The following is a 56,414-nucleotide window of genomic DNA, read 5'->3' as shown; positions in this document are numbered from 1 at the left end:
ACCAGCGGCTGCTGGACACCACCGGGCCCACCGACTGGTTGCACACCGACCCGTGGCGGGTGCTGCGGATCACCTCCGAGTTCGTCGAGGGCTTCGGCGCGCTCGCCAAGCTCCCCACCGCGATCAGCGTGTTCGGCTCCGCCCGGACGAAGCCCGGCACGCCCGAGTACCAGGCCGGCGTGGAGATCGGCCGGGCCCTCGCGGAGGCCGGCTACGCGGTGATCACCGGCGGCGGGCCCGGCGCGATGGAGGCCGCCAACAAGGGCGCCACCGAGGCCGGCGGACTGAGCGTCGGACTCGGCATCGAGCTGCCCTTCGAGCAGGGCCTGAACGAGTACGTCGACCTGGGCCTGAACTTCCGGTACTTCTTCGTCCGCAAGACGATGTTCGTGAAGTACGCCCAGGGCTTCGTGGTGCTGCCCGGCGGGCTCGGCACCCTGGACGAGCTGTTCGAGGCGCTCACCCTGGTGCAGACGAAGAAGGTCACCCGGTTCCCGGTGATCCTGTTCGGCAGCGCCTACTGGGGCGGTCTGGTCGAGTGGCTGAAGTCCACCCTGGTCGCCGAGGGCAAGGCCAACCCGCAGGACCTCGACCTGTTCCACGTCACCGACGACGTCGCCGACGTGCTCAAGGTCCTGGAGGAGGCCCGCAAGCCGCAGGGCACGCCGGCCTGACGGACCGTCAGGCGAGCCCCCGGCGGGCCACCGCCGGGGGACGGGTGCCGCGGATCGACGCCACCATGTCCAGCACCTGCCGGGTCTCGGCGACCTGGTGCACCCGGTACACCTGTGCGCCCAGCCAGGCCGACACGGCGGTGGTGGCCAGGGTGCCGAGCAGGCGCTCGTCCACCGGCTTGTCGAGGGTCTCGCCGACGAAGTCCTTGTTCGACAGCGACACCAGCACCGGGAACCCGGTCGCCGTCATCTCCGGCAGCCGACGGGTCGCCTCCAGCGAGTGCCGGGTGTTCTTCCCGAAGTCGTGCCCCGGGTCGATGATCAACCCGTCGCGTCGCACCCCGAGTTCGAGCGCCCGCTCGGCCAGGCCGACGGTGACCGCCAGGATGTCCGCCATCACGTCCTCGTAGCCCACCCGGTGCGGACGGGTGCGCGGCTCCGCGCCGCCCGCGTGCGTGCACACCAGGCCCGCGCCGTACCGGGCCGCGACCTCGGCGAGCTTCGGGTCGAAACCGCCCCAGGCGTCGTTCAGCAGGTCCGCGCCCACCTCGCAGACCGCCTCGCCGACCTCGTGGCGCCAGGTGTCCACGCTGATCACCACGTCCGGATGGCGCCTGCGCAGCTCCGCCACGAACGGCACCGTGCGGCGCAACTCCTCCTCGACGGTGACCTCTTCGCCCGGACCGGCCTTCACCCCGCCGATGTCCAGGATCGCCGCGCCCTCCGCGACCGCCCGGTCCGCCGCGTCGAACGCGGCCGCGTCGGCGAAGGTCGCGCCCCGGTCGAAGAACGAGTCCGGGGTGCGATTGACGATTGCCATGATGATCAGCTCGTTCGGGCCGAACTCACGCGTGCCGAGGCGCAGTGCCACCGGTGTCTCCTCCTCAGCGCTCCCGGGTGCAATGATGGGCCCCGGCCTGTACGGGACCATGATCCCACCTGATCCCGCCCGTGGGCCGAAGCCGACCGGGAACTGCCGGGGACTGACGGAGGACAGCTCGTGTTCTGGGTGATCGTGGGTGCGATGGCCGTGGTGGTCGGCGGTGCCGCACTGGTGGCGCTGGGCGGCGGCGGATCCCTTCCGGAGGCGGAACACGACCGCCTCACCGCACGCCTCCCGCAGGACCGGCCGCTGAGCCGGACCGACGTCGACGACCTGCGCCTGCCGATGGCGCTGCGCGGCTACCGGATGGACGAGGTCGACGACGTCCTCGACCGCCTCGGCGCGGAACTCGCCCTCCGCGACGCGCGGATCGCCGAACTCGAGGCGGTCGGCGCGGTGCGCGGCTCGGTGGAGGCCGCGCCCGCCGCGTCCGGGGAGCCGCTGCCGGGACTGGAGTCGTTCACGGCCGTGCTGGAGAAGAAGCCCGCCGAGCCCGAGGGTTCGGAGGACACCGAGAAGAGCGACCGCTCGTGACGGGCGCCGTGCTCGGCGCCGACGGACTGCTGCGCTGCGGATGGGGCGACTCGGCGGACGACTACCGGGTCTACCACGACACCGAGTGGGGCCGGCCGGTCCACGGCGACCAGGCGCTGTTCGAGCGGATCTCGCTGGAGGCGTTCCAGTCCGGGCTGTCCTGGATCACCATCCTCCGGCGGCGCGAGGGATTCCGGGCGGCGTTCCGGGACTTCACGATCGAGGAGGTCGCGGAGTTCGGCGACGCCGACGTGGAACGGCTGATGGCCGACACCGGGATCATCCGCAACCGGGCGAAGATCCTCGCCACGATCGCCAACGCCCGGGCCGCCCGCGAACTCGCGGGCGAACTGGACGCGTTGATCTGGAGCCACGCCGGCGACCCGGACCGGCCGGCGCCCCGCACGCTCGCGGACGTGCCCGCCGTGACGCCCGAATCGACCGCGCTGGCCCGGGAGTTGAAGAAGAACGGGTTCCGGTTCGTCGGGCCGACCACCGCCTATGCGCTGATGCAGGCGTGCGGGCTGGTGAACGACCACCTGGCGGACTGCCACGCCCGGTAGCCGGCCCTCCGGGCGGCCGCTTCCCGCGCCCCGGGCGGGGCGCGGGGGCCCCGGGCCTACTTGCCCACGAAGGCCGGCTTCTCCTTCGCCACGAAGGCGTTGACGGCGATCGCGTGGTCCTCGCTGTTGCCGGCCATAGTCTGCAACTCCTCCTCCTTGTCCAGGAGTTCGCTCAGCGAGTGGGAGGCGGCGTAGGCCAGCGACTCCTTGATCGCGCCGTAGGCGACGGTCGGGCCGTTGGCCAGCGTGAGGGCGAACTCGTGCGCCGTGGCGGCCAGTTCGGCGGCCGGGACGACGCGGGTGGCGAGCCCGAGGGCGAGCGCCTCCTCGGCGCGGACGGTGCGGGGGAGCATCAGGAGCTCGGTGGCGCGGGCGTGGCCGACCAGGCGGGGGAGCGTCCAGGAGGCGCCGGAGTCGGCGGTCAGGGCGATGCCGGCGAACGCGGTGTTGAAGCCGGCCGTGTCGGCGACGATCCGGAAGTCGCAGGCGAAGGCGAGCGAGGCGCCCGCCCCGGCCGCGACGCCGTTGACGGCGGCGACGGTCGGCTTGCGCATCCCGGCGAGGGCCCGGACCAGCGGGTTGTAGTGCTCGGCGACGGTGCGCAGCGCGCTCTCGCCGGTCTCCTGCTGGTGGCGGAGCCGGCCGAGGTGCTCCTTGAGGTCCTGCCCGACGCAGAAGGCCTTCTCGCCGGCGCCGGTGAGCAGCACGGCCCGGACGTCGGGGTCGGCGGCGGCGGTGATCACCGCGTCCCGGAGGGCGACCTTGGTGGCGACGTCGAGGGCGTTCATGGCGTCGGCGCGGTCGATGGTGAGGACGGCGAGGGCGCCGTCGCGGTGGTAGCGCACGGTGTCGGACATCGGTGAGGGCTCCCGGGTCGCGGTGGGCTGTCGTGGCCACAGCATGCCGGAGTGCGGCCGGGCGGGGGAGTGTGAGGTGGCGCACCACCTGAGGGCGTGTCGGAGTGCGGAGGGATGCGGCTTTCGGCAGGTAATCGGAGCTCTGGTGCGGGTTCGGGCGGCTTGGCGCAGAGAGTGATGTTGGTCATCGAGCGGTCGCATGCGGGATAATGGCTTCCGATCAATGCGTTCGATACCGGCGGTGGACGGACTGCCGGTGCGTACCTGAACGGTTGCAGGAAGGGGAACGAGCATGGCGGCCATGAAGCCGCGGACGGGTGACGGCCCGCTGGAGGTAACCAAGGAGGGGCGGGGCATCATCATGCGAGTTCCGCTCGAAGGGGGCGGCCGCCTGGTGGTGGAGCTGACGCCGGACGAGGCGGACGCTCTGGGCGAGGCCCTGAAGAAGGCCTGCGGCTGACACCCGACTGCCACTCGCACGCCCGGGCGTCCCGGGCGTGTTCGACGGGCCCGGTCCCCCGGTGCGGGGAACGGGCCCGTTCCGCATGCCGGGGGCGGCGCGTCCGACGGCGGTGCCGGGTCAGCGCTTCACGGCGCAGAGCAGGCCGTCGCTGACCGGCAGCAGGGCGGGCAGCAGGGTGTCGCTCTCGCGGATCACGGCGACCAGGTCGCGCACGGCGAGGGTCTGCGGGTCGTCGAGTTCGGGCTCGGCGAGCCGGCCCTCCTGGAAGACGCCCTCGAAGCAGACCACCCCGCGCGGCCGGAGCAGCCGCATCGCCTCGGTGAGGTGGAAGCCGGAGTCGGCCGGGTCGCCGTCGCAGAACACCAGGTCGTACTGCCCGTCGGCGAGCCGGGGCAGCACGTCGCGGGCCCGGCCGGGGATGAAGCGGGCGCGGTTGGCGGCGAACCCGGCGGCCAGGTACGCCTCGCGGGCGTACTGCTGGCGGACCGGCTCGGAGTCGACGGTGGTGAGCACGCCGTCGGGCCGCATGCCGCGCAGCAGGTACACGCCGGACACGCCGGTGCCGGTGCCGATCTCGACCACCGCCTTGGCGTCGAGCGCGGCGGCCAGCAGGCGCAGGGCCGCGCCGCCGCTGGGACCGATCGCGCGTATGCCGGTGCGGGCCGACTGGGCCCGGGCGTAGGTCAGCACCGCGTCCTCGCCGACGTAGGTGTCGGCGAGGGCCACTCGCTGGGGCCCGAACTCGGTGATGGCTGCCTCTTCCGGAGCGCCGGTGTCGACGGAAGTCGACAAATTCCAGCGACAGACTACTGGCCGACCGGGAACCGCGTTCGACGGCTGGCCGTTGAGTCGTCGTGGGTGGCCGGACCGCCCGCGGCGGCCGCTGTTCGACCGCTCTTATCCGGGCTTGACGTGTGAGGTGGATATGGTGGTGGCTCTGCTGGGCAGAAGAGCCGACCGAGGAGGTGTGGCCGAGGGCGACGTCCCTGTGCAGCGGCACCCCCGCGGCACCACGTCGGCCCGTACGCCGAAGCCCGTGATGAACCAGTCTGTGCATTCCCCCCTGGGCAAGTCGACCGCAGCCGACGACTCGGTGGCCGAGGCCGCCGGCACGCTCGCGTCCTTCACGGAGGGGCCCGACGCGCAGAACTGGACGCCGCCCAGCTGGGAGGAGATCGTCGAGGCGCACAGCGCCCGCGTCTACCGCCTCGCCTACCGGCTGACGGGCAATCAGCACGACGCCGAGGACCTCACGCAGGAGGTCTTCGTCCGGGTGTTCCGCTCGCTGTCCACGTACACCCCCGGCACCTTCGAGGGCTGGCTGCACCGGATCACCACCAACCTGTTCCTGGACATGGTCCGCCGCCGCCAGCGGATCCGCTTCGACGCCCTCGCCGAGGACGCCGCGGAGCGCCTGGCCAGCCGCGAGCCCAGTCCCGCCCAGCACTTCAGCGACACCCACTTCGACGCGGACGTGCAGCAGGCGCTGGACACCCTCGCCCCGGAGTTCCGGGCCGCCGTGGTGCTGTGCGACATCGAGGGCCTCTCCTACGAGGAGATCGCCGCCACCCTCGGCGTGAAGCTCGGCACCGTCCGCAGCCGGATCCACCGCGGCCGCTCGCACCTGCGGGCCGCCCTCAAGCACCGGGCGCCGAACGCCGCCGCGGGCCGGTCGCGCCGGGGCGGCTCCGCCGAACCCGTGCCGGTCGGCGCCGAACCGGTCGGAAGCGACCGGAGGGGGTCATGAGCGATCAGGCCCCCGAGCGCGCGGACGCCACCGGCCGGTCGCGCTGGGCGGCCCTGCGCCGCGCCGAGCAGGCCCCTGCGGCGGCCGAGCTGCGGCCCGTGACGGTCCGTCCGGTCGAGCCGGCGGTCGAGGAGCACCACCTCGGCGACCGCCTCACCGCCTACCTGGACGGCGAACTCGGCCACGACGCCCGCGAGCGGGTGCAGGCCCACCTGGCGACCTGCGCCGACTGCCTGGCCGAGGCGGAGGGCGCCCGCGCGGTCAAGCGGACGCTCAGCGAGGCCGCCGTGCCCGGCCCGTCCGCGGCGCTGATGGCCCGGCTGATGGCCGTGGCCGCGCTGCCGGAGGACGGACCGGGCCCTGACGGGCCGTCGGGAGCCGTGTTCGGCGGAAGCCGGCTCACCGGCGGTTCCTTCGGCCGGGGCGCCGGCTTCGGCGGCGGCGCGCTCGGCGCCGAAGCCCCGATACCCGGGATCGACCCGCGGGCCGGCCTGTTCGGCTCCCGCCCGTCGGCCGCGCCGCGCCGCGACCCGGCCGCGATGCCGCGTCCGCTGGCCGCGCTCGGCGAACTGCCCGCCTCCCGCCCGGCTCCGGCCCGCGGGCGCCGGCTGGTGTTCGCCGCCGCCGGCGCGTTCTCGGTCGCCGCGGTCACCCTCGGCGGGGTCGGCGGCATCACCGCGGGCCAGAGCGGCCCCAACCGGCAGCCCACCAGCGTCACCCCGGTCGGCGGGGCGATCGTCCCGGTGAACGCGCAGCAGCAGGTCGACGTCCCGGACTACCCGATGCGGGCCCGGCGGCAGGCCACCCCGCAGCCGTCGCCCACCGGTGACCCGCGCCAGCTCCTGCGCTAGCCTGCCTTCACCGGCACGCCGTCGACGCCGGTCACCCGGGTGGTCTTTACCACGGATTCACCCGCCGGAGACCGGGGAACGGCCGCCCGCGTTTACCCTTGGTTCAGCGTTGTCGGGTGCTGGGAGTTCAGGTGTTCGGAGACATAGGCGGGCTGGAGGTCCTGACGATCGTCGTCATGGCCATCGTGATCTTCGGCCCGGACAAGCTCCCGAAGCTGATCCAGGACACCATGGGCTTCATTCGCAAGATCCGCTCCTTCGCGGACAGCGCGAAGGAGGACATCCGCAGCGAGCTCGGGCCGGAGTTCCAGAACTTCGACTTCGAGGACCTCAACCCGAAGACCTTCGTCCGCAAGCAGCTGCTCGGCGACGGCGAGGACCCGCTCGGGCTGAAGGACCTCAAGGACAGCGTGGACCTCAAGTCCGCACTGAACGGGACCCCGACCCCGACGCCGACGCCGACCGCCTCCGTCGACTTCTCCAAGCCGGCCGCCGCGGCGAGCGCCGGCCCCGCCCTCGCCGCCGGCGAGCGTCCCCCGTTCGACCCGGACGCCACCTGACCGGCCGGCCGAGCCCGACCCGAACGCCCCGCCCCCGGCAGGCGGGGCGTCGCCGTTCCCGCCGCTATCGTGTGCACTACCTCCCCGGTGCCCCCACCGGACGGCCGCTGTGCAGTCCGTCACGCCAGGCCGTGTCCGGCCCGGTTCTCCCGGACGGAGGGGCCGCGGTGCGCCACCATGGAGCCCGCCCGTGGCAGGAGCAACGCCGAGGAGGCCCGCAGTGGACGCCACGCAAACGACCGCAGACCCCGCCGCCGCGCGCCGGCCCGCCGACCCCCTCGCCGCCTACCGCGCCGCCGACTTCCCCTGGTACGGCCTGGACGAGGGATGGACCGGCCGTCGCTGGCTCGGCCAGGTCGGCACCGGTCAGAACCCGCGCGCCACCCCGTCCGACATCCCCGACTACGGCACCCTCGGCCACGGCGACGAACCCGCCCGCGGGCCCGAGCCCCGGGACACCCGGCGGTTCGCGACCGTGGTCACCGTCGCCCGCCGCGAGGTCCGCCGCAGCGCGGACAACACCGGCACCCTGGAAGCCACCTCCGCGTCCTCCGCGGCCTGGCTGGCCGGCGCCGGACTGCTCGCCGTCACCTGGCCGGGCACCCTCGACCGCACCCTCCGACAGCAGTGGCTCGACCAGCAGTCCGCCCTCGCCTGGGACCTCGCCGACGACCTCGACGGCCCCGCCTGGTCCTCCCTCACCCTCCCCGTCAACGGCCTCCCGCAGCCCTTCCGCTACCGCGAGTCCGAATACGGCTGGGTCCTCGCCGGCGAAGCCCCCGGCGTCCTCATCGGCGCCTACGGCCGCTCCGTCTCCGCCTACGGCATCGGCTTCACCACCGTCGCCGACCTGGAGGCCTACAACGGCCGCTAGCGCCGCCGCAGAACGCCGGAACGGCCCCGGGCGGACAACGCCCGGGGCCGTTCGAGGTGCTGAGGGGCCGTCAGAACTTGTTCTTCGGGGTCAGGCCCAGGGAGAGGCCCGAGAGGCCGCGCTGGCGGCCGGAGAGCTTGCCGGCGATGGTGCGGAGGGCGGCGCCGGCGGGGGAGTCGGGGTTGGAGAGGACGACCGGACGGCCGTCGTCGCCGCCCTCGCGGAGGCGGACGTCGATCGGGATGGAGCCCAGGACCGGGACGGTCGCGCCGACCGTGCGGGTCAGGGCGTCGGCGACGGTCTGGCCGCCCCCGGTGCCGAAGACGTCGATCATCTCGTCGCAGTGCGGGCACGGCATGCCCGACATGTTCTCGATGACGCCGACGATCTTCTGGTGGGTCTGCAGCGCGATGGTGCCGGCCCGCTCGGCGACCTCGGCCGCGGCCATCTGCGGGGTGGTGACGATCAGGATCTCGGCGTTCGGGACGAGCTGCGCGACCGAGATCGCGATGTCGCCGGTGCCGGGCGGCAGGTCGAGCAGCAGGACGTCCAGGTCGCCCCAGTACACGTCGGCGAGGAACTGCTGCAGCGCGCGGTGCAGCATCGGGCCGCGCCACACCACCGGCGCGTTGCCCGGGGTGAACATGCCGATCGAGATGACCTTCACGCCGTTCGCGGCCGGCGGCATGATCATGTCCTGCACCTGGGTCGGCCGGCCCTCGACGCCCAGCATGCGCGGCACGCTGTGGCCGTAGATGTCGGCGTCCACCACGGCGACCTTCAGCCCGTCCGCGGCCAGCGCCGCCGCCAGGTTGACCGTCACCGAGGACTTGCCGACGCCGCCCTTGCCGGAGGCGACCGCGTACACCCGGGTCAGGGTGCCCGGCTTGGCGAACGGGATCTCCCGCTCGGGCGCGCCGCCGCGCAGCAGCTGGGAGAGCTCGCGGCGCTGCTCCTCGCTCATCACGTCGAGCTCGACGGAGACCGCGGTGACACCCGGAACGGCGGACACCGCGTCGGTGACCCGCTGGGTGATCGTCTCGCGCATCGGACAGCCGGAGACGGTGAGGTACACCGCGACCTTCACCGCGCCGCCGTCGCCGATCTCGACGGACTTCACCATGCCGATCTCGGTGATCGGACGGTTGATCTCCGGGTCGTGGACGGTCGCCAGGGCTTCCCGGACGGACTGCTCCGTCACCCCGGCCGCCACCTCTGTCTCGTTGGCCATGTGTTGATGGTACGGCGCTGCGCCCCGCCCCCGACTCGCCGGTAGCGTGCCGCGGGTCACAACGTATCCGCGGGCTCCCGCCGTTCGTCGATCTCCTTGAGCAGCGACTGCAGTTCGGAACGGATGAAGTCCCGGGTCGCGACCTCGCCGAGCCCCTGGCGAAGGGCCGCGACCTCGCGGGTCAGGTACTCGGTGTCCGCGATGTTGCGGTCGCTGCGGGCCCGGTCCTGCTCCATGTTGACGCGGTCGCGGTCGTCCTGGCGGTTCTGCGCGAGCAGGATCAGCGGCGCCGCGTACGAGGCCTGCAACGAGAGCATCAGGGTGAGGAAGATGAACGGGTAGTCGTCGAAGTGGACGGACGCCGGCAGCAGGGTGTTCCACACCACCCAGGCGATGATCACCACCGTCATCCAGACGATGAACCGGCCGGTGCCCAGGAAACGGGCGATCCGCTCGGACAGCTTGCCGAACGCCTCCGGGTCCCAGGCCGGCAGGTGGATCAGGCCCGGTCGGCCGGTGCGCGGCTGGTCGAGCCGCGAACGGGACGGCGACCCGGCCGGGCCGGGCCGCTCCTCGCGGCGGCCGCGCTGCTCACGCGTCCGCAGCTCCCGCAGTTCGCGCAACTGGCGCAGCTCGCCCTGGAGCCGCTGGCCGGACGAGTCGCGCTGCCGCTTGCGGTCACTGTCCATCCGTCACCTCACCGGCGGGGAGGTCGTGCGCCGAGCCCTCGCGCCAGTCGTCCGGCAGCAGGTGGTCCAGCACGTCGTCCACGGTGACCGCGCCCAGCAGGTGGTCGTCCTCGTCGACCACCGGCGCCGCCACCAGGTTGTAGGTGGCCAGGTAGGAGGTGATCAGCGGCAGCGGGGTGTCCGGCGGCAGCGGGTCCAGGTCGTCGTCCACCATCGAGCCGACCAGGGTGTACGGGGGTTCGCGCAGCAGCCGCTGGAAGTGCACCGTGCCCAGGTAGGTGCCGGTCGGGGTCTCGTTCGGCGGACGGCACACGTACACCTGCGCGGCCAGCGCCGGCTTGGTGTCGGAGATCCGCACCCGGGCGAGCGCCTCGGCGACCGACGCGTCCGGCTCCAGCACGATCGGCTCGGTGGTCATCAGACCGCCCGCGGTGTCCTCCTCGTAGGACAGCAGCCGGCGCATCTCCTCCGCCTCCGCGGGCTCCATCAGGCGCAGCAGCCGCTCCGCGTCCTCGGCGGGCAGCTCGGACAGCAGGTCCGCGGCGTCGTCCGGGTCCATGGTCTCCAGGATGTCCGCGGCCCGCTCCTCCTTCAGCTTGCCGATGATCTCCACCTGGTCGTCCTCGGGCAGCTCCTCCAGCACGTCCGCGAGCCGGTCGTCGTCCAGGGCCGCGGCGACCTCGGCGCGACGCTTCGCCGACAGGTGGTGCATGACGTTCGCCAGGTCGGCGGCGCGCAACTGCTCGAAGGTGGCCAGCAGGTTGGCCGCGCCCTGGCCCTCCTCGGCGAGCGAGAACCCGGTGACGGCCGTCCAGTCGAGCAGCAACTGCTCGCCCTTCGCCTTCCGCAGCCGGGACGGACGGCCGACCTGGACGAACACCTTGTCGATCTCCCACTCCCGCAGCCGGGTCTGCACCATCGCGACGTCCAGCACGGTCACCTCGTCCGCGGTCTTGGTCCGGGTGACGGTGCGGTCCAGCAACTCCGCCAGCACCAGCGTCTCCGACGGGCGCTGCTCGAACCGGCGCATGTTCAGCAGCCCGGTGGAGAGCACCTGACCGGACTCCAGGCTGGTCACCCGGGTCATCGGCAGGAAGATCCGGCGGCGGCCGATCACCTCCACCACCAGGCCGAGAACCCGGGGCGGGCTCCCGCCCAGCCGCAACGAGACCACCACGTCACGGACCCGGCCGACCTGGTCGCCGTTCGGGTCGAAGACCGCGACCCCGGAGAGATGGGAGATGAACACGCGGCTGCCTGGGCCGGCCATGCGAGGTCCTCCCGGGTGAAAGGGATATAACCACCCAAACTTAGCGGCCCCGGCCCCCGGGAAGGGCGATGACCGCACCGCGAGACCCGCGGGTCGTCACCCCCCCCGCGAGCTTCCCGGCGGGCGACGGCGGGCCGGGAGGCGGCAGTACGTGCCCGTCGGCACCGCCCCTGCCGAGGGGACCGCGCCGCGAGGCCGACGGGGACGTGACGTTCCTGGCGGCCGCGCCCGGTGGGCATGCTGGTGGCGTAGCCCTGTACGGCGGTGAACGCGCCGCGAGGCCCGGGGGGCGTTGGGGGCCGCGGGCTTTCGGGCGGGCGGCTTCGTGCTGGTCCCGCGCGGCGGCGACCGGGCCGGGAGGCGACCGGTGGGGCTCGCCGGGGGCGTTCGTGCGAGGCGGTGGTGATGACGCCGCGGCGGTCCTGCCCGCTGTTCCTGTCCAGGCGTCCGCGGGTCGGAAGGCCCCGTGTGCCCCCGGGGGGCAGCAGGTGGTCCCGTGGAAGCCGGTCGTTCGTGGTGCGGCCGGGGTCAGCGCCTGCGCTTCTTCTTGAAGAGGAGCTTGGGGAGGCCGGCCGGGACGGGGCGGCGGGTGGTGGCCGGGGTGGGGACGGGGGCGGCGGCGAGGGAGTCGGTGGGGTGGGGGGCGAGGTCGCCGGCGGGTTCGAGGCGGAGGATGCGGGACTCGCGGGCCCAGCGGTCGCCGATGGTGTCGGTGTCGGGGGCGTTGAGGCGCTTGCCCTTGAGTTCGTCGACGGCGCCGTCCCACGCCGGGGTGCCGGGGGTGACGGCGGTGACGGCGGCGGGGAAGGCGACCAGGCGGCCGCCCTTGTCCTTGCTGCGCAGAGTGAGGGTGGCGGTGGTGCCGGCGGCGAGGCCGTGCAGGGGCTGTTCGGCGCCGTCGCCGACGACGACCACGGCGCCGTCGTGCCAGGCGTGCCAGAGCGGGTGGGCGTGCGGGCGGCCGGCGGGCTGGACCCAGAGCAGGCCGGACTTCTTGGCGGCCTCTTCCACCAGGGCCCGGTCGAGGAAGTCTGCCGCGCTCGCAGTCGTCGTACGCTCCATGCCGCACAGCGTACGGCCTGGCCGTCCGCCGGCGGTCCCGTCCCCCGGGACGACAGTGCCATGGTGCCCGGACAGCCCTTACCGTGTACCCGGTCAGCAGTCCTGAGCCCGAGGAGAGCCGTGCCCGCCGCCCCCACCACCGCCCCCGCCGCGACCGCGGTGGTCGACCAGCGGCGGCAGCTGCCGCGCACCGATCTGCTGCTGCTGGCCGTGTCGATCGCGGGCATCTCGCTGTCCGCGCCGCTGATCAGCGCGACGGCCGCGCCGGCGCTGGCGATCGCGTTCTGGCGCAACAGCATGTCGGTGGCGGTGCTGGGCCCGTACGCGCTGTGGCGGCACCGGGCCGAGCTGCGCGGGATCTCCCGGCGGTCGCTGCTGCTGGCGATGGCGGCGGGCGTGCTGCTGGCGCTGCACTTCGCGCTGTGGATGCCGAGCCTGCGGATGACGTCGGTGGCGTCCGCGACGGCGCTGGTGACGACCACTCCGCTGTGGGCGATCGTGCTGATGCGGCTGTTCGGGGTGCGTGCGCCGCGGCTGGTGTGGCTGGGTGTGGGGCTGGCGTTCGCGGGCGTGCTGGTGCTGACCGGCGTGGACCTGTCGCTCTCGCCGCGGGCGCTGCTCGGGGACGGGCTGGCGCTGGCGGCCGGTGCGGCGGCGGCCGGGTACATGCTGCTGGGCGCGGAGGTGCGGCGCACCGTGTCGACCACCGCGTACACACTGGTCTGCTACGCGACGTGCGCGGTGGCGCTGCTGGCGGCGTGTCTGCTGACGGACACCCGGCTGGCGGGCTGGCCGGCCGGGGCGTGGTGGCAGATCTTCCTGCTGATGGTGTCGGCGCAGCTGCTCGGGCACTCGCTGAGCAACCGGGTGGTGCGCACGCTGGGTGCGTCGATCACGTCGACGGCGATCCTGCTGGAGACGCCGGGGGCGGCGCTGATCGCGGCGGTGTGGCTGGGCCAGTGGCCCCCGGCCGCCGCCTACCCGGCGGTCGGGGTGATCCTGCTGGGCCTGGTGCTGGTGGCCCGGGCGGAGCGCCGCTGACACCCCGTCCGAGCCGGCGGGGCGGAGTGCCGGTGACGCCCCGCCCGGCCAGCCGCCGGGGGCGCTACAGCCAGCCGTTGCGGCGGAAGCCCCGGTACATGCCGACGCAGATCAGTGCGATCACGCCGAGCACGGTCGGGTAGCCGTACGTCCACCGGAGTTCCGGCATGTGTTCGAAGTTCATGCCGTACACGCCGGTGATCATGGTGGGGACGGCGAAGATCGCCGCCCACGCGGTGATCTTGCGCATGTCCTCGTTCTGGGCGACCGAGACCTGCGCCAGGTTGGCCTGGAGCAGCGAGTTGAGCAGTTCGTCGAAGCCCTGCACCTGCTCGCTGACCCGGGCGAGGTGGTCGGCGACGTCGCGGAAGTACTTCTGCATCTCCGGGTCGACCAGCCGGGCGACGGGCTCCGACAGCTGCAGCATCGGGCGCAGCAGCGGGGTGACGGCGCGCTTGAACTCCAGTACCTCGCGCTTGAGTTGGTAGACCCGGCCGACGTCGGCGCCGCTGCCGCCGCGGTTGGCGAAGACGCCGTACTCGATCTCGTCGACGTCGGTCTGGAGGCGCTCGGCGACCAGCAGGTAGTTGTCCACCACGTGGTCGGCGATCGCGTGCAGCACGGCGGCGGGGCCCTTGGCGAGCAGGCCGGTGCCCTCGGCGTCGGCCTCCAGCCGGAGCCGGAGGGCGCGCAGCGAGGAGTGCGCGCCGTGCCGGACGGTGATCACGAAGTCCGGCCCGGCGAACACCATCAGCTCGCCGGTCTCGATCACCTCGCTGGTCGGGGTGAGCTGCTCGTGCTCGACGTAGCGGACGGTCTTGTAGACCGCGAACAGCATGTTGTCGTACCGCTCGACCTTGGGGCGCTGGTGCGCGTGCACCGCGTCCTCCACGGCCAGCGGGTGGAGGCCGAAGCGCTGGGCGATGCCCTCGAACTCGGCCTCGGTGGGCTCGTGCAGGCCGATCCAGCTGAACGAGCCGGGGCCGCTCTGGTGCGCGGCCTTGACCTGCCGGGCGGCCTCGCGCGGGCTGCAGGTCTCGCCCGTGCGCTTGCCGTGCTGGTAGACGGCGCAGTCCACCACCGCGGACGGGGTGGTGCCGGGGTTCGGTCCGAGGCCGCCGCCGTCCCGGCGGCGGGGCTGGCGGACGACGGCGGCGCGCAGGTTGTTGATCATCGACATGGCGCGGACTCCCTTGGGCCGGACCGGCGCGCACCCCCCGGGGCAGGCGGGGGCGGCGCGACGGCGGAAAACACCGGTGGACACGCCGGGGCCGACAGTGCGTCAGAAAGCCGTTCGCTGGGCGGGTTTCGGCGGCTCGACCCCGGGGAAGGTGCTCTCTCGGCCGGACGCCACGCTGCGTGCGAGCCCGGGTCAGCCGTGCAGGCGGCGGATCGGGGTGGGCCGGAGAGAGCTGCCGGTACTGCATGGTCGACTGCTGTCCACCGTGACCACCTCCTCCACGCCGGGGCCCGCGCGGGGGCCGTCGCGGCCCTGGTTCGTATTCACAAGGCCGACCGCTCACATTAACAGCTCTTCCCCGTGCCGGGCCCCGGAGTTCGGCGTCGGGCGGGTAAAGGTCGCGCCAAGGCTTGCCCCCCGCCGCGCGCGCTAAGGTCGCCGCATGGCGCACGACTTCCCGCTCTTCGGCGACTTCTCCGATCCCGACGCCGACCCCGGCCACGGTGCCGGCCCGACCCGGCAGGCCGTCCTGGCCGCCGTCGAGGCCCGGCTGATCAGCACGTTCGGCGAACCCTCCGGCCGCGCCGCGGTCACCTTCGTCGGCGCGGACCGGATCGAGGTGCTGCGCTTCGGCCCGGACGCCGAGGGCCTGGTCCGGTACGCGACGCTCGGCATGTCGGCCGCCCCGATGGCCGACCCGTCCGCGCCGGTCGCCGACCCGGTGCGCGGCCCGCGCGCCGAGCTGGTGCTCACCGTGCGCGGCGGGCACGACGAGGTGCACCGGGCGCTGGTGGTGTTCGCCGCCAGCCCGCAGGTGGAGGGGCTGGTGGTGGCCCCCGGCGGCTCGCTCGACCTGGGCTCGCCGCTGTGGCCCGGCGCCCCGTTCACCTCGGTGCTGGCCGCCGAGCCCGGCGGTCTGGTCGAGGATCTCGAACTCCCGGCCCCCGCCGAGGCGGTGCGCTTCCTGCCGCTGCTGCCGATGACGCCCAACGAGGCCGCGTTCAAGCGCGTCCAGGGCGCGGCCGCGCTGGAGGAGCGGTGGCTGCAGCACGGCACCGACCTGCGCGATCCGAACCGCCGCGGCGTCCCGCTGGACTGACCGCCCGTCAGGTCGGGTGGGCGTCGATGAAGCCGAACACCCCGCTGGCCACCAGCTGCACCGCGATCGCCGACAGCAGCAGGCCGGACAGCCGGGTGATCAGCACCACGCCGCCCTCCTTGATCACCCGGATGATCACCAGCGAGAACCGCATGGTCAGCCAGAGCACCGCGTGCATCGCCACGATCGCCGACCACACCGCCACGTACTGCGCGGAGCCGTGGGCCTGCTGCACGCCGAGGATGACCGCGACGATCGCGCCCGGCCCGGCCAGCAGCGGGGTGCCCAGCGGGACCAGGGCGACGTTGACGTCCTTGGTCTGGGTGGGCTCCTCGATCCGGCCGGTCAGCAGGTCCAGCGCGATCAGCAGCAGCAGGAGCCCGCCGGAGATCTGCAGCGCCGGGATCGTCACGTGCAGGTAGCCCAGGATCTGCTGCCCGAACAGGCCGAAGCAGGTGATCACCCCGAGCGCCACCAGCGCGGCCTGCCAGGCCATCCGCCGCTGCACCCGGTGCGCCCGGCCGGAGGTGAGGGCCAGGAAGATCGGGATGGTGCCCGGCGGATCCATGATCACGAACAGCGTGACGAACAGCGATCCGAAGACCTTGCCGTCGATCACGCCGCCCATACCGGGCATTCTGCGTGTTCCGGACGGCGGCGCGCGGTGGGCGCGCCGGGACGTCACCCGGTGATCGGCTTCGCTCCGGTCGCCTGCGCCACCAGCGCCTCGTACACCGCCGGATCGGTGGTGAACTCGCCCAGCCGGACGGTCTTGCGGCTGCCGTGGTAGTCGCTGGAGCCCGTCACCAGCAGCCCCAACTCGCCCGCCAGGCCGCGCAGTCGGGCCCGGGCCGCCTCGTCGTGGTCGGTGTGGTCGACCTCCAGGCCGGCCAGTCCGGCGGCCGCCAGGTCGGCGATCACCTGGTCCGACACCGTCCGGCCGCGCTTGTCCGCCCCGGGGTGCGCGAACACCGGCACGCCGCCCGCCGCCCGCACCAGCCGGACCGCCACCGCCGGGTCGGTCTCGTGCTTGCGAACGTCCGCCCGCCCGCCGTTGGCCAGCCACTCGGGCGTGAACGCGTCCGAGACGGTCGCCACCACGCCGGCCTCCACCAGCGCGGAGGCGATGTGCGGCCGGCCCACCGAGCCGGCCCCGGCGATCCGCTCCACCTGCTCCCAGCTGATCGGCGCGCCCAGCTCCCGGCAGCGCTCCACGATCGCCCGCCCGCGCCGGAACCGGTCGGTGCGCACCAGTTCCCGCTCGGCCGCGAACTCCGGCTCCGCCGGGTCGAACAGGTACGCCAGCAGGTGCATGCTGATCCCGCCCACCCGGCAGGACAGTTCGGCGCCCGGCACCAGGGTCAGGCCCGTCCCGGCCAGCGCGGCCGTCGCCTCGCCGTACCCCGCGACCGTGTCGTGGTCGGTCAGCGCCACCACGTCCAGCCCCGCGGCCACCGCGTTGGCGACCAGTTCGGCGGGGGAGTCGGTGCCGTCCGAGGCATTGCTGTGGGCGTGCAGATCGATACGCATGCCGCCCAGGATAGGGAGGCGCCCGGTGCGCGGGAGCGGGTCAGCCGAGAAGCCGGGGGGTGAGCGCCCCGCAGGGCAGCAGGCCGAGTTCGGCGCCCGCGTCCCGCAGGTCCGTCAGCACCAGCTCGTCGTGCATCAGCAACGCCGACTGCTCGGGCCAGGCGATCGCCCACAGCCACAGGCCGCGCGCCTCGCCGACGTACACCGCCCGGTCGTCCGGCGCGCCCGGCACGTGGAACATCGGGGTCGGCCGGCCCGCCGCCATCAGCTTCGCGTCGGCGGGCTTGTACAGCGCCACCGAGTCGCCCGGGTCGGGCCCGTCCAGCCCCGCGTAGCGGGCGCCCAGGCCGATGCCCAGCTCCTCGGCCACCAGCACCAGTTCGCCGAACCCGCCGAGCGGGGCCGGACCGGAGCAGGCGACGGCGGTCGCCCGGGCGCCCGACAGGTCGTCACCGGCGTGCGCGATCCCGGTGAACAGCCAGCCGACCGGCAGCGGCCAGGGCATCCAGACGGGCACCTGGGAGCGGTTCACGGCGACGTTCAACGCTTCGACGCTGGGGGGCAGCACCGGCTGCATCGGGTGCACCGCACCGTGCTGGTCGCACTGCCAGGTGTCGGAGAAGAGACCGGGGGCGCGGACCCGACCGGCGCACCTCGGACAGCTTGGCTCGCCCCTCATAAGCGACAACGGTCCTCCCTCCGGAGTGCTGCGTCAAGGACGATCACCCGTAAGTGGTGCGTCGCGAGCCGCCCCGGCGACGGCCCGGGTCCGGCAGGGTTGATGTCCCGGTCGGCGCGGCGTCAAACCCCCGCAGGTCGCGGCCCCCGAACACACTGACGCCCCGTCCTCCCAGGGTTCTCCTGTGGTGACGGGGCGTCAGCCGGGTATCGGAACGTCGGACGGCTCGGCGGCTCGTCCGCGTCCTGTCACACGGCCTTGCACGGCCGGATGTACAGGCGCTCGCCGGTTTGCGCGGCGGTCTTCAGGTACTCGGAGACGGTCTCCGCATCGGCGATCAGCCGATCGGTCTCCGCTCCGGCGTGATCCAGGCGCAGGATCTCGAAACGCATGGGCCTCTCCCTTCCCGTCCTCGGGCTACGAGGCGGACTCGGCCGGCGGTCGGCCATCACGCGATGGCCCGCCGACGATGACTGGGTCGGACGTCCGGCAGGTGCGGTCACCCGTCGCTCCCCCCACTCTCAAGCAGGACTTCTTCAGCGGCACTCACCGTGCGGCACCGGAGCGAGGCGACACTGCCTCGACGACCCACTGTGCCGCGACGCTGCTACCCGGCGGTTGCCCGCCGGTAAATCCGTCATTTCGGCGGCCGGAGGAGGGTGCGGCCGTCGCAGGGTTCTGATTCCGGACTGAGTCAAATATTACCCGAGCTAACGATCCTTGTCGCGCAAAAACCGGGGCCGACTTCTGATCGACCGTCAGGAAGCCTGCCGGTGGCCGGGATCCGCCGGGAAAACGACCCGCCCCGCCGCTACGCCGCCCAGAACGCGGCCAGCGCCGCCGCCGTCTCCGCCGGACGCTCCGCGTTCGGCGAATGACCCGCGCCCGCCACCACCGTCCGCAGCGCGCCCAGGCGCTCCGCCATCCGCGACTGCTCCGGCACCGGCCACGCGTAGTCCCGCTCCCCGGACAGCACCAGGGTGCGCAGACCGGCCGCCGCCAGCTCGTCCACCCGGTCCGGCGCCGCCACCAGGTGCGCGGCCATCGCCTTCAGCGCCCGCGGGTCGTTCGCCACCCACCGGCGGTGCAGGAACTCCGCGATCTCCGGCGGCAGCGGCGGCACCCTCTCGCCCTCCATCTGCTGCATCACCTGCCAGATCGACTCCAGGTCCATCGACTCCAGCGCGCTCAGCAGCAGCCCCGTGCGCGCCGCCTCCGCCGGGTCGATCGCGCCCGGCCCCGTCGACATCAGCGTCAGCGACTCCCACGGCAGGTCCCCGGACGCCGACAGCACCGCCTCCCGCACCACCTGGCCGCCGAACGAGTGCCCCAGCAGGTGCAGCGGCCCGCCGGCCGCCGCCAGCTCCGCCGACAGCGCCCGCACGTCCGCCCCCAGTGCCCGCACCGAGTACGCCTCCGGGTCGGCGGACCCGCCGGACTCGTACTGGCCGCGCTGGTCCACCGCGACCGTCCGGAACCCGGCCTCGGCCAGCGGCTCCAGCAGCGCGATGAAGTCCTCCTTGCTCCCGGTGAACCCGGGCACCAGCAGCGCCGTCCCCCGGACCGGCCCCGCCGGCTCCCCCCGCAGCGCGGCCAGCCCCGCCACCCGGACCGCCCGCACGCACCCCGGCAGCTTCAAGAACGGCGGCGTACTCATGTCTCCGTGCCTCCCGGCAGCTCACCCGACAACCCGGGGCCACCCTACGCAGCACCGCACCGGCCACCACCGGGGGAGCAGCGGAAACGCCGCCGGGGAGGGCCGACCTGGTGGCGGTCGGGCCCTCCCCGGCGGGTGCGGCGGTGGCGGTTACTGCTCCACGGTCTTGCGGCTCCGGCGCGGGGCCGGGATCTCCTCCGCCGCGACCGGGGCGGCGGCCTTCTTCGTCGCCCGCTTGCGGGGCGCCGGAGCGGTCTCCTCGGCCACCGGGGCCTCGGCGGCGGCGGCGGCCTTCTTGGTCGCCCGCTTGCGCGGCGCGGGGGCCGCGGCCTCCTCCGCCGGGGCCTCGACGGCCTTCTTGGCGGCGCGCTTGCGCGGGGCCGGCGCGGCCTCCTCGACCACGGCGGTCTCAGCAGCGACGGCCTTCTTCACGGTGCGCTTGCGCGGCGCCGGGATCTCCTCCGCCGGGGCCTCGGCGGCCTTCTTGGCGGCGCGCTTGCGGGGCGCCGGAGCGGTGTCCTCGGCCACCGGGGCCTCGGCGGCGACGGCGGCCTTCTTGGTCGCCCGCTTGCGCGGCGCGGGGGCCGCGGCCTCCTCCGCCGGGGCCTCGACGGCCTTCTTGGCGGCGCGCTTGCGCGGAGCCGGCGCGGCCTCCTCGACCACGGCGGTCTCGGCAGCGACGGCCTTCTTCACGGTGCGCTTGCGCGGCGCCGGGGCCTCGACCACCGGCTCGGCGGTCTCCACCACGACCTCGGCGACCGTCTCCACGGCCGGCGCGGCCGCCTTGCGGGTCCGCTTGCGCGGGGTACGGGCGGGCGCCTCGACGGCGGCCTCGGCGACCACCGGCTCGGCGGTCTCCACCACGACCTCGGCGACCGTCTCCACGGCCGGCGCGGCCGCCTTGCGGGTCCGCTTGCGCGGGGCGCGGGCGGACGCCTCGACGGCCGGCTCCGCGACGACGGCCGGAGCCTCGACCACGGGGGCCTCGACCACCGGGGCCGCGGCCGTCTCGACCACGGCCGTCTCGACCACGGCGGGCGCCGCCGCGGAGGAGCGGCGGTTGCGGCTGCGGCGGCGCGAGCTGCGGCCCTCGGACGGGGCGGTCGCGGCGGGCTGCTGCTCGGCGGCCGGAACGGCGGGGGCCGCCGTGGTCTCGGCGCCGGCGGCGACGGTGCTGCCGCCACGGGTGCGGCGGCGCTCGCGGCTGCGGCGCGGACGCTCGGCCGGAGCCGGTGCCTCGGGGGCGCCGCCGCGGCCGCCGCGGGCACCGGCACCGCCGCGGCCCGCGCGCTGACCGCGGCCGCCGGTCTCGCCGAGGTCCTCGACCTCTTCGGCGGCCAGGCCGGCCCGGGTGCGCTCGGAGCGGGGCAGGATGCCCTTGGTGCCGGGCGCGATGCGGAGCAGCTCGTACAGGTGCGGGGAGGTCGAGTAGGTCTCCTCCGGGTCGTTGAACGGCAGGTCCAGCGCCTTGTTGATGAGCTGCCAGCGCGGGATGTCGTCCCAGTCGACCAGGGTGACGGCGGTGCCCGAGGCGCCGGCGCGGCCGGTGCGGCCGATCCGGTGCAGGTAGGTCTTCTCGTCGTCGGTGCACTGGTAGTTGATGACGTGCGTGACGCCCTCGACGTCGATGCCTCGGGCGGCGACGTCGGTGCAGACCAGGACGTCGACCTTGCCGTTGCGGAAGGCGCGCAGCGCCTGCTCGCGGGCGCCCTGGCCGAGGTCGCCGTGCACCGCGCCGGCCGCGAAGCCGCGCTTGGTGAGCTGGTCGGCGACGTCGGCGGCGGTGCGCTTGGTGCGGCAGAAGATCATCGCGAGTCCGCGGCCGTCGGCCTGCAGGATCCGGGAGACCATCTCGACCTTGTCGAGCGAGTGCGCACGGAAGATGTGCTGCTCGATGTTGGCGACGGTGGTGCCGGTGTCGTCCGGGGCGGCGGCCCGGATGTGGGTCGGCTGGCTCATGTACCGGCGGGCCAGCGAGATGACCTGGCCGGGCATGGTGGCGGAGAAGAGCAGGGTCTGCCGCTTGGCGGGCAGCATCGTGATGATCTTCTCGACGTCGGGCAGGAAGCCCAGGTCGAGCATCTCGTCGGCCTCGTCCAGCACCAGCGCGCGGACCTTGGACAGGTCGAGCTTGCGCTGGCCGGCCAGGTCGAGCAGGCGGCCGGGGGTGCCGACGACGATGTCGACGCCCTTCTTCAGCGCCTCGACCTGCGGCTCGTAGGCGCGGCCGCCGTACACGGCGAGCACGCGGACGTTGCGGACCTTGCCGGCGGTCTGCAGGTCGTTGGTGACCTGGGTGCAGAGCTCGCGGGTGGGGACCACGATGAGCGCCTGCGGGCTGTCGGTGAGCTGCTCGGCGGTGGCCCGGCCGGCGGCGACGTCGGCCTTGACCACGACGCGCTCGATCAGCGGGAGGCCGAAGCCCAGGGTCTTGCCGGTGCCGGTCTTGGCCTGGCCGATGACGTCGTGGCCGGTCAGCGCGACCGGCAGGGTCATCTCCTGGATGGGGAAGGGGTGGACGATGCCGACGGCCTCCAGGGCCTCGGCGGTCTCCGGGAGGATCCCGAGTTCCCGGAACGTCGTCTTGATGGGTTCGGCGGTGGTGGACAGGGTGCTGCCTCTTCCGTGTGGAGGGGCCGAGTTCGAGCGCGTCCTGCCGTGCCCGCGCTGCCCGGTGAGGGGCGCGTCGGGCGGGCGGCGCGGGGGAGGGCGTCCCGTTCTACGGGGTCGTGCGGCCCGGCGCGTAGAGGCGCGGTCCGCGGCGGCCCTCGCTCGGCCTGATGCGGTGCCTGGGCCCGAGGCTCGGGCCAGGTCGGAGCCGATCGGGTCTCCGACCGGGCATCCGCGTACGTGAGCGCCGGGTGCGGTGCACCGGGGGCGGAACGCCACCGGGTACGACTGCGCGGCCTGCCGACGAAGCGGACGGGCCGCGCGGGTTCACACCTGGCCTCGCTACCTACCATACAGTCAAGCGACGACTCGAACACGTGACGGCGAATACTCCGACCGGCCGCGCCGGGGTGGCGGGACCGCCCGCGACCGTTCCGGCACCTCCCGGGACCACTAAGGTCAGGTGCCATGGAGACTCAGGAACCCGGTGACGGGATCACCGACTCGATCGGGCCCTGGTCGGCCCGGGCCGCCGATCCGCAGTACCGCGCGGCGGTGCTCGACCTGCTGGGCGCGCTCGCCTACGGCGAGCTGAGCGCCTTCGAGCGGCTCGCCGAGGACGCCAAGTTCGCGCCCGGCATCGAGGAGAAGGCCGCGCTGGCCCGGATGGCCTCCGCCGAGTTCCAGCACTACCAGCTGCTGCACGACCGGCTGGCCGAGGTGGGCGCCGACCCGGTCGCCGTGATGGAGCCGTTCGTCGAGCCGCTGGAGGCCTTCCACCGGATGACCGCCCCGGCCGACTGGCTGGAGGGCCTGGTCAAGGCGTACGTCGGCGACGCCATCGCCACCGACTTCTACCGCGAGGTGGCGGTCCGGCTGGACGACGACACCCGGGACCTGGTGCTGCGGGTGATGGCCGACACCGGGCACGGCGAGTTCGCGGTGGAGCGGGTGCGGCAGGCGATCGAGGACGACCCGCGGGTCGGCGGCCGGCTCGCGCTGTGGGGCCGCCGGCTGATGGGCGAGGCGCTCAGCCAGGCGCAGCGGGTCGTCGCCGAGCGGGACGCGCTGTCCAACCTGCTGGTCGGCGGCGCGCAGGTGCGCGGCTTCGACCTGGTCGAGGTCGGCAAGATGTTCAACCGGATCACCGAGGCCCACACCAAGCGGATGGCGGCGCTCGGCCTGGCCTCCTGAGACGGCTCCTCCCGGACGGCCGCGGCGGCGTCAGGCGTGGCGGTGACGGCCGCCGCGCCGGCGGGGCGAGAGGTCCGGCCGGGCCGGCACCGACACCAGCAGGACCGCCACCACGCCGGACACCGCCAGCTGCACCGCCGGCGCGTGCCCGTCCATCACGTAGTGGGTGAGCTTCCCGGCGAGCACGGCGGACACCAGCGCGGTGCCGACCGCCAGGGCGCGCGGCCGCGGGTACAGCTCCGGGCGGGCCAGCAGGGCGCCGAACCCGACGGCGAGACCGATCATGACGAACGCGATCGTCTCCCACACGGCTGCCTCCCGGGGTTGTGCGGCGCTGCGGCACCCACCGCCTACCCGCCCCGGCCCGCCGGTACGCACAGCACGGCGCCCCGTCCCCCCGGGCGGGGGAACGGGGCGCCGTGACGCGGGCTCAGAGCGTGCCGAAACCGACCTTGCGGACGGACGGCTCACCGATCTCGACGTACGCGAGCCGGTCCGCCGGGACCAGCACCTTGCGGCCGTGCTCGTCGGACAGCGTGAACAGCTTCGAGGTGCCGTCCAGCGCCTTGGCGACCGCGTCCGCGACCTCTTCGGCAGATTGCGCGCTCTCCAGGACGATCTCCCGGTTCGCGTTCTGCACGCCGATCTTGACCTCCACGGCTTCCGTCCCTCCGGTAGCTGGCCGCACGCCCGGCCGCAGTTCGCGGACGGTGCGCCGTACGGGCATCACCTTAAGGCAGTAACCCGGCCGGACGGCGAAGGTCCGGGCCCGGTCCGCTCAGGGCCGAATCGGCGGTCACTCGCCGGCGGCGCCGGAGCCCTCCTGGGTCGGGTGCATCGGGAAGCCCTTCAGGCCGCGCCAGGCCAGGCTGGCGACCAGTCGGACCGCCTCGTCGCGCGGGACCTCGGACTCCTGGGACAGCCAGTACCGGGCGGTGATCTGGGCCAGGCCGCAGACGCCCACCGCGAGCAGCTTGGCCTCCGCCTCCGGCAGGTCGGTGTCCTCGGCGATCACCTTGGAGACCAGGGTGGCGCTCAGGTCGGTGGCCCGCTCGACCCGCTCGCGCACGGCCGGCTCGTTGGTCAGGTCCGACTCGAAGACCAGGCGGAACGCGCCCGACTTGCTGGAGACGTAGTGGAAGTACGCCTCCATGGTCGCGGCGACGCGCTGCTTGTTGTCGTTGGTCGCCTCCAGCGCGGCCCGGGTGCCGTCCACCAGGGCGTCGCAGTGCTTGTCCAGCAGCGCGAGGTAGAGCTCCAGCTTCCCCGGGAAGTGCTGGTAGAGCACCGGCTTGCTGACGCCGGCCCGCTCGGCGATGTCGTCCATGGCGGCCGCGTGGTAGCCCTGGGCGACGAACACCTCCTGGGCGGCTCCGAGCAGTTGTTCACGGCGGGCGCTTCGCGGCAGGCGGGCACCGCGCGGGCGCTCCTGCGCCTCCTGGATGGCCGTCACGGCGCTCCTCACTTCACGGTCTGCGATGGGCTGGCAAGGTGATTGATTCTACTTTTCGGTAACCCGCTCGTGCGCGGGTGAAGCCGAGTAAAGCGCACAACCGCCCTTGTCGGGACCCCACAATACGGTTCGGACCTGGACTGTCCACAGGCCGGGACGGGCCCGGAACAGGCCTGGGGGCGGACCCGAACCGGAAACCGGCCGGGGTGCAACCGCACCGGCGGCGGGCCGTCCTCACTACCATCGTGCTCCATGAGCGCCGCCCAGCACCCTCTCCCCGCCCTGGAGCCCTACCGCACCGTGGAGGTGCCCGGAGCGGCCCTGGCCGTCAGCCGCCACCGCGAACCCCGCGACGGACTGCCGCCCGCCCTGTTCGTCCACGGCCTCGGCGGCTCCGGCGACAACTGGCTGGAGCTGCTGGAACAGCTGGGCGACGACGTCGACGGCGAGACCGTCGACCTGCCCGGCTTCGGCTGGTCCGCGCCGCCGCTGGACGGCAACCTGAGCCTCTCCGGCCACGTCCGCGCGGTCATCGGGTACCTGGAGGAGACCGGCCGCGGGCCGGTCCACCTGTTCGGCAACTCGCTCGGCGGCGCGGTCTCCGTCCGGCTCGCCGCGCTCCGCCCCGACCTGGTGCGCAGCCTCACCCTGATCTCCCCGGCCCTGCCCGAACTTCCCCCGCAGCGCACCGCCTGGCCGACCGGGCTGCTCGCCGTCCCCGGCGTCGTCGAACTGATCCGCCGCCGCGGCGCCGGCGCCGACCCGGAGAGCGCCACCGCCGACCTGCTGCGGCTGGTCTACGGCGACCCCGAGGGCATCCCCGCGCACCGCCGGGCCCGCGCCGTCGCCGAGTACCGGCGCCGCTCCGCGCTCCCGTACTCGCTCCACGCGCTGGCCGGGTCCGCGCGCGGCATCGTGAGCGCCTACACCGAGCGCGGCGAGCAGTCGCTGTGGCGGCAGGCCCGGCAGGTCGAGGTGCCGGTGCTGCTGGTGTACGGGCTGAAGGACAAGCTGGTCTCCTACCGCTCCGCCCGGCGGGCCTGCGCCGCGTTCCGCGACGCCCGGCTGCTGGTGCTCCCCGACTCCGGGCACGTGGCGATGCTGGAGCACCCCGAGCCGGTCGCCCGCGCGGTCCGCGAACTGCTCGCCGAGGCGGGCGCCGCGCGCTGAGGCGGGCGCCGGGCGGGAGCGGCGAAAACGCGGCGGAGACACCCGAGGTCACGGCCGTTCACTCGATCAGGTGGCAAGCCGGGCCGGGCCCCTAGGGGGTCCGGCCCGGCGCTCTACCGTCGTGTTGTCGGACCGAACAGGTGTGGGGGGCACGGCGGCGAGGGCGGCGGACGCGGGGAGCGGACACCGGCCGAACGGCCGCCGAGCACGGACGCACTCCCCTGGTCGTAGGGCCGGAATCCCGTCGAAAGCTCTTGCTCAGGAGGCGTCGTGCGCATCGCTCTGCTCACCGAGGGCACCCAGGCCGGTGCACAGCGTGGCGAAGGAGGCTGGTGCGGCCGACTGGTCGACGGCCTGCCCGAGCACGAGTTCCGCCTCTACCGGCTGCTGCCCGCCGACCGGCCCGCCCCGCCCACCGGGGTGCGCGGCCTGCACGGCGTCCACGAACTGCCCATGTGGGGCCGCCGCCCCGCCGGCCGCGGTCCCGCCCCGCTGCGCCGGCGGTCCTACCTGAAGGCCTACGAGGACCTGGTCCGCGCCCTGGTGCTGCCCGGCGAACGGGACGGCTTCGGGCCCGCGCTGTACCGGCTGGCCGCGCTCGGCCGGGACGACGACGCGCTGCCCGCGTTCCTCGCCTCCGGCCACGCGCACCGCGCGCTGGAGCGGATCTGGCGGACCCCCGGCGCCGACACCGCGGCCGGCCAGCCGCAGGTCTGCGACGTGCTGGTCGCCGCCGACCTGCTGGAACAGTGCCTGCGGCCGCTCTCCGCGCCCTGGTACGGCACCGGCCCGGCCGGGCTCGGCGGCGCCGACCTCTGCCACGTGGTCGGCGGCGGGCCGGCCGCGCTGCCCGCACTGGTCGCCCGCGAACTGCACGGCGTCCCGTTCGTGGTCACCGAGCACGGCCTGCACCTGCGCGAGCAGTACCGCGGCTACCGCACCGCCCCCTACCGGTGGCCGGTCCGGGCGCTGCTGCTGTCGTTCTTCCGGCAGCTCACCGAGGAGACCTACCGGCAGGCCGCGATACTCACCCCCGGCAGCGCCTACGACCGGCAGTGGCAGCAGCGGTGCGGCGGCGACCCGGCCCGCACCCGGATCGTCCACGAGGGCACCCCCGCCACCGCGCGGGCCGCCGCCGGGGCCGAACCCGCGGCGCCCACCCTGGTCTGGGCCGGCGCGCTGGAGCCCGGACGCGACCCCGAACTGATGCTGCACGCCTTCGCGCAGGTCCGCGCCGAACTGCCCGACGCCCGGCTGACCGTGTACGGCGAGGAGGGTGCACCCGGCTACCTGGCGCACTGCGAGGCGATCGCCGAACGGCTCGGCATCGCCGCCGCCGTCGAGTTCGCCGGCCGGCCGGACAGCCTGGCGGCGGCCTGGGAGGCCGGCAGCGCCGTGGTGTTCAGCGCGCTCGCCCAGCGCAGCCCCCGACTGCTCGCCGACGCCATGCTCAGCGGCCGCGCCGTGGTCGCTACCGAGGTCGGCGTGGCCCGCGAGGTGCTCGGCCCCACCGGACTGCTGGTGCCGCCGCGCAGCCCGCGCGCCCTCGCCGGGGCCTGCCTGGCGCTGCTGCGCGACCACGAGCGCCGCTCCCGGCTCGGCCTGGCCGGCCGGCTGCGGGCGCAGGAACGCTTCGCCGTGGAACCGGTGGTCGGCGCGTTCCGCGAGATCTACCTCGAGCTGGTCTCCCGCTACCCGGCCTTCCCGGCCCGCCCCGGCACCCCCGCCCGGCCGTTCACCCGCCCCGCCGAGTACTGGGTGGCCGGCGGCGAGGCCCCGCCGCCCGCCGCCGAACCCGTCGCCGGGCCCGCCCTCGCGGAGGCGGTGTGACCCCGCCGCCCCCGGCCGACCCGGTCCGCGAACTCCTCGACGCCAACCGCGAACTGTGCGAGCGGGCGGTCCACCCGCTGGAGATCGCCGCCGCCCTGGAGGACTCCGGCCTGGCCGCCGACGGCGCCGCCCGCTACCGGCACGCCGACGTGTTCGGCCTCGCCGAGGAGCTGTACGCCCGCGTGCCCCGCCGCCCGCCCGCCCCCGAACCGCTGCCGGACGCCCCGCCCGCGCGCCGGCCGGCCGCCGCCGCGCTGTGCGGCGCCGTCGCCCACCTGCTGCCGCTGCTGCCGGCCGCCGCACTCGGCGGACCGGCCGGCGCCGCGCTGGCCGTCCTGGCCGGTGCGGGCGCGCAGGCGCTGACCGCCGACCGGGACGGCGGCGGGCCCGCACCGGCGGCGGTCGCCGGGTGGCAGCCCGACGACGGGCTGCTCGACGGCCCGGTCGCCGCCGGGCGCGGCCCGTCCGCATGGTGGTCCGGCCGGTGGACGGCGCTCGGCCAGGGCGCCGGCGGCGGACTGCTGCTCGCGCTGCTCTGCGCCGCCGCCCCCCGCGCCGCCCTCGCCGCCGCCCTCGGCGGCGCGAGCGCCGGCTGGGGCGCGGCCCGGCTGCGCGAGTTCGGCCGGCGGCAGCGCCCGGCCGCCACGCTCCGGGAGTTCCGCGCCCGGCTGCGGCCCGCCCTGCCGCTGGCCGTGCTGGCCCAGCTGGCGCTGCTCGCCGCGCTCGGCCGCCTCGCGGTCCGGGACGGCGACGGCACCGTGCTCGCCGCGCTGCTGGTCTGCGGCGTGCTGCCGCTGCTGGCCGGTGCGGTGCGCGACGCCGGGCGGCCCGGCACGGCGGCGGCCGCGGTGCTGACCGCCGCGGCCGGTGCGGCCGTGCTGTCGCTGCCCGGCCCGGCGCACTGGCTCGGCGCGCCGCCGCCGGGCCCGCTGCTGGCCGCCGCGCTCGGGCCGGCGGTGCTGCTGGCCGGGCGCGCCTGGCCGCTGAGCATCCGGCCGGCCGGGTACGCGCCCGGCCGCCCTGACGTGTCGATCGGATCTCGTTGCCCGGCCGGTGCGGCCGGGCCTGATGGAAGGACTCGGACCCGATGAGGGTGTTGCTGCTGGGAGCCGACGGGTTCATCGGCCGGCGGGTCGCCGACCGGCTGCTGGCGGAGGACGGGCTCCAGGTGACCGTGCTGGGCCGGGGCGACTCCGCCGACATCCGGTTCGACCTGGCCGCGGGCAGTCCGGGCGCGCTGGCCCGCTTCCTGGACGCGGTCGCCCCGCAGGTGGTGATCAACTGCGCGGGGGCCACCTACGGCACCTCGCGGGCGCTGATCCGGGCGAACACGCTCGCGGTGGCGACGGTCTGCGAGGCGATCCGGCGCAGCCGCGAGCCGGCCCGGCTGGTGCACGTCGGATCGGCCGCCGAGTACGGACCGGCCCAGCCGGGCGGGCCGATCCCGGAGAGCGCGGAGCCGCGCCCGGTCGGGCCGTACGGGGTGTCGAAGCTGGCCGGCACCGAGCTGGTGCTGGCCTCCGGCCTGGACGCGCTGGTGCTGCGGGTGTTCGACGTGGTCGGGCCCGGCGCGCCGACGGCCTCGCTGTTCGGGCGGCTCGCCGAGGGCCTGCGGCGGGCGCTGGAGCAGGACGAGGACCAGGTCCGGATGCCGGACCTGTCCGGCTACCGGGACTTCGTGGACGTCCGGGACGTGGCGCGGGCGATCCAGGCGGCGGCGGTGTCCGCGGCCACCGGCGTGATCAACATCGGCAGCGGCCACGCCGTCCGGGCCCGGGAGGCGGCCCACCTGCTGGTCCGGGCGTCCGGCTTCGAGGGGACGATCGGCGAGGACGCCCGGCAGGTGGTGCTGCCCGCCCAGCAGGGGCTCGGGGAGGGCGCCCGGGGGATCGAGGCCCGGCAGGCGCCCGAGCCGGTGCAGTGGCGGCAGGCGGACGTCCGGACCGCCCGCGACCGTCTCGGATGGCGGACACAGGTGCCGCTGGAGGAGTCGCTCGGGGACGTCTGGCTGGAGACCGCCTGCCGGGTGTGATCCCGTCCGGCCCGGGCTGACCAGGGGGTTCGGGGCGGGCTGCGAAGTCTCGCCATCCGGTGCCGGGCATCTCAGCAAGTGGACCTGCTGTCTTGGAATACCCCCGGCACGTGACACTGTTGGCGTAGTCGAACGAGAAACTGACGACCATCGGAGTCCCCGTGTCGCTGCCACCCCTGGTCGAGCCCGCCGCCGAGCTCACCGTCGAAGAGGTCCGCCGGTACTCCCGCCACCTGATCATCCCCGACGTGGGCATGGACGGGCAGAAGCGGCTGAAGAACGCCAAGGTGCTCTGCGTCGGCGCCGGCGGCCTCGGGTCGCCGGCTCTGATGTACATGGCCGCCGCCGGTGTCGGCACCCTCGGCATCGTCGAGTTCGACACCGTCGACGAGTCGAACCTGCAGCGCCAGATCATCCACGGCCAGTCCGACATCGGCCGTTCCAAGGCCGAGTCCGCGCGCGACTCGGTCAAGGAGATCAACCCGCTGGTCGAGGTGGTGCTGCACGAGGAGCGCCTCGACAACGACAACGTGATGGAGATCTTCTCCGGCTACGACCTGATCGTCGACGGCACCGACAACTTCGCCACCCGGTACCTGGTGAACGACGCCGCGGTGCTGCTCGGCAAGCCGTACGTCTGGGGCTCCATCTACCGCTTCGACGGCCAGGCCAGCGTGTTCTGGGCCGAGCACGGCCCGTGCTACCGCTGCCTCTACCCGGAGGCCCCGCCGCCGGGCATGGTCCCGTCCTGCGCCGAGGGCGGCGTGCTCGGCGTGCTGTGCGCGTCGATCGGCTCGATCCAGGTCAACGAGGCGATCAAGCTGCTGGCCGGCATCGGCGAGCCGCTGGTCGGCCGACTGATGATCTACGACGCCCTGGAGATGCAGTACCGCTCGGTCAAGGTCCGCAAGGACCCGAACTGCGCGGTGTGCGGCGAGAACCCGACGGTCACCGAACTGATCGACTACGAGTCGTTCTGCGGCGTCGTCTCGGAGGAGGCCTCGGCCGCCGCCCTCGGCTCCACGATCACCTCCAAGCAGCTCAAGGAGTGGATCGACAACGGCGAGGACATCGACATCATCGACGTCCGCGAGATCAACGAGTACGAGATCGTCAACATCCCGGGCGCCCGTCTGATCCCGAAGAACGAGTTCCTGATGGGCAACGCCCTGCAGGACCTGCCGCAGGACAAGCGGATCGTGCTGCACTGCAAGACCGGCGTCCGCTCCGCCGAGGTGCTCGCCGTGCTGAAGTCGGCCGGCTTCGCCGACGCCGTGCACCTGGGCGGCGGCGTGATCGGCTGGGTCAACCAGATCGAGCCCGAGAAGCCCGTCTACTGACCGGCGCCCCGCACTGACGGAGCCTCAGCGAACCGCCCGACCAGGGGAATTCCCCCGGTCGGGCGGTTTTGCGTGACCATGGGTGCGGAACAGCACAGCTGCGCCGGCCGTGGCGCACGCGTTCGACAGGGACGGGGGAGTCCGATGGGCAAGCACGTGGTGGTCGGCGCCGGGCCGGTCGGATCGGCCACCGCCCGGCTGCTCGCCGAGCGCGGCGAACAGGTCGTGGTGGTCACCCGCACCGCCGCCTCCGCCGCCCCGCTGGACGGCGTGCAGCGCCTCCGGTTGGACGCGTCGGACGCCCAGGCCCTCGCCGCCGCCGCCGAGGGCGCCGAGGTGCTCTACAACTGCGCCAACCCGCAGTACCACCGCTGGCCCGAGGCCTGGCCGCCGCTGGCCGCCGCGCTGCTCGCCGCCGCCGAGCACAGCGGCGCGGTGCTGGCCACCGTCTCCAACCTGTACGGCTACGGCGCGGTGGACGGGCCGATGAGCCCCGACACGCCGCTGCGGCCGGTCTCCGCCAAGGGCGAGGTCCGTGCCGCGATGTGGCGCGACGCGCTGGCCGCGCACGAAGCCGGGCGGGTGCGCGCCACCGAGGTGCGCGGCTCCGACTACCTGGCGCCGAACGCCGTCGGCATGCTGGACGACCGGGCGTTCTCCCGCGCCCTGGCCGGCCGCACCGTCCAGGTCATCGGCGACCCGGACGCCCCGCACAGCTGGACGGCCCCGCAGGACGTCGCCCGCCTGCTGGCCGTCGTCGGCATCGACGAGCGCGCCTGGGGCCGGGCCTGGCACGTGCCGAGCAACCCGCCGCGCAGCCAGCGGCAGGTGGTCGCCGAGCTGTGCGCCGCCGCCGGGCGGCCCGCCGCGAAGGTCACCGGCATCCCGCGTCCGGTGCTCGCCCTGCTCGGCCTGGCCAACCCGACGATCCGCGCCGCCCGCGAGACGGCCTACCAGTTCGAGCGCCCGTTCGTCCTCGACGACACCGCCACCCGCGAGACCTTCGGCCTGGCGCCGACCCCGTGGGAGGACATGCTCGCCGGGATCGCCGCCGCGCACCCCGGGCAGGCCTAGAGCGCGTCCTTGCGCTGGAGGACGTTGTAGGCGATCCAGCCCGGGACGACCGGCAGCCAGAAGGTCAGCAGGCGGTAGAGGAACACCGCCGGGGTGGCCGCGGTGAGCGGGACCCCGGCCGCGGTCAGGGCGCCGATCAGGGCGATCTCGACCGGGCCGATGCCGCCCGGGGTGGGGATCGCCGAGCCGGCCGCGTTCGCGGTGAGGAACACCACGGCGACGGCCGCGTACGTGACGTGCCCGCCGCCGCCGAAGGCCTGCACCGAGGCGTCCAGGCAGGCGGTGAAGGACAGCGTCAGCAGCAGGATGCCGCCGAAGCCGGTGACCAGCTTGCGCGGGGTCTGCATCAGGTCGAGCATCCGCGGGATCACGCCGAACAGCAGCGAGCGGACCCGGGTCACCACGAACCGGCGCAGCGGGGCGACCGCGGCCACCACCAGGGCCAGCACCGCGGCGGACAGCACCCCGATGATCACCGCCCGGGACGCGCCCAGGTCCCCGTTGGTCTGGGTGCCGGTGATCAGGCCGAAGGCGAACAGCAGCAGCAGGTGCCCGCCCAGGCCGGCCAGCTGCGAGGCGCCCACCGACGCGGCGGCCTGCACCGGCCGGATCCCGGCCTTCTGCAGGTAGCGGGTGTTCAGGGCGATGCCGCCGACCGCCGCGGGGGCGACCAGCTTCACGAACGACCCGGCGACCTGCGCGGCGACCGTCCGGCCGAACGGCAGCTTCTCCGGCACGAAGCCGGTCAGGCTCATCGCCGCCGCCACGTACGAGCCGGCCGCGGCGGCCAGCGCGGCCGCCGCCCAGGCCCAGTTCATCTGGGAGACCTTGAACTGGTCCGGCCGGATCGTGGTCAGCGCCAGGTAGGCGGCGAAGGTCAGCGCCACCAGCATGATCAGCGTCTTCGGCTTGAGCCGCTCCAGCTTGGCCGGGGCCAGCGGCGCCTCGGGCGCGATCTGCAGGATCTGCCCGCGCAGCTTGGCCAGCAGGTCCTCGTTGGCCTGCGCGATGTCCTCCTCGGCCTGCTGCTGGGTGCGCTCGCCGGACGCGACCTGCTTGAGCGCCAGCGCCTTCGCGGCGGCCTTCCGCTCCTTGGTCATCCGCTGCAGGTCGCCGCGGGTCTGCCGGCTCAGGCCGACCGGCTGCAGCAGCGGCAGCGCCTCGGCGATCCGGGCCGGGCCGAGCACGCCGGTGGCGGCGGCCACCGCCCGCTCCGGCCCGGTGCGCAGCGCGAAGGTGGTGAGCAGCTGGGCGACGTCGATGCGCAGCGTCAGGTCGCCGGCCGCGATGTCGCCGCCGGACAGGTTGATCAGGCAGCCGGTGCGCTCGTCCACCACCAGCAGGGACTCGCCGGTGAGCCGGCGGTGCGCGATCCGGCGTTCGTGCAGGGTGGCCACGGACGTCCAGAACGAGGCCATCACCGCGTCGGTGACCTCCTCGTCGGCGAGTTCGTCCAGGGTGCGGCCGGCCACGTTCTCGTAGACCAGGATCGCCGCGTCCGGGCCCAGCTCGGAGGTGGCGACCAGTTGCGGGGCGCGGGCCCCGGAGGCGGCCGCCGCGTAGGCGATCAGCGCCTCCTGCTCCAGTGCCTGGCGCAGCGACTGCGGGCTGCGGCGCACCGCGACCGAGCGCAGCCGCAGCCGCCGCCAGGCCCGGTAGAAGAAGCCGGAGGCCTGCTGCTCGCGGTCGATGATGTGCACGTCCAGCAGCGGCCCGTGCTGCTGGACGACCAGGTAGCGGCGGGTGCCGCCGGGGCCCTCGGGGGCGATGTGCGCGGCGGACGGGGTGAAGCCGACCTTGCGCAGGCCGATCATCAGGTGCTGCCCGGTCGGCCGGATGTTCGGCGAGCCGATCGCGTACAGCGTGCCGTACGCCACCGACCAGCCGATCAGCACGGTGAGCAGCAGCGACAGCGGGGTGGTGTAGCCGTTGATCAGCTCCGTCGTGCCGGAGAGGATCACCACTATCCACAGGGCGACCCGCCAGCGCGGCCGGCTCGACATGCCGACGGCCGTCATGTAGGCGATCACCGGGGCGAGGTAGCCGTGCACCGGGTCGGTGAGGGTCTCGCCGGTGCCCGGCCCGAACTGGGTGAGCGCGTTGCGGATCTCCTCCGGCGCGCTGGCCGCGACCCACCAGTCGACGCCCAGCGAGACGCCGTAGGCGAGGACCGAGGCGAGCACGCCGTCGGCGACCCGCAGGCCGTCGCGTTTGATCAGCCGCTCGACCGCGAACGCCAGCGGCACCGCCAGCACCGCGACCGAGGAGACCAGCGCGGAGATGGTGGACAGCAGGTCGGGGATGCGCTTGGCATTGATCGTGATGTCGCTCTCGATGCCGCTGGTGGTGGAGACCGCCACCTGCGCCAGCACGAACACCGCGACGATGCCGAGCAGCCCGGCGAGGAAGCGCAGCAGGTCCGAGGGCCGGTGGGCGCGGGGCGCCAGCAGCGGCTCGTCGACGGCCAGGTACTCGCCGGCCGGCTCCTCCGGGTGCTCCTCCGGGTGCTCCTCCGGGGGCTCCTCGGCGTGCTCCTCGTCGGCCGGCTGCCCGGCGGTGTGCTGGTCCGGCCGCTCCGGTGGACGGTCCGGTGTGTCCGGACGGTCCGCACCGTCGTCCGGCGGCAGCTGAGCGGCCACCGCGTCCTCCCCCGTGTGGTGCGCGTCCCGCGCCCGGTGGCGCAGGTCGACCGGCGGGGCGTCCTCGCCCCGCGGGGCGGAACCGTCGGTGGCGGACTCCCCGGAGCCCTCGTCCACGTTCAATTCAGCCGTCCCGGTCATCTGTCTTGTTCCTCGTGTGTCGCACTGCCCCGAAGATGCTGCCATGCCCGGAACCCCGGTGCGGTCCAGGGGCGGCAATCCCGCGCGCCGCATCGCCCTCACGGGGTGCGGGAAATCGACCGGATGGGGAAGAATGCGGCGGATGACCGAGCCGCAGGACGTGCCCGAGATCCCGCCCTACGCGGAGGCGGTGCTCGACCTCACCGAGCGGATCCCGCCCGGCCGCGTGATGACCTACGGCGACGTCGCCGAGTACCTGGGCCGCGGCGGCCCCCGCCAGGTCGGCCGCGTGATGGCACTGTACGGCGGCGCGGTGCCCTGGTGGCGGGTGGTCCGCGCGGACGGGCGGCCGCTGCCCGGCCACGAGCACCGCGCGCTGCCCGAGTACCGCACCGAGGGCACCCCGCTGCGCACCGTCTCCGGCGAGCCGAGGGTCGACCTGCGCGCCGCGCGGTGGGACGGGACGCCCTGACCGGGGAAGGTGCGCCGGAGGGGTCTGTGGGTGCAGGATCGTAGGCTCGATGCGGCGGGCCACCCCCTGAACGCCGCCCGCCGCTGAACCGCCGTACGACCCTGGACCGCAGTGACCTCACCGTTCCGCCTGGTGCGCAGCCCCCTCGCGCAGCCCGACCCGCCCGTGCTGGACGACTTCCAGCGGGCGGTGGTCGAGCACGCGTCGGGGCCGCTGCTGGTGCTCGCCGGGCCGGGGACCGGCAAGACCACCACGCTGGTCGAGGCGGTCGCCCGGCGGATCGCCGACGGCACCGCGCCCGACCGCGTGCTGGTGCTCACCTTCAGCCGCAAGGCCGCGATGGAGCTGCGCGACCGGATGACCGCCCGGATCGGCGCCACCGCCCCGCAGGCCACCACCTTCCACTCGTTCTGCTACGCCCTGCTGCGCGCCCACCAGCCGGCCGAGGAGTACGCCGAGCCGCTGCGGCTGCTGTCCGGCCCCGAGCAGGACGTGATGGTCCGCGAACTGCTCGCCGGCGGCGCCGAGGACGCCCGGGCGGGCACCGCCACCATCCGCTGGCCGCTCGACCTGCGGGCCTGTCTGACCACCCGCGGCTTCGCCGACGAGGTCCGCGCCGTGCTCGCCCGCAGCCGCGAGCTCGGCCTCGGCGAGGAGGAGCTGCTGCGCTTCGCGGAGGGCGTCCGGCGCCCCGACTGGGCCGCCGCCGCGCACTTCCTCGCCGAGTACCTGGACGTGCTCGACCTGCGCGGCGTCCTCGACTACGCCGAGCTCGTCCACCGGGCCGTGCTGCTCGCCGAACGCGAGGACGTCGCCGCACAGCTGCGCGCCCGCTACGACGTGGTGTTCGTCGACGAGTACCAGGACACCGACCCCGCCCAGGTCCGGCTGCTCCGGCGGCTGGCCGGCGGCGGCCGGGACCTGGTCGCGGTCGGCGACCCCGACCAGTCGATCTACGCGTTCCGCGGCGCCGACGTGAACGGCATCCTGGAGTTCCCCGACGCCTTCCGGCGGGCCGACGGGCGGCCCGCCGAGGTCAAGGTGCTGCGGGTGTCCCGGCGCTCCGGCGCGGTGCTGCTCGCCGCCACCCGGGAGCTCGCCCGCCGGATGCCGATGGGCCGGCTGCCCGCCGACAAGCTCGCCGCGCACCGCGCCCTGCTGCCCTCCCGCGAGGGCGGCGCGGTCGAGGTGTACACCTACCCGACGCCCGGCGCCGAACTCGACTCGATCGCCGACCTGCTGCGCCGCGCCCACCTGGAGGACGGCGTCCCCTGGGGCGAGATGGCGGTGCTGGTGCGGGCCGGCTCCCGGTCGATACCGGGCGTCCGCCGCGCGCTGGCCGCCGCCGGCGTGCCGCTGGAGATCGACGGCGACGACCTGCCGCTGCGCGAGGAGACCGCCGTCGCCCCGCTGCTGCTGGCGCTGCGGGTGTGCGCCGAGGGCGAGGGCGCGCTCACCGCCGACCTCGCGCACACCCTGCTCACCGGCCCGCTCGCCGCCCTGGACGGCTCCGACCTGCGCCGGCTCGGCCGCACCCTGCGCGAGGAGGAGCGCCGGGCGCTCGCCGAGGACGGCGTGGCCGGCGTGGTCCGCCCGGCCGAGGAACTCGTCCGCGAAGCCCTGGAGCACCCCGAGCTGCTCGCCCTGCTGGACGCCCCCTACGCCCGGCGCGCCTACGAGCTCGGCGTGCTGCTGCGCAAGGTCCGCGAACTGCTGGCCGGCGGCGGCTCCGGCGAGGACGGGCTGTGGGAGCTGTGGGACGGCTCCCGCCGCTGGCGCGAACGCCTGGAGCGGGCCGCGCTCCGCGGCGGCACGGCCGGCCGCAACGCCGACCGCGACCTGGACGCGCTGTGCGCCCTGTTCGAGACCGCCGCCCGCGCCGAGGAACGCGTCTCCGGCCACCGGGGCGCGCTCGACCTGATCGCCGAGGTCGAGGCCCAGGACATCGCCGCCGACACCCTGCACGTGCGCGCCGTGCGCCCCGACGCGGTCCGGCTGATGACCGCGCACCGCTCCAAGGGCCTGGAGTGGCGCCTGGTCGTCGTCGCCGGCGTCCAGGAGGGCCTGTGGCCCGACCTGCGCCGCCGCGGCTCGCTGCTGGAGGCCGACCGGATCGGCCGCGACGGCCTCGCCGAACCGCTGTCCGCCGCGGCGCTGCTCGCCGAGGAGCGCCGGCTGTTCTACGTCGCCGCCACCCGCGCCAAGGAGCGCCTGGTGGTCACCGCCGTCAAGGCCCCCGCCGAGGACGGCGACGAACCCTCCCGGTTCCTGCGCGAGCTGTACCGGGAGACCGTCGACCCGCGCACCGGCCGGGTGCTGGAACGCGTCCCGCAGGTGAAGGTCGCCGACGTCACCTCCCGCCCGCGCCGCCCGCTCGCGGTGTCCGCGCTGGTCGCCGAGCTGCGCGCCGTCACCGTCGACCCCGCCCGCTCGCCGCAGCTGCGCCGGGCCGCCGCCGAACGCCTGGCCACCCTGGCCGCCGCGCTCGACGAGGAGGGCCGCCCGCTCGTCCCCGCCGCCCACCCCGACCAGTGGTGGGGCCTGGTGGACGCCACCGCCGCCCCGCAGCCGCTGCGCGAGGACGGGCTGCCGGTCCGGCTGTCCGGCAGCGGCCTGGAGCAGCTGGAGTCCTGCGCGCTCCAGTGGTTCCTGGAGAAGGACGTGAAGGCGGGCCGCACCGCCTCCGCCGCGCAGGGCTTCGGCAACGTGGTGCACGCCCTCGCCGACGAGGTCGGCTCCGGTCGCACCCCCGCCGACCTGGCCGTCCTGATGGAGCGCCTGGACACGGTGTGGGACGCCCTCGCCTTCGACGCGCCGTGGAAGTCCCAGCAGGAGAAGACCGAGGCCCGCGCCGCCCTGGAGCGCTTCCTGCGCTGGCACGTGCTGGAACGCGACCGCACCGTCGTCGCCACCGAGCACGGCTTCGACCTCACCCTGGACGTCGGCGGCGTCGCGGTGCGCATCCGCGGCTCGATGGACCGGGTGGAGACCGACGAGGTCGGCCGCGCCTACGTGGTCGACTTCAAGACCGGCAAGCAGATCCCGACCGACAAGTCGCTGCCGGAACACCGCCAGCTCGCCGTCTACCAGTTGGCGGTGCGCGGCGGCGCGCTCGACGGACTGCCCGGCTTCGAGCACGGCGCCACCCCCGGCGGCGCCGAACTCGTCCACCTGCGGGAGCCCGCCAAGGGCGACCCGGAGGCCCCCAAGGTGCAGCAGCAGCTGCCGCCCGACGGCGACCCGTGGATCGAGAACCTGCTCGCCGACACCGCGGGCCGGGTGCTCGCCGAGAAGTTCACCCCCACCGCCGGCGAGCGCTGCGGCCGGTGCGCGTTCCGCGGCAGCTGCTCCGCGCAGCGGGACGGCCGGCATGTCGTCGACTGAGCCGCTGCTGCAGCATCCGGCCGAGCTCCGCGAACTCCTCGGGATCCCGTTCAACGACGAGCAGTTGGCGGCCATCGGCGCACCCATGGCACCCGGCGTGATCGTGGCCGGCGCGGGCTCGGGCAAGACCACCGTGATGGCCGCCCGGGTGGTCTGGCTGGTCGGCTCCGGCGCCGTCCGCCCCGAGCAGGTGCTCGGCCTGACCTTCACCAACAAGGCCGCCGGCGAGCTCGCCGAACGCGTCCGCGCCTCGCTGCTGCGGGCCGGCGTCCGCGAGGACGACGCGCTCGGCGACCCGCAGATCTCCACCTACCACGCCTTCGCCGGCACCCTGCTGAAGGAGCACGGCCTGCGCCTGGGCATCGAACCGGACGTCCGGCTGCTCGCCGACGCCACCCGCTTCCAGCTGGCCGCCCGGGTGCTGCGCCAGGCCCGCGGCCCCTACCCGGCGCTCACCGGCACGTTCTCCGCGCTGGTCGCCGAACTGATCGCGCTGGACTCCGAACTCGCCGAACACCTGGTCGAACCTGGGCAACTCCGGGCCTGGGACGAGGAGCTGCTCGACACCCTGGCCGGCGTCAAGCTCACCAACGAGGACCTGCGGGCCGTCCCCAGGGCCGCCCGCGGCCGGCAGGAACTGCTGCACCTGGTCGAGGACTACCGGGCCCGCAAGCAGCAGCTCGGCCTGCTCGACTTCGGCGACCAGATCGCCGCCTCCGCCCGGCTCGCCCAGCAGCGCCCCGAGGTCGGCCGGCTGCTGCGCGAGCAGTACCGGGTGGTGCTGCTCGACGAGTACCAGGACACCTCGGTCGCCCAACGCCTCATGCTGGCCGGCCTGTTCGGCGGCCCCGCGGGCGGCGGGCACCCGGTCACCGCGGTCGGCGACCCCTGCCAGGCGATCTACGGCTGGCGCGGCGCCTCGGTCGCCAACCTGGACGACTTCCCGCACCACTTCCCGCAGGCCGACGGCAGCCCCGCGCACCGCTTCGCGCTCAGCGAGAACCGCCGCAGCGGCGGCCGGCTGCTCGCCTTCGCCAACGAACTCGCCGCCCCGCTGCGGGACATGCACGAGGGCGTGGAGGCGCTGCGGCCCGCCCCCGGCGCCGAGCTCGACGGGTTCGTGCGCACCGCGCTGCTGCCCACCCACAGCGAGGAGGTCGACTGGCTGGCCGACTCGATCGCCCACCTGGTGCGCACCGGCACCGCGCCCGGCCGGATCGCCGTGCTCTGCCGGGCCGGCACCGCCTTCCCCGACATCCACGCGGCGCTGGTCGCGCGGAGCGTCCCGGTCGAGGTGGTCGGCCTCGGCGGGCTGCTGCAACTCCCCGAGGTGGCCGACCTGGTGGCGGTCTGCGAGGTCCTCCAGGACCCGACCGCGAACGCCGCCCTGGTCCGCCTGCTGATCGGCCCGCGCTGGCGGATCGGCCCGCGCGACCTGGCGCTGCTCGGCCGCCGCGCCGCCGACCTGGTGCGCACCGCCGGGCCCGGCGACCAGGACCCGCTGGCCGCCGCCGTCGCCGAGACCGACCCCACCGAGGTGGTCTCGCTGGCCGACGCGCTGGAGACCTTCGTGGACGCCGAGCAGCCCGACGAGCTGCCGTTCTCCCCGGAGGCCCGGGTGCGCTTCGCCCGTTTCGCGCGGGAGATCCGCGACCTGCGCCGGGTACTGGCCGAGCCGCTGATGGACGTCCTGCACCGGGTGCTGTCCGTCACCGGCCTGGAGGTCGAACTCTCCGCCTCCCCGCTGGCGCTGGCCGCCCGCCGCCGGGAGACCCTGCACTCCTTCCTGGACATCGCCGCGTCCTTCGCCGACCTGGACGGCGACCCGGGCCTGGCCGCCTTCCTGGCCTTCCTGCGGGCCGCCCAGGAGTACGAGCGCGGCCTGGACGCCGGACTGCCCGGCGGCGAGGACACCGTCAAGGTGCTCACCGCGCACAAGTCCAAGGGCCTGGAGTGGGACGTGGTGGCCGTCCCCGGGCTGGTCAAGGGCGCCTTCCCGTCCGGGCAGGGCCGGGAGCGCTGGACGTCCACCCGCAAGGTGCTGCCGCACGCGCTGCGCGGCGACGCCGCCACGCTGCCCGCCGACCCGGCGTGGACCGCCAAGGGCATGGGTCTGTTCAAGAAGGAGATGGCCCACCACGCCGAGGTGGAGGAACTGCGGCTCGGCTACGTCGCGTTCACCCGCCCGCGGTCGCTGCTGCTGGCCTCCGGCCACTGGTGGGGGCCCTCGCAGAAGCGCCGGCGCGGCCCGTCCGACTTCCTGCTGAAGCTGCGCGCACACTGCGAGCGGCCCGGCAACGGCGAGATCGAGCACTGGGCGGAGGCGCCCGCGGACGACGCGCAGAACCCCGCGTTCGACGTGTCCGTGGAGACGCCCTGGCCGCTTCCGCTGGACCCGTCCGCGCAGCACGCCCGCCGGCGCGTCGCGGACGTGGTGCGCCGGCGGCTGGCCGGTGCGCCCGCCGCCGAACCGGAGCGGATGGGCGTGGAGGACCAGCGGCTGGTGGCCTCCTGGGACCGCGACCTGACGGCGCTGCTCGGCGAGTTGGAGCGGTCCCGGCGCACCGTTCGGGAGGTCGAGCTGCCCGCGTCGCTGTCCGCCTCCGAGCTGATGCGGCTGGCCGCCGACCCGGACGGCTTCGCCCGCGACCTGGCCCGCCCGATGCCCCGCCCGCCCGCGCCGGCCGCCCGTCGCGGCACCCGCTTCCACGCCTGGGTGCAGGCCCGGTTCGACCAGCCGCTGCTGCTCGGCCCGGACGCGCTGCCCGGCCTGGAGGCCGACGAGATCGAGGACGAACGCGACCTGGAACGCCTCAAGGAGGCGTTCCTGCGCGGCCCGTACGCCGGCCGCACCCCGTACCGGGTCGAGGCGCCGTTCCAACTGGTGCTGGCGGGACGGGTGGTGCGCGGCCGGATCGATGCGGTCTACCGGGACGCCGACGGTGGCGCAGGGTCACCGCGCTACGAGGTGGTGGACTGGAAGACCGGCCGGGAGGACAGCGGAGACCCGCTGCAACTCGCGGTCTACCGGCTCGCCTGGGCCGAGCAGACCGGCGTCCCGGTGGAGCAGGTCACGGCGTCGTTCTGCTACGTGCGCAGCGGCCGGATCGAAACTCCGTCAGGACTTCCCGGCCGAAAAGAGTTGAGCGATCTTCTGATCGGGAATAGATAGAAAAGAGTCACTCAGAGCATCCAACTCGTCACGAGATCCCGCGAAACCTGTGCGCCCTGCACGTTTCGTGCCTATTGTGGGGTCGGTAACCGGTCATCCCCCCGTACTCCGGCCGCCGTCAGGGCCCCGACCCCTGACCTCCCGTCAGACCCGCAGGTGCCCGAGCAGCACCCGCACCTTCCGCTGGAGAGACCGACGTTGAGCGCGACCGGATGGATCAGGGACGTCCTCCACGGCCCCACCCCAGGGCCGGTACCCAACACCGTCACCGGCACCTGGCCCAAGACCTCGCACGCCCTGCCGCTGATCGGCATGGCCCTGGTCGTCTCCCTCGACCTGTTCACCAACAGCCAGGTCACCGTCGAACCCGCACTGACCGCCGTCCCCGCCCTCGCCGCCGTGGTCTCCCGGCGGACCTGGTACCCGCTGCTGATCGGCGCGCTCGCCGAGCTGTGCGCCTTCGGCATGGCCTGGTACAACGACGTGCTCGGCCAGTCCGTGCACACCGCCACCGTCGCCGCGATCGTGCTGATCGCCGGCATCGGCCACCTCAGCGCCACGCTGAGGCTGCGTCAGGAACTCGCCCTCGCCGAGGCCCAGCTGGTCGCCGAGATCGCCCGCCGGGTGCTGCTGCGCCCGGTCCCCGAGCGGGTCGGCCCGGTGCGGGCCGCGGTCCGGTACGCGGCCGCCGCCGCGCACGCCTCGATCGGCGGAGACCTCTACGAGGTGGTCAACACCCGGCACGGCGTGCGCGCCGTGATGGGCGACGTGCGCGGCAAGGGCCTGGCCGCGGTGGAGACCGCCGCCGCCGTGCTCGGCGCGTTCCGCGAGGCCGCCCACCAGGAGCCCGACCTCGACCGGGTGGCGGGCTGGCTCGCCGTCAGCCTCGACCGGGCGCTGCACGAGAACGACCACCCGGGCGTGGAGGAGGAGTTCGTCACCCTGGTGCTGGTCGGGGTCGGCCCCGACGGCACCCTGGAGATCGCCAACTGCGGCCACCCCTCGCCGGTTCTGCTGCGCGGCGAGGACGCGCCGAAGCTGCTGGCCGCCGACGAGACCGTCCCGCCGCTCGGCGTGCTCGATCCGGCCGACGTCCGCCCGCCGCTGCAGCGGATCGCCACCCTGCCCGGCGACCGCATCCTGCTGTACACCGACGGCGTGATCGAGGCCCGCGACCACCTCGGCGCGTTCTACCCGCTCACCGACCGGCTGCCGCTGCTCGCCGACAGCGGCCCCGTCGAGGTCCTGCACCGCCTGCACGACGACGTCGTCCGGCACGTCGGGCACAAGCTCGGCGACGACGCCGCGATGCTGATGCTCCAGTTCGACCCGGTGGTGCTGCCCGTCCAGCAGCAGGCCGGGGACCGGGTCGGGAACACCCTCTAGACGTCGATCTCCACCACCAGCGGCCGGTGGTCGGACACCCCGGTGCGCGGCGCCGCGACCGAGCCGACCGTGCTGCGGGGCACGCCGATGCCCAGGATGTGGTCGAACTGCACGGTCGGCCGGTGCGACGGGTAGGTGGGGGTGCGGGCCAGGTCGTACCAGCCCTGCAGGCGGGTGCGGCGGGCGGTGCGGACCCGTTCGCGGGTCGCGGTGCGCTGGATCGCGTGCGCGGAGCCGAGCACGGTGCGCGGCACCGCGCCGATCAGGTTGAAGTCGCCGAGCACCAGGTACGGCTGCGGCAGGTCGGCGATCCAGCGGCGGATCGCGGCCAGCTGCGCGACGTTCCAGCCCGGCACGAACGACAGGTGCGCGGCGACCACGGTGAACTCCCCGGCCGGCCCGGCCAGCACCGCCGCCAGCGCGGCCCGCGGCTCGTCCGGCACCGCGGTCAGCCCGCGCCGCCCGGCCACCCGCAGCGGCAGCCCGAACGGGGCGGGCGCGAACCGGCGGGCCCGCCAGTGCAGCACCGGCAGCCGGGTCAGCAGCGCGGTCCCGTACGCGGGCCGGTCGGCGCCGTGGTCCGCGTCGGCGGGCCCGTACACCTGCAGGCCGGGGACGGCCGGGTCGGTGACCCAGCCGGCCGACCGGGCGGGCGTGCCGTGCAGCGCCGCGGCGAAGCGCCAGTCGGCGGCGCCCATCGCCTTGGCGGCGACGGCGGCCTGGTCGGTGCCGCCGGAGCGCTCCTGGTGCCGGTCGACCTCCTGGAGGGCGAGCACGTCGGCGTCCAGCGAGGCGACGGCCTCGGCCAGCGCGGCGCCCGGCTCGGCCGGGTAGGGCGCGGGGCTGCCGTCGGCGGCCAGCGGCTGGCCGTGCAGCAGGTTGTACGTGGCGATCCGCAGAGTGGTCACGGAGCCGACCGTACCGGGTGGGTGTGAACGGGGAGGCGGCTTGAGCGGCGGAGGCCATACCGGGTATACATACTCAGTATGTCGATCCGTCACGGTCTGCTCGCCCTGCTCGACCAGGGCCCCCGCTACGGCTACCAGCTGCGATCCGAGTTCGAGGCCCGCACCGGGGCGACCTGGCCGCTGAACGTCGGCCAGGTCTACACCACCCTGGGCCGCCTGGAGCGGGACGGCCTGGTCGAATCCGCGGGCGAGGACGACGAGGGCCACCAGTTCTACGCCGTCACCGACGAGGGACGCTCGGAACTGCGCCGCTGGTTCGACACCCCGGTGCCGCGCACCAACCCGCCGCGCGACGAACTGGCGATCAAGCTGGCGATGGCGGTGACCGTCCCCGGAGTGGACGTCGCCGCCGTCGTCCAGGGCCAGCGCCGGCACAGCATGAAGGCGCTGCAGGACTACACCCGGCTCAAGGGCCAGGCACTGGGCGCCGACACCGGCACCGGCGGGGACCTGGCCTGGCTGCTGGTGCTGGAGCAGCTGATCTTCCAGACCGAGGCGGAGATCCGCTGGCTGGACCACTGCGAATCCCGGCTCGGCCAGCACGCCGAGCGGCAGGCCGCCGCCGCGGCCGAACCCGTCGCCGCGCCGCCCGCGCGCCGCGCCGTCAAGAGCCGCGACCGCGGCCGCCTCTGACACTCCTGGGGGAGCGATGACCGAAGAACTCAAGCCGGCCAAGCCGGTACTGCACCTGGACCGGGTGAGCCGGGTGCACGGCCACGGCGCCGCCGAGGTGCACGCCCTGCGCGCCGTCGACCTGAAGGTGTACCCGGGCGAACTGGTCGCCGTGATGGGCCCGTCCGGCTCCGGCAAGTCCACCCTGCTCACCCTCGCCGGCGGCCTCGACACCCCGAGCGACGGCCGGGTCCTGGTCGAAGGCATCGCCCTCGGCGAGCTCGACCGCAAGAAGCTCGCCGCCGTGCGCCGCCGCGCCGTCGGCTACGTCTTCCAGGACTACAACCTGATACCCGCGCTCACCGCCGCCGAGAACATCGCGCTGCCCCGCGAACTCGACGGCGTCTCGGCCCGCGCCGCCCGCAAGGAGGCGCTCGCCGCGCTCGAGGAACTCGGCATCGCCGAACTCGCCGACCGCTTCCCCGACGACATGTCCGGCGGCCAGCAGCAGCGCGTCGCCATCGCCCGCGCCCTGATCGGCCAGCGCCGCCTGGTGCTCGCCGACGAGCCCACCGGCGCCCTCGACTCCACCACCGGCGAGTCCGTGCTCGCCGTGCTGCGCGCCCGCTGCGACGCCGGCGCCGCCGCCATGATGGTCACCCACGAGGCCCGGCACGCCGCCTGGGCGGACCGGGTGGTGTTCCTGCGCGACGGCCGGATGGTCGACGAGACCGCCCGCCAGGACGCCGGCACCCTGCTGGTCACCGCCGCCGCCAACGCCCGGAAGGACGGCGACCGGTGAGGCTGACCGCCTGGCGGGCGGCCCTGCGGATCGCCCGCCGCGACGCCATGCGCGCCAAGGGCCGCAGCGCCCTGGTGGTGGCGATGATCGCCCTGCCGATCCTCGGCGTCGCCGGCGTCGACGTGGTCGCCCGCAGCGCCCAGCTCGAACCGCACGAGAAGATCGCCCGGACGATGGGCAGCGCCGACGCCAAGATCGAGATGGCGATGCGCGGCGTCACCGTGCAGCAGGCGCCCAGCCCCAACAACGACAGCTGGATGGACCGCCCCGACGACGACGGCCGGGCGAAGACCCCCGAGGAGCAGCGCAGCCTCGACACCGAGCCCGCCGACCTGGTGAAGCAGCTGCTGCCGGCCGGCGCCTCGCTGGTGCAGCTGCCCGCCGGCCCGCGCACCACGGCCTCCACCAAGGAGGGCCGGATGACGGTCGGGACCGTCGAGGTCGACCTCGCCGACCCGGTCTGGCACGGCATGCTGAACCTGGTCCGCGGCACCCTCCCGGCCCAGCCGAACGAGATCGCCGTCACCCAGGAGTTCCTGGACCAGTCGGGCCTGCGGCTGGGCGACGCCACCGCGGTCCGCGGCCTGGACGCCAAGCCGTACACCATCACGGCCGTCGCCGAGTTCCCCAACGACCTCAAGCGCACCGAGCTGATCGCCCGCCCCGGCGCGCTGATCGCCCCGCTCGCGAAGGCCGACCCCGACCGGGTCACCGACGCGTTCGTCCACGACTCCTGGCTGGTCAAGCTGCCCGCGGGCGGCGTCATCGACTGGCCGAAGGTCATGGAGTTCAACAAGTACGGCTTCGAGGTCACCTCGAAGGCGGTCCTGCTGAACCCGCCCGCCGACTCCCAGGTCCCGCTGTACCAGCGGCCCGACCGGACGGGCGGCGGAACCGACAAGGTCGCCGTCGCCGTCGCCGCCACCGTGGTCGGCATGGCCCTGCTGGAGATCGTGCTGCTCGCCGGACCGGCCTTCGCGGTCGGCGCCCGCCGCTCCCGCCGCCAGCTCGGCCTGCTCGCCGCCGGCGGCGGCGACCGCGGGCACGTGCGCGCCGTCGTGCTCGGCGGCGGCGCGGTGCTGGGCGTGGTCGGCGCAGTCGTCGGCCTGGTGGTCGCCGTGCTGCTGGTCGCGGTCTTCCGCGACGACGCCGAGCAGTTCGCCGGGCGGCGCTTCGGCCACTTCGACCTCCAGCCGCTCGACCTGCTGGCGATCGCCGCGGTCGGCCTGGTCACCGGCCTCCTCGCGGCCGTGGTCCCCGCCGTCCAGGCCGCCCGGCAGGACGTCGTGGCGGCGCTCACCGGACGCGGCGGCATCAAGCCCGCCAGCCGGATCGTCGCCGTGATCGGCCTGGTCATGGTCGCCGGCGGCACCGCCCTGGCCCTGCTCTGCGCCGCCAGCGGCACCGCCGTGGTGCTCGGCCTGCTCGGCGGGTCGGTGATCGCCGAGGTCGGCATGCTGCTGTGCACCCCGATGCTGATCGGCCTGTTCGGCCGGCTCGGCCGCTTCCTGCCGCTCAGCCCGCGCCTCGCGCTGCGCGACTCGGTGCGCCACCGCGGCCGCACCGCCCCCGCGGTGGCCGCCGTGATGGCGGCGGTGGCCGGCGCGGTCGCCGTGGGCATCTTCACCGCCAGCAGCAACGAGCAGCACCGCCGCGACTACCAGCCGCAGGGGCCGGCCAACGCCGTCGCGCTGATGGCCGGCTGGGGCCCGAACGCCGACCAGAGCCGGCTGCCCGTGATGCGCGACGCGGTCGAGGGGGCGATGCCCGGCCTCGGCGAGCGCGCCGACGTCTGGGACGTCACGGCACCCGGCAAGTGCGCGCCCGGCCGGTCGTGCGGCTGGGTGCAGACCGTGCTGCCCGAGGCCAAGCGCTGCCCGGCCGACGGGGCCCGCACCCCGGCGGAGTTCGAGCGCCTGCACGAGGACCCCAGGTGCAAGGTCAACCGCGACCGGGGGCGGTTCCAGAGCACCGTGTTCGGTGACACCGTGGTCGGCGACGCGGCCCTGCTGCACAGCCTGTTCGGAGTCCGCGACGCCTCCGCCGAGCAGGCCCTCGCGGCCGGCAAGGTGCTGGTCTTCCGGCCCGACTACGTGGAGAACGGCAAGGTCAACCTGGAGATGACCGAGCCCTACGACCAGAAGAAGGCGGCCTCCGGCGAGCCGTACGAGCCGGTGAAGCACCTCCTCACCGCCGACGCCGTCGAGGTGCAGGCGCCGACCCCGTTCGGAACCGCCATGATGTCCCGCCAGGCCGCCGAGAAGGCGGGCCTGGGCACCCGGGAGGCCGGCTCGCTCTGGCTGCCCGCGGCGGAGCCGTCCGACAAGTCGTTCCAGCGGGCCAGCGGGTCGCTCGCCAAGCTCGACGACAACGCGCTGCTCCAGGTCGAGCGCGGCTTCCGGCCGGCCACCGACCTGATCACGCTCGGCCTGACGGTGTTCGCCGGAGTGGTGGCGCTCGGCGCCGCCGGCATCGCCACCGGCCTGGCCGCCGCCGACTCCCAGCAGGACCTGGCCACGCTGGCCGCGGTCGGCGCGAGCGGCGGCATCCGGCGGCGGCTGTCCGGCTTCCAGTGCGGGGTGATCGCCGCGATGGGCGCGGTGCTCGGCCTGTTCTGCGGCGCCGTCCCGTCGATCGCGCTGCGCCTGTTCGACGCGCAGAACCAGGCGCAGTACACGGCACCCGGCGAGGCCGCCCCCGAGGCGGTGATCGTGATCCCGTGGGGCGACCTCGCGGCGGTCGTGGTCGGCCTGCCCGCGGTGGCGGTGCTGCTCGCGGCGCTGCTCACCCGGTCCCGGATCCCGATGGGCCGCCGGGCCGCCTGAGGCGGGGCAGAGTGACCGTGCTCACGGCCGGGGGAGGCCGTGGGCACGGACCCCTCCCGGCGAACTAAAGTCGTCCGTATGACGAAAACCCCGGACAGCGCCGTCCGCTCCTTCATCGACCAGCACGAGGACGGCTTCCTGGCCGACCTCGCCGACTGGCTGCGCATCCCCTCCGTCTCCGCCGACCCCGGCCGGGCGGGAGAGGTCCGCCGCTCCGCCGAGTGGCTGGCCGACAAGCTGCGCGCGACCGGCTTCCCGGTCGCCGAGGTGTGGGAGACGGACGGGCTGCCCGCGGTGTTCGCCGAGTGGCCGTCCGGCGACGAGGGCGCGCCGACCGTGCTGGTCTACGGCCACCACGACGTGCAGCCCGCCGCCAAGGAGGACGGCTGGGACACCGAGCCGTTCGAGCCCACCGTGATCGGCCGCCGGCTGTACGCGCGCGGCGCCGCCGACGACAAGGGCCAGGTGTTCTTCCACACCCTGGGCGTGCGCGCCCACCTCGCCGCCACCGGCCGCACCGCGCCCGCCGTCAACCTCAAGCTGCTGATCGAGGGCGAGGAGGAGTCCGGCTCGCCGAGCTTCGCCGCCCTGGTGCGCCGCGAGGCCGAGCGCCTGGCCGCCGACGTGGTGATCATCTCCGACACCGGCATGTGGTCCGAGACCACCCCGACCGTGTGCACCGGCATGCGCGGCCTGGCGGACTGCCAGATCGACCTGTTCGGCCCGGACAGCGACATCCACTCCGGCTCGTTCGGCGGCGCCGTCCCCAACCCCGCCGACGTGGCCGCCGCGCTCGCCGCCGGCCTGCACGACGCGGACCGCAAGGTCGCGATCCCCGGCTTCTACGAGGGCATCGTCGAACTCACCGACGAGGAGCGGGCGCTGTTCGCCGAACTGCCCTTCGACGAGGCGCAGTGGCTGAAGGTCGCCAAGTCGTACGGCACCCAGGGCGAGGCCGGCTACAGCACCCTGGAGCGGGTCTGGGCCCGGCCGACCGCCGAGGTCAACGGCATCTGGGGCGGCTACACCGGCCCCGGCGGCAAGACCATCGTCCCGGCCGAGGCGCACCTGAAGCTGTCCTTCCGGCTGGTGGCCGGCATGGAGGTGGAGAAGGTCCGGGAGGCCGTCGCCGCCTGGGTCGCCGCGCAGCTCCCCGAGGGCATCCGGCACGAGATCGTCTTCCCGGGCGCGACCCGCCCGTGCCTGACGCCGCTCGACCACCCCGCCCTGCAGTCCACCGTCCGGGCGATGGGCCGGGCCTTCGAGCAGAAGATCCTGTTCACCCGCGAGGGCGGTTCCGGCCCGGCCGCGGACCTGCAGGACGTGCTGGGCGCGCCGGTGCTGTTCCTCGGCATCTCGGTGCCCTCGGACGGCTGGCACTCGATCAACGAGAAGGTGGAGCTCGACCTGCTCCGCAAGGGCGTCGAGACCTCCGCGTACCTGTGGGGCGACCTCGCGGAGAACTTCCGCCCGTGAGCGCGCGTCCCGAACCGAAGCCGCACCAGCCGTACCGAAGCGAACGGGGATGGACGAGTTGAGCAGCGCCCCTGACACCAAGCACCTCGCGCTGGCCCGCGCCGGGGTGGACCGGGCGGCGCACCGCCGGCTCGACGAGCCGTGGCTGGCCGCCGCCTGGAGCCACCCGACCACCAAGGTGCTGCCGATCGCCGGCGGCGAGGCGTTCGTGGTGGACACCGGGGGCGGCACCGAACTGGTGCTGCTGCCCTCCTTCGAGGCCCCGGAGAGCGGCTCCCGCTACTTCCTGGGCACCGACGACGACGGCGTCCACTACTTCGCGCTGGACTGCGAGTCGCTGCCCGGCCGACTGGACGGCGACGCCCGCCCGGCCGGGCTGCGCGAGGTCGGCGGCTCGCTCTCCGACCGGGACGCCGGACTGCTGGTGCACGCCGTCGCCCTGGAGCACTGGCACCGGCTGCACACCTTCTGCTCGCGCTGCGGCCACCGCACCGAGAAGGCCGGGGCCGGGCACCTGCGCCGCTGCACCTCCTGCGCGGCCGAGCACTACCCGCGCACCGACCCGGCGGTGATCATGCTGATCACCGACACCGAGGACCGCTGCCTGCTGGGCCGCCAGGCGCTGTGGCCGGAGGGCCGCTGGTCGACGCTGGCCGGCTTCGTGGAGCCCGGCGAGTCGATCGAGCAGGCGGTCGGCCGCGAGGTGCTGGAGGAGGCGGGCGTCCGGGTCGCCGAGGTCGAGTACGTGGCCAGCCAGCCCTGGCCGTTCCCGTCCAGCCTGATGCTCGGCTTCCTCGGCCGGGCGCACCCGGACGGCACCGGCATCACCGTGGACGGCGAGGAGCTGTCGGAGGCCCGCTGGTTCACCCGGGAGGAACTGCGGGCGGGCATGGAGGCCGGCGAGATCCTGCCGCCGTCCGGCATCTCGATCGCCCGCCACCTGGTGGAACTCTGGTACGGCGAACCGCTGCCGGCGGCCGCCCGCTGGTGAGGACACCACCCGTGGGGGCGTGCGGAGCATTCCGCGCGCCCCCACGGTGCTTCTTCCCGACCGGCGGCCCGGCGCCGTCCCGCACCGCCGACCGGAACCCTCCGCCTCCCTCCGGGCCGGTCCGCCGGGGTTTCCCGGACCGGCCCGCCGCCGCTCTTCCCGGTTCCGCTGAAATGCCACGAACGGCCTGGCTACATTCGCTCGCGTGACGATCCCCCTTCCCGGTTCCGCTGAAATGCCACGAACGGCCTGGCTACATTCGCTCGCGTGACGATCCCCCGCGCCGACGCGACCCCGCCCAAGTACCAGCGCCTCGCCGCCGACCTGCGCCGCCGCATCGACTCCGGCGAATGGGAGGACGGCGGCCGGCTCCCCGTCGAGAACGAACTGGAGGCGCAGTACGGGGTGGCCCGCAACACCGTCCGCCTCGCCGTCGACGTCCTGGTCAACGAGGGCCGGGTGGTGCGCGTCCAGGGCAAGGGCACCTACCTGCGCCGGCGGGCCCGCCACGACCACCGCGTCCACGGCCGCCCGCAGCGCCGCGGCGCCCTGCCCGCCGGCGGCGAGACCTACGCCGCCGAAGCCCGGGCCGCCGGCGTGGACCTCACCGTCGAGTACGAGGTGTGGGCCGTCCGCGCCCGCCGCGACATCGCCGACTGGCTCGGACTCCAGCCCGAGGACGCCGTCATGATGCGCCGCCAGCTCTGCCGGATCGCCCAGGAGCCGTACGCCATCGAGGACAGCCACTACCGGCCCGGACTGGCCGCCGACACCTTGCTGATGCAGGACCTGCCGGCCCCCGGCGGCGACGAGCGGACGCTGGCCGCCCTCGGCCGGGTCGAGACCGCCGCCACCGACCACCTCACCGCCCGGATGCCCGACCCCGCCGAAGCCGCCTGGTTCGGCCTCGGCCCCGGCGTGCCGCTGCTGGTCAACACCCGCGTCACCCGCGACCGGCGCGGCCCGATCAGGGTGGTCGAGACGCGCTACGCCGCCGACCGGGCGCGCCTGCTCTACGAACTCGGCGACCCGGCCCCGACCGACTGAATCGGACGGGACCGGGCCGCCGGCGGAGCGCGTGCGCCCGGATCAGACCAGCGCGGCCTGGACCTGGCGCAGGCTCGGGTTGGTCATCACGCTCTGCTCGCCGGACGCGCCGACCACCACGACCGTCGGCACCGTCTGGTTGCCGTCGTTCACCGACTCCACGTAGGACGCCGACGCCGGGTCCTGCTCGATGTTGATCTCGGTGTACGCGATGCCCTCGCGGTCCAGCTGGCTCTTGAGGCGGTTGCAGTAGCCGCACCAGGTCGTGCTGTACATCGTGACGGTGCCGGACATGGTGAGGGACTCCTTCGGTCGACGGACGGGGCGCACAGCCCACGGATCCAACGTCCGACGGGCCGCTCCCATTCCGGGACGGACAACAGTGGGACGATCCGATCATCCGGGCCGGGCTGTGGACAACACTTCGGTACTGTCCGGCACGCCTGCGAGGATGGAAGGCATGCAGGACGACCTCCCCGGCCTCGGCCCCAGCCCGCAGTACGACGACGGCGCCTTCGCCCCCCTCGGCGCGGACGCCGTGCTGGCCGGGCTCGACCCGGAACAGCGCGCCGTGGCCACCGCCCTGCACGGCCCGGTCTGCGTGCTGGCCGGCGCCGGCACCGGCAAGACCCGCGCCATCACCCACCGGATCGCCTACGGCGTCCGCAGCGGCGTCTACCACCCCGCGCAGGTCCTCGCCGTCACCTTCACCGCCCGCGCCGCCGGCGAGATGCGCGGCCGGCTGCGCCAGCTCGGCGCCGAGGGCGTCCAGGCCCGCACCTTCCACGCCGCCGCCCTGCGCCAGCTCCAGTACTTCTGGCCGCGCGCCGTCGGCGGCGACGTCCCCCGCCTGCTGGAGCGCAAGGTCCAGCTGGTCGCCGAGGCGGCCGGCCGCAGCGGCCTGCGCGTCCAGCGCACCGAACTGCGCGACCTGACCGCCGAGGTCGAGTGGGCCAAGGTCACCCAGGTCGTCCCCGACGACTACCCCGCCGCCCTCGCCAAGTCCGGCCGCGAGGCCCCGCGCGACCCCGCGGAGATCGCCCGGGTCTACGCCACCTACGAGCGCACCAAGCAGGAGCGCGGCCTGATCGACTTCGAGGACGTGCTGCTGCTCACCGCCGCCATCCTGGAGGACCGCCCGGAGATCGCCGAACGGGTCCGCTCCCAGTACCGCCACTTCACCGTCGACGAGTACCAGGACGTCTCCCCGCTCCAGCAGCGCCTGCTGGAGCAGTGGACGGGCGGCGACGGCGGCGCCAGCCTCTGCGTGGTCGGCGACGCCAGCCAGACCATCTACTCCTTCACCGGCGCCACCCCGGACTACCTGCTGAACTTCCGCCGGCGCCACCCCGACGCCACGCTGGTCAAGCTGGTCCGCGACTACCGCTCCACCCCGCAGGTGGTGCACCTCGCCAACGGCCTGCTCTCCCAGGCCCGCGGCGAAGCCGCCCAGCACCGCCTGGAGCTGGTCTCCCAGCGCGAGGCCGGCCCCGAGCCGGTCTACCGCGAGTACCCGGACGAGCCCACCGAGGCCGAGTCCACCGCCCGCCTGATCCGCGACCTGCTCGGCACCGGCGTCCGGGCCAGCGAGATCGCCGTGCTGTTCCGCACCAACAGCCAGTCCGAGGTGTACGAGCAGGCCCTCGCCGACCTCGGCATCTCCTACCAGCTCAAGGGCGCCGAGCGGTTCTTCGAGCGCCCCGAGGTCCGCGAGGCCGGCGTGCTGCTCAAGGGCGCCGCCCGCGCCGCCGACGACCCGCTCACCGCCGGCGCGCCCGACCTCGCCGCCCAGGTCCGCGCGGTGCTCGCCACCCGCGGCTTCTCCGCCACCGCGCCGGCCGGCTCCGGCGCGGTCCGCGAGCGCTGGGAGTCGCTGAACGCGCTGGTCCGCCTCGCCGAGGAGTTCGAGACCGCCCGCCGCGCCGCAGGCGAACCCGCCGACCTGGCCGCCTACGTCGCCGAGCTCGACGCCCGGGCCGCCGCCCAGCACGCCCCCGCCGTCGAGGGCGTCACGCTGGCCTCGCTGCACGCCGCCAAGGGCCTGGAGTGGGACGCGGTCTTCCTGGTCGGCCTCACCGAGGGCACGCTGCCGATCATCTACGCCAAGACCGACGAGCAGATCGAGGAGGAGCGCCGCCTGCTGTACGTCGGCGTCACCCGGGCCCGGCGCTTCCTCACCCTCTCCTGGTCGCTGTCCCGCTCCCCGGGCGGCCGGGCCTCCCGCAAGCCCACCCGCTTCCTGGACGGCCTGCGCCCCGGCTCCTCCGGCCCCGGCACGCGCACCCGCGGCGGGCGCGGCGGCGTCGAACCGGGCGCGGAGCGCTCCGCCGCGCGCCGGGTGCGCGGCCCCGTCAAGTGCCGGGTCTGCGACCGGACGCTGACCGACGCCGTCGAGCGCAAGCTCCGCCGCTGCGAGGGCTGCCCGTCCACCATGGACGAGGCGCTGTACGAGCGGCTGCGCGAGTGGCGCTCGGCCAGCGCCAAGGCGCAGGGCGTGCCGGCCTACGTGGTGTTCACCGACGCCACCCTGACGGCCATCGCGGAGGACGTGCCGAGCAGCCTCGCCGAGCTCTCCCGGATCTCCGGAGTGGGGGCCATGAAGCTGGACAAGTACGGCTCCGACGTGCTGTTGTTGTGTGCGGGGGAGAGTCCGGAGCTCGTGGGGGAGTCCGACGGGGAGCCGGTGCAGGACTCGCCCGGGGACGAGGCCGGGAACCAGGCCGAGAACTCGCCGGAAAAATAGTTTGCGCGCCGCATGTACGGCGCAATAGCCTGCCGGAGCGGTCAAGGGGACGAGACCGCAACGCTCGCAGAGGGCTTGTTTCTGCGTGCGCTGACCATCAACCAGATATCGGAGCCCGGGGGACTGGGCACCGCGAGACGCCGAGAGGAGGCGAGTTCAGTGTCGACGAAGACGATCACCAAAATGACCGACCCGATGTCCACCCTCGCCATGCCCGCGCGCGTCCTCGTGCCGGGTCTGGGTCTCGACGTGGCCGGCGGCAACGCCGGAGTCCTGCTGGTTGCCGAGCACTGCCTTGTCAGTGGTCGCGGCAATGCTGAGGGCACCCGTGTCGAGGCGGGTTCGTCCCGTGACTGGGCCATGTTTGTCGACGGCGCCACGCTGTCCGACGAGCGACCGACCCAGGCACCGAAGGCAGTAGCGGCAGAAGCGGCCCATGGCCGCTATGCGGCGGTCGTCGGTGCCGGAGTCGAGCAGAAGCAGCAGCAGATCATTCTGGCCTCGGCCGCCCTCAACGGCGCCGATGCCGTCCGGAAGCAGGCTTTCCGCGGGCCTGGACCCTGGAGCGAACGACCCTGACGCAACCCGTCAGTGGCGGTGCCTCCAGGGCCGCGGAAACCCAGCAACCGGGTTCCGCGGCCCTTCTGTTTTGTCCGGTACGCAAGACCCACCCAGGCCCCACGGGGCCTCCGGCCGAACTCGAACAACGAGCCCGGCCGGATCCACCAAGAAGACGAGGAAGACGCCCAAAGTGTCCACGGTCATCACGCCGCCGCCCCTCCCGTCCGTACCCGACAAGACCATCAAGGCCGACCAGGCCGACCCCCCGGAGGTAACACTCATGCAGCTCACCGCCATCGACGAGGCCGACTCGCTCGGGCAGGCCATCCCGTGCCGGGCCTTCGACCCGGAGGTCTTCTTCGCGGAGACGCCCGCCGACGTCGAGTACGCCAAGTCGCTGTGTGGCACCTGCCCCGTCAAGGCCGCCTGCCTCACCGGCGCGCTGGAGCGCCGCGAGCCCTGGGGCGTCTGGGGCGGCGAGCTCTTCGTCCAGGGCGTCGTCGTCGCCCGCAAGCGCCCCCGTGGCCGTCCGCGCAAGACCGAGGTCATGGCGTGAACCCCGCAGCCATGTCCCGCACCGCAGCCGCAGCCGTCCGCAGGGGAGAGCAGCCCCCGCTGGACACCGCACTGCGCGACTCGGTACGCCTCGCGGCCGCCAAGGCCGACGCCGAACTGTCCCGTCCCTTCCCGACCACGCACCACGAGCAGGACCACCACATGAACCCCGCCGGCATCGATCCGACCGTCCGCTCCGAGCAGACCACCGAACTCCAGATCCAGAACAGGACCCTCGAAATGAATCTCCTCCAAGAATCCCTGGCCCGTGCGCATATGCAGGAACGCCTCCACGAGGCCGAGGAGCAACGCCTCGGCCTGCGGGTGCTGCGCGCGGACCGTCTGCGCCGCAAGGCCGAACGTGCCTCGATGCGCGCCCGCAAGGCCCTTGCCGTCGCCCTGATGTGACGGATGCTCCACCCCCGCCGGCCGGCCCCGCGCCCAGGCCGGTGAGCAACCCCTGAACGCCGATGGCCGGCTCCCCGTCCGCGGA

Annotated in this window: 51 protein-coding genes (1 of these 51 running past the window's edge); 31 read left to right on the top strand and 20 right to left on the bottom strand. The window is 74.5% G+C overall.

Annotated features, from left to right (window positions below):
• Positions 1–674 carry the 3' portion of a TIGR00730 family Rossman fold protein gene (locus ACFV1L_RS26110; protein WP_380369967.1) on the top strand. Its footprint begins 109 nt before the window's first position, so the window shows 674 of its 783 coding nt (coding positions 110–783); its start codon lies off the left edge, out of view; its stop codon occupies positions 672–674.
• Positions 675–681: 7 nt separating this feature from the next.
• Here the strand turns inward: ACFV1L_RS26110 and folP are convergent, their stop codons facing one another.
• Complete coding sequence (folP, locus tag ACFV1L_RS26105) at positions 682–1,494, bottom strand: dihydropteroate synthase (protein WP_380370005.1); 813 nt, start codon at positions 1,492–1,494, stop codon at positions 682–684.
• Positions 1,495–1,674: 180 nt separating this feature from the next.
• Here folP and ACFV1L_RS26100 point away from each other — a divergent pair, with 180 nt between their 5' ends.
• Together ACFV1L_RS26100 and ACFV1L_RS26095 are read left to right on the top strand one after the other, a co-directional pair.
• Positions 1,675–2,091, top strand: coding sequence for a DivIVA domain-containing protein (locus ACFV1L_RS26100; RefSeq protein ID WP_380369965.1), 417 nt, complete (start codon positions 1,675–1,677; stop codon positions 2,089–2,091).
• The gene (locus tag ACFV1L_RS26095; RefSeq protein WP_380369962.1) at positions 2,088–2,654 is read left to right on the top strand and encodes a DNA-3-methyladenine glycosylase I; all 567 of its coding nucleotides are present in this window, start codon (positions 2,088–2,090) and stop codon (positions 2,652–2,654) included. The genes ACFV1L_RS26100 and ACFV1L_RS26095 overlap by 4 nt, the downstream gene beginning before the upstream one ends.
• Positions 2,655–2,710: 56 nt before the next feature.
• Here the strand turns inward: ACFV1L_RS26095 and ACFV1L_RS26090 are convergent, their stop codons facing one another.
• Positions 2,711–3,511, bottom strand: coding sequence for an enoyl-CoA hydratase-related protein (locus ACFV1L_RS26090; RefSeq protein WP_380369959.1), 801 nt, complete (start codon positions 3,509–3,511; stop codon positions 2,711–2,713).
• Between the two features lie 292 nt (positions 3,512–3,803).
• On the opposite strand from ACFV1L_RS26090, the gene ACFV1L_RS26085 reads away from it, so the two are divergent.
• Positions 3,804–3,971: a DUF3117 domain-containing protein gene (locus ACFV1L_RS26085; protein ID WP_014137929.1), complete on the top strand. Its 168-nt coding sequence runs from the start codon at positions 3,804–3,806 to the stop codon at positions 3,969–3,971.
• Between the two features lie 120 nt (positions 3,972–4,091).
• On the opposite strand, the gene ACFV1L_RS26080 is transcribed toward ACFV1L_RS26085, so the two are convergent.
• The gene (locus tag ACFV1L_RS26080) at positions 4,092–4,766 is read right to left on the bottom strand and encodes an O-methyltransferase (RefSeq protein WP_380369956.1); all 675 of its coding nucleotides are present in this window, start codon (positions 4,764–4,766) and stop codon (positions 4,092–4,094) included.
• Positions 4,767–5,013: 247 nt separating this feature from the next.
• On the opposite strand from ACFV1L_RS26080, the gene sigE reads away from it, so the two are divergent.
• From sigE to ACFV1L_RS26060, 4 genes are all read left to right on the top strand, one after another.
• Positions 5,014–5,721 carry an RNA polymerase sigma factor SigE gene (gene sigE / locus ACFV1L_RS26075; protein WP_380369953.1) on the top strand — a complete coding sequence of 236 codons (708 nt, stop codon included), beginning with the start codon at positions 5,014–5,016 and terminating at the stop codon, positions 5,719–5,721.
• The gene (locus ACFV1L_RS26070; protein WP_380369950.1) at positions 5,718–6,572 is read left to right on the top strand and encodes an anti-sigma factor; all 855 of its coding nucleotides are present in this window, start codon (positions 5,718–5,720) and stop codon (positions 6,570–6,572) included. Before sigE ends, ACFV1L_RS26070 begins: the two co-directional genes overlap by 4 nt.
• A 131-nt stretch (positions 6,573–6,703) precedes the next feature.
• Positions 6,704–7,132 (top strand): sec-independent translocase, encoded by a 429-nt coding sequence (locus tag ACFV1L_RS26065; RefSeq protein WP_380369947.1) that lies wholly within the window; start codon positions 6,704–6,706, stop codon positions 7,130–7,132.
• Positions 7,133–7,352: 220 nt separating this feature from the next.
• Positions 7,353–8,006, top strand: coding sequence for a hypothetical protein (locus ACFV1L_RS26060; protein ID WP_380369944.1), 654 nt, complete (start codon positions 7,353–7,355; stop codon positions 8,004–8,006).
• Positions 8,007–8,076: 70 nt separating this feature from the next.
• Here ACFV1L_RS26060 and ACFV1L_RS26055 read toward each other — a convergent pair whose 3' ends face one another.
• The 4 genes from ACFV1L_RS26055 to ACFV1L_RS26040 form a co-directional block, all read right to left on the bottom strand.
• On the bottom strand, positions 8,077–9,237 hold the full coding sequence (locus ACFV1L_RS26055; protein WP_380369941.1) for an Mrp/NBP35 family ATP-binding protein: 1,161 nt from the start codon (positions 9,235–9,237) through the stop codon (positions 8,077–8,079).
• A gap of 56 nt (positions 9,238–9,293) precedes the next feature.
• Positions 9,294–9,926 carry a DUF1003 domain-containing protein gene (locus ACFV1L_RS26050; protein ID WP_380369939.1) on the bottom strand — a complete coding sequence of 211 codons (633 nt, stop codon included), beginning with the start codon at positions 9,924–9,926 and terminating at the stop codon, positions 9,294–9,296.
• On the bottom strand, positions 9,916–11,196 hold the full coding sequence (locus tag ACFV1L_RS26045) for a magnesium transporter MgtE N-terminal domain-containing protein (RefSeq protein ID WP_380369936.1): 1,281 nt from the start codon (positions 11,194–11,196) through the stop codon (positions 9,916–9,918). Before ACFV1L_RS26045 ends, ACFV1L_RS26050 begins: the two co-directional genes overlap by 11 nt.
• Positions 11,197–11,724: 528 nt before the next feature.
• The gene (locus ACFV1L_RS26040; protein ID WP_380369934.1) at positions 11,725–12,258 is read right to left on the bottom strand and encodes a hypothetical protein; all 534 of its coding nucleotides are present in this window, start codon (positions 12,256–12,258) and stop codon (positions 11,725–11,727) included.
• A gap of 120 nt (positions 12,259–12,378) precedes the next feature.
• Here ACFV1L_RS26040 and ACFV1L_RS26035 point away from each other — a divergent pair, with 120 nt between their 5' ends.
• On the top strand, positions 12,379–13,299 hold the full coding sequence (locus tag ACFV1L_RS26035; RefSeq protein WP_380369932.1) for a DMT family transporter: 921 nt from the start codon (positions 12,379–12,381) through the stop codon (positions 13,297–13,299).
• A gap of 64 nt (positions 13,300–13,363) precedes the next feature.
• Here ACFV1L_RS26035 and corA read toward each other — a convergent pair whose 3' ends face one another.
• The gene (gene corA / locus ACFV1L_RS26030) at positions 13,364–14,479 is read right to left on the bottom strand and encodes a magnesium/cobalt transporter CorA (RefSeq protein WP_380369929.1); all 1,116 of its coding nucleotides are present in this window, start codon (positions 14,477–14,479) and stop codon (positions 13,364–13,366) included.
• Positions 14,480–14,921: 442 nt separating this feature from the next.
• Between corA and ACFV1L_RS26025 the strand changes: the two genes are divergently transcribed.
• On the top strand, positions 14,922–15,578 hold the full coding sequence (locus ACFV1L_RS26025; RefSeq protein WP_380369926.1) for a suppressor of fused domain protein: 657 nt from the start codon (positions 14,922–14,924) through the stop codon (positions 15,576–15,578).
• A gap of 7 nt (positions 15,579–15,585) precedes the next feature.
• Here ACFV1L_RS26025 and ACFV1L_RS26020 read toward each other — a convergent pair whose 3' ends face one another.
• The 6 genes from ACFV1L_RS26020 to ACFV1L_RS25995 form a co-directional block, all read right to left on the bottom strand.
• Positions 15,586–16,197 carry a MarC family protein gene (locus ACFV1L_RS26020; RefSeq protein ID WP_380370003.1) on the bottom strand — a complete coding sequence of 204 codons (612 nt, stop codon included), beginning with the start codon at positions 16,195–16,197 and terminating at the stop codon, positions 15,586–15,588.
• 62 nt (positions 16,198–16,259) lie between these two features.
• On the bottom strand, positions 16,260–17,108 hold the full coding sequence (locus tag ACFV1L_RS26015) for a PHP domain-containing protein (RefSeq protein WP_380369923.1): 849 nt from the start codon (positions 17,106–17,108) through the stop codon (positions 16,260–16,262).
• 40 nt (positions 17,109–17,148) lie between these two features.
• A complete protein-coding gene (locus ACFV1L_RS26010; protein WP_380369920.1) occupies positions 17,149–17,787 on the bottom strand; it encodes a DUF6758 family protein in 639 nt (212 codons plus the stop codon).
• A gap of 248 nt (positions 17,788–18,035) precedes the next feature.
• Entirely contained in the window at positions 18,036–18,179 is a 144-nt protein-coding gene (locus tag ACFV1L_RS26005) for a hypothetical protein (RefSeq protein ID WP_167574101.1), read from the bottom strand.
• 419 nt (positions 18,180–18,598) lie between these two features.
• The gene (locus ACFV1L_RS26000; RefSeq protein WP_380369917.1) at positions 18,599–19,444 is read right to left on the bottom strand and encodes an alpha/beta fold hydrolase; all 846 of its coding nucleotides are present in this window, start codon (positions 19,442–19,444) and stop codon (positions 18,599–18,601) included.
• Positions 19,445–19,594: 150 nt separating this feature from the next.
• Positions 19,595–21,940, bottom strand: a complete 2,346-nt coding sequence (locus ACFV1L_RS25995; RefSeq protein WP_380369915.1) for a DEAD/DEAH box helicase — start codon at positions 21,938–21,940, stop codon at positions 19,595–19,597.
• 582 nt (positions 21,941–22,522) lie between these two features.
• Here ACFV1L_RS25995 and ACFV1L_RS25990 point away from each other — a divergent pair.
• Positions 22,523–23,248 carry a ferritin-like fold-containing protein gene (locus tag ACFV1L_RS25990; protein ID WP_380369912.1) on the top strand — a complete coding sequence of 242 codons (726 nt, stop codon included), beginning with the start codon at positions 22,523–22,525 and terminating at the stop codon, positions 23,246–23,248.
• A 30-nt stretch (positions 23,249–23,278) separates the two neighbouring features.
• On the opposite strand, the gene ACFV1L_RS25985 is transcribed toward ACFV1L_RS25990, so the two are convergent.
• The 3 genes from ACFV1L_RS25985 to ACFV1L_RS25975 form a co-directional block, all read right to left on the bottom strand.
• Positions 23,279–23,557, bottom strand: a complete 279-nt coding sequence (locus ACFV1L_RS25985; RefSeq protein WP_380369909.1) for a hypothetical protein — start codon at positions 23,555–23,557, stop codon at positions 23,279–23,281.
• Positions 23,558–23,678: 121 nt separating this feature from the next.
• Entirely contained in the window at positions 23,679–23,906 is a 228-nt protein-coding gene (locus tag ACFV1L_RS25980) for a DUF3107 domain-containing protein (protein WP_380369906.1), read from the bottom strand.
• Between the two features lie 138 nt (positions 23,907–24,044).
• Positions 24,045–24,701, bottom strand: coding sequence for a TetR/AcrR family transcriptional regulator (locus tag ACFV1L_RS25975; RefSeq protein WP_380369904.1), 657 nt, complete (start codon positions 24,699–24,701; stop codon positions 24,045–24,047).
• 252 nt (positions 24,702–24,953) lie between these two features.
• Here ACFV1L_RS25975 and ACFV1L_RS25970 point away from each other — a divergent pair, with 252 nt between their 5' ends.
• The 6 genes from ACFV1L_RS25970 (at position 24,954) to ACFV1L_RS25945 (ending at position 32,147) form a co-directional block, all read left to right on the top strand.
• A complete protein-coding gene (locus tag ACFV1L_RS25970) occupies positions 24,954–25,871 on the top strand; it encodes an alpha/beta fold hydrolase (protein WP_380369901.1) in 918 nt (305 codons plus the stop codon).
• Positions 25,872–26,141: 270 nt separating this feature from the next.
• A complete protein-coding gene (locus tag ACFV1L_RS25965) occupies positions 26,142–27,701 on the top strand; it encodes a DUF3492 domain-containing protein (RefSeq protein ID WP_380369898.1) in 1,560 nt (519 codons plus the stop codon).
• Positions 27,698–28,792 carry a hypothetical protein gene (locus ACFV1L_RS25960; protein WP_380369896.1) on the top strand — a complete coding sequence of 365 codons (1,095 nt, stop codon included), beginning with the start codon at positions 27,698–27,700 and terminating at the stop codon, positions 28,790–28,792. The genes ACFV1L_RS25965 and ACFV1L_RS25960 overlap by 4 nt, the downstream gene beginning before the upstream one ends.
• Complete coding sequence (locus tag ACFV1L_RS25955) at positions 28,789–29,733, top strand: NAD-dependent epimerase/dehydratase family protein (RefSeq protein WP_380369893.1); 945 nt, start codon at positions 28,789–28,791, stop codon at positions 29,731–29,733. The genes ACFV1L_RS25960 and ACFV1L_RS25955 overlap by 4 nt, the downstream gene beginning before the upstream one ends.
• Positions 29,734–29,894: 161 nt before the next feature.
• Entirely contained in the window at positions 29,895–31,073 is a 1,179-nt protein-coding gene (gene moeZ / locus ACFV1L_RS25950) for an adenylyltransferase/sulfurtransferase MoeZ (protein WP_380369891.1), read from the top strand.
• A gap of 144 nt (positions 31,074–31,217) precedes the next feature.
• Positions 31,218–32,147, top strand: a complete 930-nt coding sequence (locus ACFV1L_RS25945; RefSeq protein WP_380369888.1) for an NAD-dependent epimerase/dehydratase family protein — start codon at positions 31,218–31,220, stop codon at positions 32,145–32,147.
• Here ACFV1L_RS25945 and ACFV1L_RS25940 read toward each other — a convergent pair.
• Positions 32,144–34,927, bottom strand: coding sequence for a lysylphosphatidylglycerol synthase domain-containing protein (locus tag ACFV1L_RS25940; RefSeq protein WP_380369885.1), 2,784 nt, complete (start codon positions 34,925–34,927; stop codon positions 32,144–32,146). The two genes, ACFV1L_RS25945 and ACFV1L_RS25940, sit on opposite strands and share 4 nt — an antisense overlap.
• A gap of 142 nt (positions 34,928–35,069) precedes the next feature.
• Between ACFV1L_RS25940 and ACFV1L_RS25935 the strand changes: the two genes are divergently transcribed.
• The 4 genes from ACFV1L_RS25935 to ACFV1L_RS25920 all read left to right on the top strand — a co-directional run bounded on the left by ACFV1L_RS25935 (position 35,070) and on the right by ACFV1L_RS25920 (position 43,341).
• Positions 35,070–35,399 (top strand): MGMT family protein, encoded by a 330-nt coding sequence (locus ACFV1L_RS25935; protein WP_380369883.1) that lies wholly within the window; start codon positions 35,070–35,072, stop codon positions 35,397–35,399.
• Positions 35,400–35,510: 111 nt separating this feature from the next.
• A complete protein-coding gene (locus ACFV1L_RS25930; protein ID WP_380369880.1) occupies positions 35,511–38,783 on the top strand; it encodes an ATP-dependent helicase in 3,273 nt (1,090 codons plus the stop codon).
• Positions 38,770–41,955, top strand: coding sequence for a UvrD-helicase domain-containing protein (locus ACFV1L_RS25925; RefSeq protein ID WP_380369877.1), 3,186 nt, complete (start codon positions 38,770–38,772; stop codon positions 41,953–41,955). Before ACFV1L_RS25930 ends, ACFV1L_RS25925 begins: the two co-directional genes overlap by 14 nt.
• A gap of 198 nt (positions 41,956–42,153) precedes the next feature.
• Entirely contained in the window at positions 42,154–43,341 is a 1,188-nt protein-coding gene (locus ACFV1L_RS25920; RefSeq protein ID WP_380369874.1) for a PP2C family protein-serine/threonine phosphatase, read from the top strand.
• Here the strand turns inward: ACFV1L_RS25920 and ACFV1L_RS25915 are convergent.
• Positions 43,338–44,249, bottom strand: coding sequence for an endonuclease/exonuclease/phosphatase family protein (locus tag ACFV1L_RS25915; protein WP_380369871.1), 912 nt, complete (start codon positions 44,247–44,249; stop codon positions 43,338–43,340). The genes ACFV1L_RS25920 and ACFV1L_RS25915 overlap by 4 nt on opposite strands.
• Positions 44,250–44,327: 78 nt before the next feature.
• Between ACFV1L_RS25915 and ACFV1L_RS25910 the strand changes: the two genes are divergently transcribed.
• The 6 genes from ACFV1L_RS25910 to ACFV1L_RS25885 all read left to right on the top strand — a co-directional run bounded on the left by ACFV1L_RS25910 (position 44,328) and on the right by ACFV1L_RS25885 (position 52,062).
• Positions 44,328–44,942, top strand: a complete 615-nt coding sequence (locus ACFV1L_RS25910; RefSeq protein WP_380369868.1) for a PadR family transcriptional regulator — start codon at positions 44,328–44,330, stop codon at positions 44,940–44,942.
• A gap of 16 nt (positions 44,943–44,958) precedes the next feature.
• The gene (locus tag ACFV1L_RS25905; RefSeq protein WP_380369865.1) at positions 44,959–45,723 is read left to right on the top strand and encodes an ABC transporter ATP-binding protein; all 765 of its coding nucleotides are present in this window, start codon (positions 44,959–44,961) and stop codon (positions 45,721–45,723) included.
• Positions 45,720–48,548 carry an FtsX-like permease family protein gene (locus tag ACFV1L_RS25900; protein ID WP_380369862.1) on the top strand — a complete coding sequence of 943 codons (2,829 nt, stop codon included), beginning with the start codon at positions 45,720–45,722 and terminating at the stop codon, positions 48,546–48,548. The genes ACFV1L_RS25905 and ACFV1L_RS25900 overlap by 4 nt, the downstream gene beginning before the upstream one ends.
• 78 nt (positions 48,549–48,626) lie before the next feature.
• Complete coding sequence (locus ACFV1L_RS25895) at positions 48,627–50,024, top strand: dipeptidase (protein ID WP_380369859.1); 1,398 nt, start codon at positions 48,627–48,629, stop codon at positions 50,022–50,024.
• Positions 50,025–50,073: 49 nt separating this feature from the next.
• Entirely contained in the window at positions 50,074–51,015 is a 942-nt protein-coding gene (gene nudC / locus ACFV1L_RS25890; protein WP_380369857.1) for an NAD(+) diphosphatase, read from the top strand.
• 267 nt (positions 51,016–51,282) lie between these two features.
• Complete coding sequence (locus tag ACFV1L_RS25885) at positions 51,283–52,062, top strand: GntR family transcriptional regulator (RefSeq protein ID WP_380369855.1); 780 nt, start codon at positions 51,283–51,285, stop codon at positions 52,060–52,062.
• Between the two features lie 42 nt (positions 52,063–52,104).
• Here ACFV1L_RS25885 and ACFV1L_RS25880 read toward each other — a convergent pair whose 3' ends face one another.
• Positions 52,105–52,356 (bottom strand): mycoredoxin, encoded by a 252-nt coding sequence (locus ACFV1L_RS25880; RefSeq protein ID WP_035865750.1) that lies wholly within the window; start codon positions 52,354–52,356, stop codon positions 52,105–52,107.
• A gap of 166 nt (positions 52,357–52,522) precedes the next feature.
• Between ACFV1L_RS25880 and ACFV1L_RS25875 the strand changes: the two genes are divergently transcribed.
• The 4 genes from ACFV1L_RS25875 (at position 52,523) to ACFV1L_RS25860 (ending at position 56,329) form a co-directional block, all read left to right on the top strand.
• Positions 52,523–54,805 carry an ATP-dependent DNA helicase UvrD2 gene (locus ACFV1L_RS25875; RefSeq protein WP_380369852.1) on the top strand — a complete coding sequence of 761 codons (2,283 nt, stop codon included), beginning with the start codon at positions 52,523–52,525 and terminating at the stop codon, positions 54,803–54,805.
• Between the two features lie 159 nt (positions 54,806–54,964).
• Complete coding sequence (locus tag ACFV1L_RS25870; RefSeq protein WP_380369851.1) at positions 54,965–55,384, top strand: hypothetical protein; 420 nt, start codon at positions 54,965–54,967, stop codon at positions 55,382–55,384.
• A 223-nt stretch (positions 55,385–55,607) separates the two neighbouring features.
• Positions 55,608–55,922, top strand: coding sequence for a WhiB family transcriptional regulator (locus ACFV1L_RS25865; RefSeq protein ID WP_051654023.1), 315 nt, complete (start codon positions 55,608–55,610; stop codon positions 55,920–55,922).
• Positions 55,923–56,083: 161 nt separating this feature from the next.
• Positions 56,084–56,329, top strand: a complete 246-nt coding sequence (locus ACFV1L_RS25860; protein WP_035865758.1) for a hypothetical protein — start codon at positions 56,084–56,086, stop codon at positions 56,327–56,329.
• Positions 56,330–56,414 lie beyond the last annotated feature (85 nt).

Source organism: Kitasatospora sp. NPDC059646, assembly GCF_042734615.1.
Taxonomy (GTDB): domain Bacteria; phylum Actinomycetota; class Actinomycetes; order Streptomycetales; family Streptomycetaceae; genus Kitasatospora.
Note: the sequence above shows the minus strand (reverse complement) of the source record. Positions and strands in the feature narration are given on the sequence as shown.

What these genes read in the sequence shown, in the direction of transcription:
- folP (WP_380370005.1), bottom strand. Translation starts at nt 1,494, where the DNA reads ATGGCAATCGTCAATCGCACCCCGGACTCGTTCTTCGACCGGGGCGCG.
- ACFV1L_RS26090 (WP_380369959.1), bottom strand. Translation starts at nt 3,511, where the DNA reads ATGTCCGACACCGTGCGCTACCACCGCGACGGCGCCCTCGCCGTCCTC.
- ACFV1L_RS26085 (WP_014137929.1), top strand. Translation starts at nt 3,804, where the DNA reads ATGGCGGCCATGAAGCCGCGGACGGGTGACGGCCCGCTGGAGGTAACC.
- sigE (WP_380369953.1), top strand. Translation starts at nt 5,014, where the DNA reads ATGAACCAGTCTGTGCATTCCCCCCTGGGCAAGTCGACCGCAGCCGAC.
- ACFV1L_RS26070 (WP_380369950.1), top strand. Translation starts at nt 5,718, where the DNA reads ATGAGCGATCAGGCCCCCGAGCGCGCGGACGCCACCGGCCGGTCGCGC.
- ACFV1L_RS26055 (WP_380369941.1), bottom strand. Translation starts at nt 9,237, where the DNA reads ATGGCCAACGAGACAGAGGTGGCGGCCGGGGTGACGGAGCAGTCCGTC.
- ACFV1L_RS26050 (WP_380369939.1), bottom strand. Translation starts at nt 9,926, where the DNA reads ATGGACAGTGACCGCAAGCGGCAGCGCGACTCGTCCGGCCAGCGGCTC.
- ACFV1L_RS26045 (WP_380369936.1), bottom strand. Translation starts at nt 11,196, where the DNA reads ATGGCCGGCCCAGGCAGCCGCGTGTTCATCTCCCATCTCTCCGGGGTC.
- ACFV1L_RS26040 (WP_380369934.1), bottom strand. Translation starts at nt 12,258, where the DNA reads ATGGAGCGTACGACGACTGCGAGCGCGGCAGACTTCCTCGACCGGGCC.
- corA (WP_380369929.1), bottom strand. Translation starts at nt 14,479, where the DNA reads ATGTCGATGATCAACAACCTGCGCGCCGCCGTCGTCCGCCAGCCCCGC.
- ACFV1L_RS26025 (WP_380369926.1), top strand. Translation starts at nt 14,922, where the DNA reads ATGGCGCACGACTTCCCGCTCTTCGGCGACTTCTCCGATCCCGACGCC.
- ACFV1L_RS26015 (WP_380369923.1), bottom strand. Translation starts at nt 17,108, where the DNA reads ATGCGTATCGATCTGCACGCCCACAGCAATGCCTCGGACGGCACCGAC.
- ACFV1L_RS26010 (WP_380369920.1), bottom strand. Translation starts at nt 17,787, where the DNA reads ATGAGGGGCGAGCCAAGCTGTCCGAGGTGCGCCGGTCGGGTCCGCGCC.
- ACFV1L_RS26005 (WP_167574101.1), bottom strand. Translation starts at nt 18,179, where the DNA reads ATGCGTTTCGAGATCCTGCGCCTGGATCACGCCGGAGCGGAGACCGAT.
- ACFV1L_RS26000 (WP_380369917.1), bottom strand. Translation starts at nt 19,444, where the DNA reads ATGAGTACGCCGCCGTTCTTGAAGCTGCCGGGGTGCGTGCGGGCGGTC.
- ACFV1L_RS25995 (WP_380369915.1), bottom strand. Translation starts at nt 21,940, where the DNA reads ATGACCCTGCCGGTCGCGCTGACCGGCCACGACGTCATCGGCCAGGCC.
- ACFV1L_RS25990 (WP_380369912.1), top strand. Translation starts at nt 22,523, where the DNA reads ATGGAGACTCAGGAACCCGGTGACGGGATCACCGACTCGATCGGGCCC.
- ACFV1L_RS25970 (WP_380369901.1), top strand. Translation starts at nt 24,954, where the DNA reads ATGAGCGCCGCCCAGCACCCTCTCCCCGCCCTGGAGCCCTACCGCACC.
- ACFV1L_RS25955 (WP_380369893.1), top strand. Translation starts at nt 28,789, where the DNA reads ATGAGGGTGTTGCTGCTGGGAGCCGACGGGTTCATCGGCCGGCGGGTC.
- ACFV1L_RS25945 (WP_380369888.1), top strand. Translation starts at nt 31,218, where the DNA reads ATGGGCAAGCACGTGGTGGTCGGCGCCGGGCCGGTCGGATCGGCCACC.
- ACFV1L_RS25940 (WP_380369885.1), bottom strand. Translation starts at nt 34,927, where the DNA reads ATGACCGGGACGGCTGAATTGAACGTGGACGAGGGCTCCGGGGAGTCC.
- ACFV1L_RS25935 (WP_380369883.1), top strand. Translation starts at nt 35,070, where the DNA reads ATGACCGAGCCGCAGGACGTGCCCGAGATCCCGCCCTACGCGGAGGCG.
- ACFV1L_RS25925 (WP_380369877.1), top strand. Translation starts at nt 38,770, where the DNA reads ATGTCGTCGACTGAGCCGCTGCTGCAGCATCCGGCCGAGCTCCGCGAA.
- ACFV1L_RS25910 (WP_380369868.1), top strand. Translation starts at nt 44,328, where the DNA reads ATGTCGATCCGTCACGGTCTGCTCGCCCTGCTCGACCAGGGCCCCCGC.
- ACFV1L_RS25905 (WP_380369865.1), top strand. Translation starts at nt 44,959, where the DNA reads ATGACCGAAGAACTCAAGCCGGCCAAGCCGGTACTGCACCTGGACCGG.
- ACFV1L_RS25895 (WP_380369859.1), top strand. Translation starts at nt 48,627, where the DNA reads ATGACGAAAACCCCGGACAGCGCCGTCCGCTCCTTCATCGACCAGCAC.
- nudC (WP_380369857.1), top strand. Translation starts at nt 50,074, where the DNA reads ATGGACGAGTTGAGCAGCGCCCCTGACACCAAGCACCTCGCGCTGGCC.
- ACFV1L_RS25880 (WP_035865750.1), bottom strand. Translation starts at nt 52,356, where the DNA reads ATGTCCGGCACCGTCACGATGTACAGCACGACCTGGTGCGGCTACTGC.
- ACFV1L_RS25875 (WP_380369852.1), top strand. Translation starts at nt 52,523, where the DNA reads ATGCAGGACGACCTCCCCGGCCTCGGCCCCAGCCCGCAGTACGACGAC.
- ACFV1L_RS25860 (WP_035865758.1), top strand. Translation starts at nt 56,084, where the DNA reads ATGAACCCCGCCGGCATCGATCCGACCGTCCGCTCCGAGCAGACCACC.